Raw genomic sequence first — 57,671 nt, 5'->3', positions numbered from 1 at the left:
TGCTGCGGCCCGTCGACTGGTCCGCGACCCGGCGGCTGGTCACGGAGTTCGCCGACGGCCACGGCATCGTGCGGACCGACGACGGGTCGGCGGCCGTGGAGTTCACCGTGCGCGCCGCCACGCCGCCGTCCGGTCGGATCGACCTGGCCGACCTGCGGCAGGTGCGCACGCGGGAGCAGTTCCTGGCGGAGCTGGCCGACGGCGGGCTGGACTACAAGCCGGCGTCGTGCGCGGTCGACGGCGTGTTCTGCACGCCGGACGAGCGGACCGTGCTGCGGGTCGGCCGTCCCGCGTTCCAACAGGACCACGCGCGACGCAACGTCACCGTGGAGCCGTACGTCCTGGCCGCCCTCGCCCAGGGCGTGCAGTGGGAGGCCCGGCGCGCCGGCGCACCGGACTGGGCCCGGACCGCGCTCAACCACGTCGCGGAGATCCACGTGCGGGCCGGCGTGCCGGTCGCCCACGTGCTCTTCGAAGCCGACCGGATCGTCCTGGCCGGCGAAACGGGCGAGGTCGTCGGGGAGTTGGCCGGCGTGCGACGCGGCGTCGGAGGGACGACGCCGGCCGACCGCCCGGTACCGCAGGCCGCCCCGGCACCCGTCGAACCGGAGCCGGTGAGCATCGAGCCGGTGGCATCGCCCGTGCCGGCCGTCGTGGACGTGCTGCGGTCCATCGCCGCCGACATCCTCAAGTTCGCGCCGGAGGAACTCGACCCGCGCACCGGCCTGGACGCGTTCGGCTTCGCCTCCATCTCGCTGGTGGCCTTCGCCAAGGAGATCCACGAGCGGTTCGGCGTCACGATCAGCCCGGCGGTCTTCTTCGACGTCAACACGCTGGAGGGACTGGGCACCTACCTCGCCGACGAGCACGGCGTCACGGTCGAGGCCCGACCGCCGCAGCCGGCCCGAGTCGAGGAGCGGCCCGAGCCGGTGCGCGCCGAGGCCCGGCCGGAGCCGGCCGGCGGCGCGGCCGATCCGCGGCTGCCGATCGCCGTCATCGGCGCGGCGGGGCGCTTCCCGGGCGCCCGCGACCTGGACGAGTACTGGGCGAACCTGGTGGCCGGCAAGGACTCCGTCACCGCCTTCCCGCTGCACCGGTACGACGAGAACCAGCGCCGGACGATTGCCGCCCAGGACTTCCCCCAGCGGGTCGGAGCCCTCGACGACATCGACGCCTTCGACGCCGGCTTCTTCCGCATCCTGCCGCGCGAGGCCGATCTGATGGACCCGCAGCACCGCCTCGCGCTGGAGACGGTGTGGCAGGCGCTGGAGGACAGCGCGTACCGGCCGGCGGACCTGCCGACCACCACCGGGGTGTTCCTCGGCGTCACGGGCAACGACTACGCGACCCTGCTCACCTCGCTCGGTGTGGCACCGGACGCCTTCACCGCGACCGGGACGACGCACTCGATCCTGGCCAACCGCATCTCCTATCTGCTCGATGTGCGCGGCCCGAGCGAACCGATCGACACGGCCTGCTCCAGTTCGCTGGTGGCGGTGCACCGGGCGATGGAGGCGATCCGTTCCGGCGCCTGTGACATGGCCGTCGCGGGCGGGGTGAACGTGCTGCTCAGCACCGACGCGTTCGTCAGCGCGCACCGCGCGGGCATGCTCAGCCCGGACGGCCTGTGCAAGACCTTCGACGCCGACGCCAACGGCTATGTGCGCGGCGAGGGCGTCGGGGCGGTCGTGCTCAAGCCGTTGGCCGCGGCGGAGCGCGACGGCGACGCGATCCTCGGCGTGCTCCGGGGCAGCGCGTGCAACCACGGCGGGCGGGCGAACTCGCTGACCGCGCCGAACGCCGACGCCCAGGCCGAGCTGGTGACGGCCGCCCTCGGCGACCTCGACCCGGACACCGTCGGCTACCTGGAGACGCACGGCACGGGCACGGCCCTCGGCGATCCGGTGGAGGTCCGCGCGCTGCGCACGGCGTTCCGCCGGCTGGGACGCCGTGACGACGGAGCCTGCGGCCTCGGTTCGGTCAAGACCAACATCGGCCACCTGGAGTCGGCCGCCGGCATCGCCGGACTGCTGAAGGTGCTGCTCGCGCTGAAGCACGGTGTGCTGCCCGCGACCCAGCACGTCCAGCAGGTCAACCCGTACATCGAACTGGCCGACGGCCCGTTCCACATCGTGCGGGAGAACGAGCCCTGGGCGCGTCCCCGCAACCGTGACGGCAGCCCCGCGCCGCGGCGCGCCGGGGTGAGCAGCTTCGGGTTCGGCGGCGTCAACGCCCATGTCGTCGTCGAGGAATACGTTCCCCGCGACCAGGACGGGGAGGTCGCCACCACGGTGGCGGTGCCGCTGTCGGCCCGCACCCGGGAGCAGTTGACCGCCCGCGCCCGGGACCTGCTGTCCTACCTGGAGAGGTCGGACGACGTCCCGCTGCCGTCCGTCGCGTGGAGCCTGCAGATCGGCCGCGAGGAGATGGCGGAACGCGTCGGCTGGATCGTCTCGTCGCGTGCCGAACTCCTCGATCGGCTACGGGCGTTCGTCACCACCGGCGACCGTGGGGTCGGCGAGGGCCTGATCGGGGAGTGGATCGACGGCGCCACCGTCGACTGGCGCGCGGCGTTCGGCGGCACACCGCCCCGGCGCGTGCAGCTGCCCGGATACCCCTTCGCCCGGGACCGGTTCTGGATCCCCGGCACCAGGCACCTTCCCGGCGCCGAGCAGCCCTCCGGGGCCGGGCGAGGTCACCGCACCGAGCAACGCGGCGGCGACGCGCAGGAGATCGGCACGGTCCTGCTCACGCCGCGGTGGACGCCGACGCCCGCGGCCGCGACCGGCCGGTACGACCGGCGTGTCGTGGTGCTGTGCGGGATCGACGGGTCCGTGCCCGGCGCGCTCCACCTGGACACCGTCAAGCGGCGGCCGGAGAGCCGCTTCCGCGACCTGTCGTGGCAGCTGCTGGAGACCGTCCGCGGCCTCGACGCCCGGGCCGGCACCACCTTGGTGCAGGTCGTCACCGACGACATCGCCCTGGCCGGCCTGCTGCGGACCGTCGCCAAGGAGAACCCCCGGATCGCCGGCCAGGTCATCGGCATCGACGACGCCGGCGGCACCGACCTGGCCGCCGTCGTGGCGGAGAACGCCGAGGCCACCGACGATCTCGTGGTCTACCGCAACGGTGTCCGGCACACCCGCACCTGGGCGCCGGCCGCGCGTGCGGGCACGGCGGCCGGCACGCCGTGGCGCGACGGCGGCGGGTATCTGATCACGGGCGGCGCGGGCGGTATCGGCGCCCGCCTGGCCCGCCGGATCGCCGCGGACGTGCGGCGACCGACCCTGGTGCTGGCCGGCCGGTCGCCCGGCGACAGCCAAGTAGACCGCCTGCTCGCCGAGTTGCGGCAGGCCGGCGCGGACGCGCGGTATGTGCGTGCCGATGTCTCCCGCTGGGAGGAGGTGCGGCACCTCGTCGCCGAGGCGGGCGAGCTCACCGGGATCGTGCACGCCGCCGGCGTGGTCCGGGACGCGCTGCTCGCGGAGAAGACCGTCGAGCAGTGGGACGAGGTGGTCGCGACCAAGGTGGACGGTCTCGTGCACCTCGACCGGGCCACCGAGCACTGCCCGCTGGAGTTCCTGCTGACGTTCTCCTCGGGCGCCGCGCTCACCGGCAACCCCGGCCAGTCCGACTACGCGACCGCCAACGCCTTCCTCGACGAGTTCGCCGCCGTGCGCAACACGCGGGTCGCCGAGGGTCGGCGCCGCGGGCGCACGCTGTCGCTGGCGTGGCCGCTGTGGGAGGACGGTGGCATGCGGGTGGACGACCGTGCTCGGGCATATCTGTGGGAGGACCGGGGGTTGGCCCCGATGCCCACGGAGGAGGGGCTCACGGCCCTGCTCGACGCCTGGCACACGGGGGCGGACCAGGTGTGGGTGCACCACGGCGACCCGCGGCGGGCGCAGCCGGGTGCGCCGGCCGCGACACCCCGGCCGGCCGCGGCGGCCCGACCGATCGCGACCCGTCCCGTGCCCACCGCGGACCCGGACGTCCTGGACCATCTCCTCACCGTGTTCGCCGAGGTCACCGGCCTCGCACCGGGTTCGGTCGACCCCGACCGCCCGCTCGTCGAGGTCGGCCTGGACTCGATGATGGTCCTCCAGCTCAACCGGGAGCTGATCCGGACCCATCCCGACGTCTCCTCGACGATCTTCTACGAGCAGCCGACCCTTCGGGCGGTCGCCGGCCAACTCACCGGCCACCGGCCGGAACCGGCGCAGCAGCCCACCAGCACCACCGACACGCCGACCGCACCCGCTGCGACCGCCGACACGCCGACCGGCCGCGCCGAACCGCCGGCCGCCGGCACCGACGAGCCGATCGCGATCATCGGACTGAGCGGGCGCTACCCCGGCGCCGCCGACCCGGACCAGTTCTGGGACAACCTCCGGGCCGGCCGCGACTGCGTCCGGGAGGTGGACCGCTGGCCGCTGGACGGCTTCTTCGAACCGGACCGCAACACGGCGGTCGCCACCGGCCGCAGCTACAGCAAGTGGGGCGGCTTCCTGGACGACTTCGCCGCGTTCGACCCCAGGTTCTTCGGCATCGCCCCGCGCGACGCCTACGCCATGGACCCGCAGGAGCGGCTCTTCGTCCAGGCCGCATGGGAAGTCCTGGAGGACGCGGGCTACACCAGGGCACGCCTGGCCGACCGCCACGGCCACGGGGTCGGGGTGTTCGCGGGCGTCACCAAGGTCGGCCACGCCCGGCACGACGTGGGCCGACTGCCCTCGGGCGAACTCGTGGTGCCCGGCCTGTCGTTCGCCTCGCTGAGCGCCCGCGCCTCCTACCTGCTCGACCTGCGCGGACCGAGCCTGACCATCGACACCATGTGCTCGGCGTCGCTGACCGCGATCCACGAGGCGTGCGAGCAACTCCGGCGCGGCGCCTGCGAGGTGGCGATCGCCGGCGGCGTGAACCTCTACACCCATCCGCTGGACTACGTCGAGCTGTGCCGCTCCGGCATGCTCTCGCCCGACCAGCACTGCCGCAGCTTCGGCGCCGGCGGCCACGGGTTCGTGCCCGGTGAGGGCGTCGGATGCGTGCTCCTCAAGCCGCTGTCCCGGGCGGAGGCCGACGGGGACCGGGTGCTCGCGGTGATCCGCGGCTCCAGCGTCAACCACGGCGGCCGCACCACCGGCTACACCGTGCCGAGCCCGGTCGCCCAGGCGGATCTGGTCCGACAGGCGCTGGACCGGGCCGGGGTCCACGCACGGGAGGTCAGTTACGTCGAGGCGCACGGCACCGGCACCGAACTGGGCGACCCGATCGAGATCACGGGCCTGACCACCGCGTTCGAGCAGGACACCGCCGACCGGCAGTACTGCGCGATCGGCTCGGTGAAGTCGGGCATCGGCCACCTGGAGGCCGCGGCCGGGGTGGCCGGCCTGACCAAGGTCCTGCTCCAGATGCGGCACCGGCAGCTCGTGCCGACCCTGCACGCCGAACGACTCAATCCGAACATCACCTTCGAGCGGACCCCGTTCCGCGTCCAGCGCGAGCTGAGCCCGTGGCACTGCGAGGGCCCGCGGATCGCTGCGGTGTCCTCGTTCGGAGCCGGCGGCTCGAACGCGCACCTGATCGTCGAGGAGTATCCCGTGCAGCCGACCAACGGCCCGACGCACACCGCCGAACAGGTCGTCGCCCTCTCGGCGAGGACCCCCGAGCAGCTCACCGCGTCCCTCGACCGGCTGGCCGGGTTCCTCGACCGCAACCCGGACACCGACCTCGCCGACCTGGCCTTCACGCTCCAGGTCGGACGGGAGGCGATGACCGAGCGGTACGCGGTCGCGGTGTCGTCCACCGAGGAACTGAGGACCAGCCTGCGTGCCGGCCGGGGACACCGGGGCACCGTCGAGGCATCCGGCGGTCTGCTCGCCGAGATCACCGACGACGGCGACCTCCAGGAGCTGCTGGTGCAGCGCTGGATCGCGGCCGGCAAGCTGTCCAAGCTGGCGGCGCTGTGGGCCTCGGGCGTCGCGGTGGACTGGGAGCGCCTGCACCAGGGCGCGCCGCGCCGGGTGGTGTCGCTGCCGACCTATCCGTTCGCCAAGGACCGGTTCTGGATCGGTGACCTGACCCGGACGGCGCCGGCACAGGTCGCGGCCCCGGCCGCCGAGCCCGTGGCCGAGCCCATCGTCGAACGCGCCGCCCGACCCGCCGCCCGACCCGTCGCCGAACCCGTCGTCGTGGAGCCGGCCGCCGTGGCACCCGCTGCCGCGGAGCCCGCGGCCGCGCCCCCCGTCGCCGGGCGCCGGAGCCCGGACGAGATCGTGCCCGCCGTGGTGCGCGAGAAGGTCGCCCGCGCGTTGGCGCTGGAGGTCGCCGAGATCGAGGGCGGCCTGGCGTTCGCCGACTACGGCCTGGACTCGATCCTGGCGATCCGCGTGGTGCACCAGCTCAACGAGGCGCTGTCGCTGGACCTCCCGACCAGCGTGGTCTTCGACTTCAGCACCGCCGACCGGCTGACCGCACACCTGCTCACCACGTACCGGGACACCCTCGTCTACACGGAGGGCGCCGCGGACACGGCGTCGGAGCCGGCGGACGCCCCGCAGGCGACGGGGGAGCCCGCGCCGGTGCGGACCGAGCGCCGGGCGGACGAGCGCGTCGGCGGGGAGCGCGGACCGATCGCGGTGATCGGCATGAGCGGCCGGTTCGCCGGCGCCGACTCACTGGACGAACTGTGGACGCACCTGGCCGACGGCGACGACCTGGTCACCGGGACGACCCGGTTCGACCTCGACGGCGTGAGCAGCTGCACCCGGGGCGGATTCCTCGACCGCATCGACGAGTTCGACGCGATGTTCTTCAACATCTCCGGCACCGAGGCCACGGTGATGGACCCCCAGCAGCGGCTGCTGCTCGAAGAGTCCTGGAAGGCGTTGGAGGACGCCGGATACGCCGGGCAGATGGACCGGCGGCGCTGCGGCGTGTACGTCGGAGCCTGGGCGGGGGACTACCAGGGGCTGCTCGACCCGGACGCCCCGGCGCAGACCCTGTGGGGCAACATGACGTCGGTCATCCCGAGCCGGGTGTCCTACTTCCTCGACCTCAAGGGCCCGGCGATCGCCGTCGACACCTCGTGCTCCAGCTCGCTGGTGGCGATCGACCTGGCGTGCAAGGACCTCTGGTCCGGTGAGACCTCGATGGCGCTGGCGGGCGGGGTGTTCCTCCAGTCCACGCCGCGGCTGTACGGGCTCGCGGGCCGCGCCGGCATGCTCTCGCCGACCGGGCGCTGCCACACCTTCGACCACCGCGCCGACGGCTTCGTGCCCGGTGAGGGCGTCGGGGTCGTGGTGCTCAAGCGCCTCGCGGACGCGCTGGCCGACGGCGACCACATCCACGGCGTGATCAAGGCAAGCGGGGTCAACCAGGACGGCGCCACCAACGGCATCACCGCGCCGAGTTCGCTCTCCCAGGAGAGCCTGCTGCGCGAGGTGTACGAGCGGTTCGACATCGACGTGACGCGGATCGGACTCGTCGAGGCGCACGGCACCGGCACCAAGCTCGGCGACCCCATCGAGTTCCAGGCACTCGACCGCGCCTTCCGCGCCCACACCGACAGGACGGAGTACTGCGCGGTCGGCTCCTTGAAGACCAACATCGGCCACACCCAGTTCGCGGCCGGCGTCGCGGGCGTGCTCAAGGTGCTGCTGGCCCTCAAGCACCGGCAGATCCCCGCCTCGCTGCACTTCGAGACCGCCAACGAGGCGATCCCCCTCGCCGGCAGCCCGTTCTACCTGAGCACCCGCACCCACGCCTGGGAGGCGCCGGCCGGCGCGCCGCGCTGCGGTGTGGTGAGTTCCTTCGGCGCCAGCGGGACCAACGCACACCTCGTACTCGAAGAGGCGCCGCCCGTCGCGCGCACCGCGACCCCGCACCGGGCCCACACCGTGGTCCTCTCGGCGCGCACCGAGCAGCAACTCGACGAGCAGAGGCGCCGGTTGGCGGCCCACCTGCGCGCCGACGCCACGATCGACCTCGGCGACCTCGCGTACACGTTGGCCGTCGGCCGGCAGCGCTTCGCGCACCGGTTCGCCTGTGTGGTCCGGGACCGCGAGGAGCTGATCCAGGTCCTCGACGGCACGGTCCCGGCCCGCCTGCCCGCCGACGAGCCGATACCGGCCGAGGGGCGCCGCATCCCGCTGCCCACCTACCCGTTCGCCCGCGACCGGTACTGGCCCGCGGCGGCCGGCGACGACCGGGTGACGCTGACTCGTGAACACGGCCTGCTGCGCGACCACGTGGTGCAGGGCCGCCACATCCTGCCCGCGGTCGCCTCCCTCGAACTGGCCCGCAGGGCGGTCGGCACCGTCCCGGTGCGGATGCGCAACGTGACGTGGGTGCAGCCGCTGGAGGTGGCCGACACCCCGGTGGAGGCCCGGGTGACGGTGCGCGCGACCGGCAGGGGCGGCCACCGCTTCGAGATCGCCACCGGCGACACGGTGTGCTGCGAAGGCAGCATCACGCCGTCCGACGCCCCGCGCCCGGCCCGGGCCGACCTGGCCGCGCTGCGCGCGGACTGCCGGGAGACCGTCTCCGGCGACCGGATCCACGACGCCCTGGTGTCGATGGGCATCGACCACGGCCCGACGCTCCGGGCGATCCGGCAGGCGCACGTCGGCTCCGGGATCGTCCTGGCCGAACTGGCGCTGCCCGACGGGGCGGAGCCGGGGGTGCTGACGCCCGCGATGCTGGACTCGGCGATCCAGTCGGCGGTGGCGGCCCACCTCACCGGGATGCGGGACACCGCCGTGCCGTTCGCCCTGGACCAGCTGGACGCGTTCGCCCCGTGCACGCCGACGATGTGGGCGATCGTGCGGGGCGGCGGCTCCGGACCGCTCGACAAGCTGGACATCGACCTGGTGGACGCCGACGGCGAGGTCTGCGTACGGCTCACCGGATACACCTCGCGCCGCACGGTCCAGGCCGAGCCCGCACTGTTCGCTCCGGTGTGGGACCCGATCACCGCGGCCGACGCGCCGGTGCCGTCCGGCACGGACCGGGTCCTGGTCGTCGGCGGGCCCGCACCGTTCGACACCGCCCTGACCTGGCCGTTGCCGCCCTCGGCGACCGTCGAGGAGGCGACCGCCGCGCTGCGTGCGCTGGGCCCCGTCGACCACCTGGTCTGGGCCGCGCCCGAGACCAAACTCGAACCCACCGACGCCCCCGGGCACGTCGCCGCCCAGAACGACGGCGTCGTCGCGGCGTTCCGCATGATCAAGGCACTGCTCGCTGCCGGATACGACGCCCGGCCGCTGGGGATCACGCTGGTCACGCTCCGCGCCCTCGCCACCCACGCCCACGACGCCGTCCAGCCGGCACACGCCGGACTCCACGGCCTGTTCGGGTCGTTGGGGCGGGAGTACGGGCAGTGGACCGTGCGACGCGTCGACCTCGACACCCCCGAATGGCCGGCCGATCTCACGGCGCTGCCCGCACAGTCACCCGACGACGCCTGGGCCCGGCGCGCCGGCCAGTGGCTGGCCCGACGCTGGGCGCCCTGTGCGGCACCGGCGAAACCGGTCTACCGCGAGGGCGGCGTCTACGTCGTGATCGGCGGCGCCGGCGGCCTGGGCACCGCCTGGACCCAGCACGTGGTGCAGCACTTCGGCGCGCACGTCACCTGGATCGGCCGCAGCGCGCACGACGCGTCCGTGGAGGACAAGCTGCGCGCCGTCACCGGACGCGGCACCGTCCGCTACCTCAGCGCCGACGCCGGCGACCCGGCCGCGTTGCGCCGGGCCGTCGCCGAGGTCAGGCAGCGGCACCCGCGGATCAACGGGGTGGTGCAGGCCGCACTCGTCCTGCGGGACAGCACCTTCGCCAGGATGGACGAGGCGACGCTGCGCGCCGGACTCGCGGCCAAGATCGACGTCACGACCGCGATGGCCGAGGTCTTCGACGGCGAGCCCCTGGACTTCGCGGTGCTGCTGTCGTCGATGCAGTCCTTCACGACCGCCGCCGGCCAGGGCAACTACGCGGCCGGATGCACCTTCAGCGACGCCTATGCGCACGCCCTCGGCCAGCACTGGGACACCCCGGTCAAGGTCATGAACTGGGGGTGGTGGGGCGACCGCGGGAGCGTCACCTCCGCGTTCTACCGGGAGCGGCTGAGCCGGGTCGGACTGGTGTCGATCGAGCCGCACGAGGGGCTCGCCGCCCTGGACACGCTGCTCGGCGGGGACCAGCGACAGCTGGCGTTCATCAAGACCAACCAGCACAACACCCTGGCCAACTTCGACCGCGCCACCCAGGTCACCGTGCACGAGCCGACGCCCTCCCGGGTCCGCGGCGAGCTGCTGCTCACCTCCGACGACGTGGACGGCCGCATGGACGGGGTCGTGCGGTGGCGCCGGACCGAGCGCGACCCGTGGTTGGCCAAGGTCCTGGCGGCGCAGCTGGCGTCCCTCGACCACGGCGCGATCCTGCCGTTGTACGCCGACTGGTTGGCGCACGCCGAGCGGGTCGGCGTGCCGGCCGAGCCGGTGGAGGTGGTGCTGGCGCAGTGGGACCGGCAGTGCGAGCTGTGGTCGACCGACGCCCACCGCACCGCCGAGCTGCGGCTGGTCTCCGCCACGCTCAGGGCCCTGCCGGACGTCCTGACCGGCCGGATCCGACCCACCGACATCATCTTCCCGCGCGGCTCGATGGAGCTGGTGGAGGGCTGCTACCGGGACAACCCGGCCGCCGACCTGTTCAACCGGGCCATGGCCCGCGCCGCCGTGGACATCGTCACGGAGCGGCTGCGCCACGAACCCGGTGCGCGGCTGCGGATCCTGGAGATCGGCGCCGGCACCGGCGGCACCAGCGCCGGGATGTTCGCCGCGCTCAAGCCGTACCAGGACAGCATCGAGAGCTACGTCTACACGGACCTGTCCAAGGCGTTCCTCAACCACGCACGGGCCACCTACGGGCCGGACGTGCCGTACCTGGACTGCCGGCTCCTCAACATCGAGCAGCCGTTGGCCGGGCAGGACGTCGCCGAGGGCGGTTTCGACCTGGTGATCGCCGCCAACGTGCTGCACGCGACCCGGGACACCCGCAACACCCTGCGCAACGCCAAGGCCGCCCTGCGGGCCGGCGGATGGCTGCTGCTCAACGAGCTGTCGGCGTTCGACCTCTTCAGCCACTTGACGTTCGGGCTGCTGGAGGGCTGGTGGCTGTTCGACGACCGGTCGCTGCGGATCCCCGGCTCGCCGGCGCTGTCGCCCGAGAGCTGGCGGGACGTGCTGACCGGAGAGGGGTTCGGCACCGTCGTCTTCCCGGTCTCGCAGGCGCGGCCGCTGGGGCAGCAGGTCATCGCGGCGGAGAGCGACGGCGTGGCGCGGCAAGGACTGGCCGGCGCGGCCAAAGGGCGCGCCCGGCAAGGGACGGGGAGCACTCCGAAGGCGGGGGCGCGGCCCGGTGCCGGCGGCGCGGAGCGCACGGTGCCGACACCGCGATCCGAGCCCGCGCCTGCCCCGGTGTCCGGCACCGCGGTCGTCGCCCCTGAGGCGGCCCCGGTCCCGGCGCCCCGGCCCGCCCCGGTGGTGAGCCCCGAGCCGGCGCCCGCCGCCACCCCCGCAGCGCTGTCCGACCCGTCCGCGGTCATCCTCGACAAGGCCGCCGCCGTCCTGGGCATCCCGGCCGACCGGATCGACACCTCGGCCCGGCTCACCGACTACGGCCTGGACTCGATCCTGGTCCTCCAGCTGACCAACGCCCTGCGCGAGGAGTTCGGCGACGACGTCTCCTCCACCCTGCTCTTCGAGGTGGAGTCCATCGACGGCCTGTGCGCCCACTTCGCGGGCCCGGCCGGCGAACGGTGGAACCTCTCGCGTGGGCAGCTGGCCATGTACCGGGACCAGCGGCGCTGCCCGGAGTCGACCGCCTACCACCTCCCGCTCCTCTTCGAGATCCACGGCGACCTGGACGAGGCGGCACTGGAGCGGGCGATCCACGCGCAGACGGAGCTCCACCCGCTGCTCGGCGCGGTCCTCGGCGAGCGGGACGGCGAGCCGTACCTGGACATCGACCCGACCAGGGTCCCGTCGTTCGAGCGGATCGACATCGCGGCCGCCTCGCGCGTCGCACAACTCGCCAGGCTGCGGGAGCTGGTCAACATCCCGTTCGACCTGGCGACGGGCCCGCTGGTCCGGACGCACCTGGTGACCCTCCCCGGGCGACGCCGGCTGCTGATGATCACCGCGCACCACATCCTGCTGGACGGCACGTCGACCGCGGTCCTGGTCCGCACGCTCAAGGACGCCTACCGGGGCGGGGGGAACCTGAGCCGGGCCACCTACGGCGACTTCGTCGCCTGGGAGGAGGCGCTGCTGACCGGCCCACGGGCCGCGCGGCACCGCGACTACTGGGTCGGTGAGTTGGCGGCCCCGCGCAGGACGCTCGCGCTGCCGTACGACCGGCCGTACGACCCGAGGCGGCTGCCCCGCGTGGACACGGTGACGTTCACGCTGCCGCCGGCACTGGCCACCGCACTCGCCGACACGGCACGGGAACACCGGGTCAGCGTGGCGATTGTGCTCTTCGCGACGTACGCGCGGTTCCTGCACGAGCTGACCGGACAGGACGACCTGATCCTGGGCATGACCGCCGCCGCCCGCTACGAGCAGCGGTTCCAGGACGTGGTCGGCCAGTTCGCCAACTGCCTGCCGATCCGCTGCGCGGTCACCGGCGGCCTCCCCGAACTGCTCGGCCCGCTCCAGCGCAAGGTGGTCGCCGGCATCGAGCACGGCGCCTACCCCCTGTGGGAGATCACCCGGGCACTGGGGGCGGAGGACGAGCCGCTGGTACTGACCAACTTCCTGTTCCAGAACTTCGACGGCGCCGAACTGCTCACCAACGACGCGCCGGCCGGTCAGGGCGAGTTGGACCTGCGGCGGTTCGACGACCTGCCGTACGCCGGAGAGTACGTGCTGTCCGCGGAGTTCTACCGGGAGGGCGCGGGCTACAAGGTGTTCCTCAAGTACGACACCCATGTCTTCAACGAAGCCACGGCGCGCCGGATGAGGGACGAGTGGCACGCGATCATCCGGGATGAACTGGGCCAGCACGGCGGGACGGAGGAACCGGACGCGTAGCAGCGGGTGAACGGGCCGGGCCGCGGAGACGTTCGGTGTCTCCGCGGCCCGGATGCGTGTCCGCCCCGTCGAGGCAAGGGGTCAGACCAGGGTCTGGAGCACGGCAGGGTCGTAGGCGACGGTCCGGTCCAGTTCACCGCGCAGTGCCTTCGCCGCCCAGTCCGGGTTGGCCAGCAGCGTCCGGCCCACCGCGACGAGGTCGAACTCGTCGCGCCCCAGGCGCGCCACCAGCTCCTCGATGCCCGCCAGGCCGGCCTCCTTGGTGAGGCCCTGGGCGAATTCGCCCTCCCCGTACTGCCGGTCCAGGCCCACCGAGCCGACCGTCACGGTGGCCCTGCCGGTGAGCTTGCGCACCCAACCGGCCAAGTTGAGCTCGCTGCCGTCGAATTCGGGCAGCCAGTAGCGGCGGGTGGAGGCGTGGAACGCGTCCACCCCGGCGTCGGCCAGCGGGGTCACCAGCTGCGCCAGCTCGTCCGGGCTCTCCGCGATGCGGGCCTCGTAGTCGCCGAGCTTCCACTGGGACAGCCGGAAGAAGATCGGGAATCCGGGGCGGACGGCCGCGCGGACGGCCCGTACGATCTCGGCGCCGAACCGGGCCCGGGCGGCCGGGGTGCCGCCGTAGCGGTCGGTGCGCCGATTGGTGCGGCTCCACAGGAAGTTGTCGATCAGATAGCCGTGCGCGCCGTGCAGCTCGACGCCGTCGAATCCGAGTCGCTCGGCGGTCGCCGCGGCCTCGGCGAAGGCGGCCACCGTGGCGTCGATGTCCGCTTGGGTCATGGCCTTTCCGGCCGGCGCGCCGTCCAGGCCGAGCCCGGAGGGATTGTCGGCGGGCGGCTCGGCTCCGGTGCGCACGGCCCCGGTGTGCCACAGCTGCGGGACGATCTTGCCGCCTGCCCGGTGCACCTCCTGCACCACATGGGCCCAGCCGGCGAGCGCCTGCTCGCCGTAGAAGTGCGGCACGCCGTCGTACGCGCCGGCCGCGGGGCGGTCGATGTAGGTGCCCTCGGTGATGATCAGTCCGACCTGGTGGGCCGCCCGGCGGGCGTAGTACTCCGCCACGGCCGGTCCCGGCACGCCACCGGGGGACTGCATCCTGGTCATCGGGGCCATCACGATCCGATTGGGGACCGTTAGATCTCCCACGGTGAACGGCTCGTCCAGGGTGGCCATTTTTTCCTCCCGAGATGTCGGCACTGATTAAATCGATGTTCCGGGCGCCCGATTCGCCAACTCGGCAATGCATTTCCGGGTTGCGCGGGAACCGTTCTGGTCGCCCGTCGGTAGCGCAAGATTATCTGTGCTGGTGAGCGCAGCGTCCAGTCGGCACCGGTGACGCGGATGCGCCGACGGCCCATTCCGCATGGGGCGTTGACCTCTTCCGTCGTCCTGACGTCGCACTGGATCGCATTGGAACGCACTGCATCGCACAACGCGATGCAGTGCATCGAAATTTTCGGCTTGACCCGTATCCGAGGGGTCGTAGATAGTTGCCCTAGTCATTCCACGCCGCCATACCGAGTCGGAGTTAAACGCTTATCTCGCATCGCAATCGAGGGAAAAGTTTTCGCTCGGCGATGGGCGTCGTGGACAGGGTCGTCGGGGCGAGGAAGGGGGGAATCCAGAGTGAGCGGGATGCGACTTGCTGCGGATGTTCCCAAGGAGTTGGCAGGCAAGCGGGCCGTGGTGACCGGCGGCAGCCGCGGTATCGGCGCCGCCATCGTGCAGCACTTCCTCGACGCCGGAGCCAGCGTCGTCACCTCCGCCCGCAGCGCCACCGAGGACACCCCGTCCGCTGCCACGTTCGTGAAAGCCGACCTCAGCACGCGCGACGGTGTCCGCGAATTCGCGGATGCCGCGCTGGACACGCTCGGCGGCGTGGATATCGTCGTCAACAACGCGGGCGGTTGTCGGGCCTTTCAAAGCGCGCTGGACATCGAGAACGACTGGCAGTACACGATGGACATCAACTTTCTCGCCGCTGTCCGGCTCAATTCGGCACTCGTGCCGGCGATGCGCGAGAGCGGCGGCGGGGCGATCGTGCACGTCTCGTCCATCGCCACCATTTCGTCCTACCCGATGATCCTGCACTACGCCGCCGCGAAGTCCGCCCTCGAAACGTACAGCAAGGGGCTCGCGGCCCAATTGGCGCCGGAGGGAATCCGTGTCGTCGCCGTCTCGCTGGGCAATGTGATGACGCCCGGGGCGGACGAGGCGCGCGAGAAGATCGTCGATTATCTCGGCGCTGAATCGGAAGAGTGGGCCGACGAAATTCCGCTCGGACGTCTCGGCCAACCCCAGGACATCGCCGAGGCGGTGGGCTTCCTGGCCTCGCCGCGTGCCGCGTGGATCACCGGCAGCAGCCTCGTCATCGACGGCGGGAAGATCGCGGCCCTGTGACCCGCGGCGGACCGCGCGGACCGCGCGCCGGCCGAGCATCGGCAAGTCCGCTCCGTCGACACTCCACGCACTGCGGAATCCGCGCGACGCGCACGTATCCATGGGCAACCACCTGCCGGCACGGGAAGGACTGACACGATGACCGCGACAGAGGAAGGGCCGCGGGCCTATCCGTTCGGTCCGGCCGACAAACTCAACGTGGACGCGACGCTGGCCGAGATATCCGGCGAGGAGCCGATACTGCGCGTGCGCCTGCCCTTCGGCGGCGACGCCTGGCTGGTGACACGGCACGCGGACGTCAAGACGGTGCTGGCCGATCCCCGGTTCAGCCGCGCCGCCGCCGTGGGCGACCACGTACCCCGCACGGTCGCCGTCGGGCTGCCCCGTACCTCCATGCTGAGCATGGACCCGCCGGAACACAGCCGGCTGCGGCGCAGGGTGGCCAACGCGTTCACCGTGCGCCGGGTGGAGAAGCTCCGCCCGCGCGTCGAGGAGATCGTCGACGGCCTGCTCGACACCATGATCGACGCGGGGTCGCCCGCCGACCTGACCCAGGCGCTGACCTGGTCACTGCCGATCACGGTGATCTGCGAACTGCTCGGCGTGCCGATGGCCGACCGCGACCGGTTCAACGTCTGGGTGGACGGCCTGCTGATGCTCTCCGACCCGGAACAGTCCGCACAGGCCCGCGGGCATCTCAACGACTACCTCGGCGCTCTGATCGCCCAGCGCCGCATCGAACCCACCGAGGACCTGCTCGGCGAACTGGTCGCCGCACCGGACGACGAGGACGGGCTCCGAGACGAGGAACTGGTCAGCCTCGGGGTCAGCCTGCTGTCCGCCGGCCAGGAGGCCACCGCCAACCAGATCGGCAACTTCGTCTACACGCTGCTGACCAAGCCCGAACTGTGGGAGAAGCTCGTCGCGGACCCCGGCCTCATCCCCGACGCCGTCGAGGAGCTCTCCCGGTACATCCCGATCAGCGCCTCCGCCGGCTTCACCCGGATCGCCACCGCGGACGTCGAGCTGAGCGGGCAGACCGTCCGTGCCGGCGAGGCGGTGGTCGCCGAGCTGGGGATGGCCAACCGGGACCCCGAGGTGTTCGAGCGGCCCGAGGAGATCGACTTCCACCGCGGGACCATCCCACACGTCACCTTCGGGCACGGCGTACACCACTGCCTCGGCGCGCAGTTGGCCAGGATGGAGCTGCGCGTCGTCCTGACGGCCCTGATGCGCCGTCTGCCGGGGCTGCGCCTCGCGGTGCCGGCCGACGAGTTGGCCTGGCGGACCGAGCGCCTGATCCGCGGGGTGGAGGCGCTGCCGGTCCGCTGGTGAGCCCCTCACCGGGACCCCCGATCACCTGAGGGCGTCGTCGCCGTACCCGGGCCCGGACCAGGCCCGGGTACGGGCCCGGATCCGACCGGTTGCCGCACGACGCCCCGCTCATGTACGACCCGCCGACATCACTGGGACACAACGGGAGAGCAGGCCATGGCCGAACCACTGGAGGCGATCAGCGCGACGGTGCATGATCCGGACGCCTCACTTGCCGAGGTCATGGCGGCCGTCATGGAGGGCTACGGGGACCGGCCGGCCCTCGGCGAACGCGCCAAGGAACCCACGACGCAGCGCCTGCTCCCCAGGTTCGACACCATCAGCTACCGCGAACTGTGGGCACGCATCCGGGCGCTCGCCGGCAAGTGGTACCACGATCCGACGTACCCACTGGGCGCCGGCGACCGGATCTGCCTCCTGGGCTTCACCAGCACCGACTACGCCACGCTGGACTTCGCCTGCATCCACCTGGGCATCGTGTCCGTGCCCCTGCAGTCCAGCGCGCCGCTGTCCCAACTGCAGCCGATCATCGCGGAGACCGAGCCGCACGTCCTCGCCTCGAACGTCGAGCGCCTGGACACCGCGGTCGAGGCCGCGATCGCGGTCCCCTCGATCCGTCGCCTGCTGGTGTTCGACTACCGCCCCGAGGTCGCCGAACAGCGCGACGCCTTCGAGGCCGCCCGCCGGCGCCTGGCCGAGGCCGGCAGCCCGGTGGTCCTCGACACGCTGGCCGCGCTGATCGCGGACGGCACCGAACTGCCGCCCGCGCCCCTGTTCACCGCCGAACCGGGCGACGACCCGCTGGCCCTGCTCATCTACACCTCCGGCAGCACCGGGACGCCCAAGGGGGCCATGTACACCCAGCGGCTCGTCGGCAGCGCCTGGTACGGGTTCAGCTACGGGGCGGCGGACATGCCCCCGGTCAGCATCCTCTACATGCCGCAGAGCCATCTCGCCGGCCGCTATGCGCTGATGGGCTCGCTGGTGCGCGGCGGCATCGGCTACTTCACCGCCAAGAGCGACCTGTCCACCCTGTTCGAGGACATCGGTCTGATCCGCCCCACCGAGCTGACCATGGTGCCCCGCCTGTGCGACATGCTCTTCCAGCAGTACCAGAGCGAGCTGGACCGGCGGGCCGGCGAAGGGGGCGACATCGAGACGGCGGTCAAGACGGACCTGCGGGAGAACTTCCTGGGCGGGCGCGTCGCCAAGGCGTTCTGCGGCACCGCCCCGCTGTCCCCCGAGGTGGCGGCCTTCGTCGAGTCCTGCCTCGGTCTCCACCTGTTCACCGGCTACGGCTCCACCGAAGCCGGCGGGGTGCTCCTCGACTCGGTGGTGCAGCGCTCGTTGGTGATCGACTACAAGCTGGCCGACGTCCCGGAGCTGGGCTACTTCCGCACCGACCAGCCGCACCCGCGCGGCGAACTGCTGCTCAAGACGCACGCGATGTTCCCCGGGTACTACAAGCGCCCCGAGGTCACCGCCGCGGTCTTCGACGAGGACGGCTACTACCGGACCGGCGACATCATGGCCGAGACCGGACCCGACCGGCTGGTCTGGGTGGACCGCACCAAGGACGTCCTGAAGCTGTCCCAGGGCGAGTTCGTGGCCGTCGCCCGCCTGGAGACCGCCTTCGTCGGCAGCCCCCACATCCGGCAGATCTTCGTGTACGGCAACAGCGAGCGCGCCTATCTGCTGGCGGTGGTGGTGCCCGCCCCGGACGCGCTGGCCCGGGTCGGCGACGACGTCGAGGCGCTCAGGCCGCTGATCACCGAGGCCCTCCAGCAGATGGCCAAGGAGGCGGAGCTCAACTCGTACGAGATCCCACGGGACTTCCTGATCGAGACCGAACCCTTCAGCGCCGAGAACGGCCTGCTCGCCGACAGTCACAAACTGCTGCGCCCCAGGCTCCGGGAGCGGTACGGCGAAGCCCTGGAGCGACGGTACGCCCAACTCGCCGACGGGCAGGCCCGGCAGCTGCGCGAGCTGCGACAGGCCGGACCGGACCAGCCGGTGTGGGAGACGGTCGGCCGGGCCGCCCGGGCACTGCTGGGCTGTGCGACCACCGACGTGCGCGCCGACGCGCACTTCACCGACCTGGGCGGGGACTCCCTGTCCGCGCTGTCCTTCTCCCATCTCATGCAGGAGATCTTCCACATCGAGGTGCCGGTCGGGGTGGTCATCAGCCCGGCCAACGACCTGGCAGGGGTGGCCCGGTACATCGAGGCGGAACGCCGGTCCGGGGCGAAGCGGCCCACCGCCGCCTCGGTGCACGGCGCGCACGCCACCGAGATCCACGCCGGCGACCTCACCCTGGACGCCTTCCTCGACGCGCCGACCCTCGCCGCCGCCCCGACGCTGCCCCGCCCCGACGGCGCGGTGCGCACCGTCCTGCTGACCGGGGCCACCGGCTACCTCGGCCGGTTCCTGTGTCTGGAATGGCTGGAGCGGCTGGCGCCCGCGGGCGGCAGGCTGATCTGCGTCGTCCGCGGCAGCGACGCGGCAGCGGCGGCGCAGCGGCTCACGGACGCCTTCGACACCGGTGACCCCGAACTGCTCGCGCACTACCGGCAGTTGGCCGACGGGACGCTGGAAGTGCTCGCCGGCGACATCGGCGAACCGCACCTGGGCCTGGACGAGGACGCCTGGCACCGGCTGGCCGACACCGTGGACCTGATCGTCCACCCGGCCGCCCTCGTCAACCACGTCCTGCCCTATTCCCAGTTGTTCGGCCCCAACGTCGTCGGCACCGCCGAACTGATCCGGTTGGCGCTCACCACCCGGATCAAAGCCTTCACCTATGTGTCCACCGTCGCCGTACAGATGGGCGCCGCCGCCGGCGCCCTCGACGAGGACGCCGACATCCGCACCACCAGCCCGGTGCGGCGCATCGACGACGGCTACGCCAACGGGTACGCCAACAGCAAGTGGGCCGGCGAGGTCCTGCTCAGGGAGGCGCACGACCTGTGCGGCCTGCCGGTCGCCACCTTCCGGTCGAACATGATCCTCGCGCACAGCAGACACCCGGGGCAGCTGAACGTCCCCGACGTGTTCACCCGCCTGCTGCTCAGCCTCGTCGCCACCGGCATCGCGCCGGGCTCCTTCTACCGCAACGGCACCCGCGCGCACTACGACGGTCTGCCGGTCGACTTCACCGCCGAGGCCGTCGCCGCACTGGGCGCGGCGGCCACCGAGGGCCACCGGACGTTCAACGTGCTGAACCCGCACGACGACGGCATCTCGCTGGACACGTTCGTCGACTGGCTCACCGAGGCCGGCCACCCGATCCGGCGGATCGACGACTACGACGCCTGGCTCGACCGCCTCACCGCCGCGCTCCGCGCCCTGCCGGAGAGGCAGCGCCCGCACTCGCTGCTTCCCCTGCTGCACGCCTTCGCGCAACCCGAGGAGGCCGTCCCCGGAGCGACGATCTCCGCCGAGCGGTTCCACGCCGCGGTACGAGCCGCCAAGGTCGGCCCCGACCAGGACATCCCCCACCTGTCGGCGGCCCTCCTGCGCAAGTACGTCGCCGACCTGCGCCGACTCGACCTGCTCTAGGGCCGGTCGTCAAACTCCCGCCTGCCTCGCCCTCCGGGCGAACGACGGGAGTTTGACGACAGGCCCCACGATGTCCCCGTTGGCGCGGTAGTACAGCTCCACCAGCGGTTTGGTGGACGACCCGCCGCTGCCGAGGTGGATCTGCCCCAGGCACACGTTGGAGGTCACGGACACCCCGCGCAGCGTCGCGCTCATGCGGTGGCTGCCGCCGAGCGACCAGTCTGCGGGGCTGCCGCTGCGGTTCATCTCCCGCAACTCGGAGCGGGCGTAGTGGGAGTGGGGAGTGGTGACGCCCTTCTCGGGCGCCCAGAAGGTCATCGCGCCGTCACGGCTGTCGGTGTAGAAGTACGCGTCCTGGTAGTCGTCGGGCCCCGGCAGCCGCGACGACGGGATGGTGGTCGGCGAGCCGGGGGAGCCGACGGGTTCTTGGAGCTGTCATGTCGTCAGGTCGAAGTTGCCGCCGGGCGGCAGGTTCGGGTCGGCGACGGCGGTGGAGCTGCTCAGCAGGGCGAGGGCACCGACGCCTGCGACGGCGGCCATGGCGAGGGATTTCCTGTGGATCACGGTGGGGTCCTTCGGGGGAGGGGGCGAGCGAAGGCAGCCCGCCGGCCGCGCCGCGACGCACCCTGGCGCCTGTCCGGCGGCGGGGATACGCTGCCCTGCCGTTCCTCGGGTGGCACCATCTCGGGCCTTTCAAGGAGGAGTTACGGGTGGATCGCTCCACTGTCGGGCCGCACCGCATGAACCCTTCCGGCGGCTGTCCGCACGCCGACAACGCCCGACTGCGCGCCCGCGGATCCGTCGTCCCCGTCGTGCTGCCCGGTGAGATCGAGGGGATGGCCGTGCTCGGGCACGAAGCGCTCAAGACCTTCCTCGGGCACCCCGACGTCGCCAAGGGCGCCCGGCACTTCACGTTGCTGCGCGAGGGCGCGATCCCCGAGGGGTGGCCGCTGCGCACCTTCGCGACCGTGCACAGCATGACCACAGCCGACGGGGCGGACCACCGTCGGCTGCGGTCGTTGGTGAGCCAGGCGTTCACCTCCCGACGCGTGGCCGAACTCCGCTGGCGAGTCGAGGAGTTGACGGACGCACTGCTCGACGAGCTGGCGCGCGCCGCCGCGGCGGGCGGTGGAGTCGCCGATCTGCGCCGCCACTTCGCACTGCCGTTGCCCATGGGGGTGATCAGCGAGCTGCTCGGCGTGGACGTGGCCCACCGCGACCGGCTGCACGCCCTGTCCACACAGGTGGTGACCACCGACATCGGCTCGCAGCAGGCCGTCACCGCCAACCGCGAGTTCGCCGCCGTGCTCGGCGAGATCGTGGCGGCCAAGGCCGAGCGCCCTGGTGACGACCTCACCACCGCGCTCCTGGCCGCCCGGGACGACGACGGCGACCGGCTCTCCGCGCAGGAGCTGATCGGCACCCTGCTGTTGCTGATCGTCGCGGGACACGAGACCACACTGAACCTGATCACCAATGCGGTACGGGCCCTGTGCGCACACCCCGACCAACTGGCACGCGTCCGCCGGCAACAGGCGGGCTGGGGCGACGTGGTCGAGGAGACACTGCGGTGGGATGCGCCCGTCAGCTACTTCCCGTTCCGCTATCCCGTGCGGGATGTGACGGTGGACGGGACGGTCGTCCCGAAGGGCACTCCGGTACTGGCCGGGTACTCCGCGGCCGGGCGCGATCCGGCCGCCTACGGGCCGGACGCCGACCGCTTCGACGTGACCCGGCCCGGGCGGCCCGGTGCGGTGCGCCATCTGTCGCTCGGGCAGGGCGCCCACTACTGCCTCGGCGCACCACTGGCCCGTTTGGAGGCCGAAACCGCGCTCCGGCGGCTGTTCGAGCGGTTCCCGAAGGTGGAACTCGCCGTGCCCGAAGGGGAGTTGCCGCGCCACTCCGGCTTCGTCGGCAACAGCGTGGACACGCTTCCGGTACGCCTGTCGCCCGACACCCCGTAGCGCCGCGCGGGCATGCCTGCGCACGGGCGCCCGCCGGTGGGGACGGCGGGCGCCCGTGCTGTCGGGGGCGGCGGTCCGAGAGGTGCCGGACCCTGGTGCCGCGCGGGTCAGCGGGTGGTGCCGCGACGGGTGACGTAGGTGGCGGCGGCGCCGGTGGCCAGGAGGGCGACTGCGGTGCCGATCAGGGCGCCGTTGGGGGCGGTGCTGCCGGTGGCGGCCAGCGCCCCGGTGCCGCCGACGGTGCTGCCGCTGCTGAAGCTCGCGCCCGGTGCGCTGTCGGCACCGCCCGCGGCGCCCGCGCCGGCGGAGGCGTGCGAGCCGTCGGATCCGGTTGCACCGGACGGCAGTTGGGCGCCGGGCTCGACGGCGACCGCCGCGCCGACCGGGTCGAGGGGCTCTCCCGCCGGGTACATGCCGGAGAACGCCTTGGAGCCGGCGGCGGTCAGGGTCGCCGGGACGTTCTTGAGGGTGACCACGCCGCCCTTGGCGGTGAGCGCGCCCGACGGCAGCTTCAGCTCGGCGATCGGGGTGTCGGGGGTGGTGACGAGCCGTGCCGGGGCCCGGCCCTCCTCGGTGCGCGGCTTGCTCGCGACGTCGGCGATCAACGTGCCCTTGCCGCTCTCGGCCTTGATGCGGAGGTTGCTGAACTTCAGGTCCAGCGCGCCGCCGTGGCCGGTGAACCGCACCGCGCCGTTGAACTCCGCGACCAGGGTGGCCTTCGTGCCGTCGTAGGTGCCGTGCCCCTTGGGGAAGCGGAAGCCGGCCGCGGTGGCGGTTGCGCCGTCCGAGGGCTCGGCCTTGCCGTGCGCGATGGGGCCGTTGACATAGTCGCGGAACTTCTTCTTGACGCCCCAGTCGAGGTTTCCGCCGTGGAGCTTGCCGGAGTCGGCGGCCGGGGCGCTGCCGGTGTCGCTGCCGGGTGCTTTGCCGGAGCCGGTGGCCGGTTGGCCGCCGGTCCCGGGCGCCGGTCGGCTGCCGGACGGCGTGCCGGTTCCGGTGCCGGAGCCCGGCTGTCCCGGGCGGCTCTGCGGCTGTCCCGGCTCGCCGTCCGGCCGACCGGGCTGCTCCGGCCGGCCCGGCTGTCCGGGCGCACCGGGCTCGCCCGGCTCCGCCGGCTTCTCCGGCCGGCCGGGGCCGGTGGCCGGGCGCACGGTCAGCGTGGCCGGGTCCAGTTCCTGCCCCTCCTGGTACATGCCGTTGAACGCCTCGGCACCCTGGGCCGTCAGCTTGGCGGGGATCTTCGCGAAGGTCATCGCGCCGTCCGCGCCGCTCTCCGGTCTGACCTTGGAGAGGTCGAGCGAGGCCAGCCGCACCTCGTCCTTCGTCTTCCCGTCCGCGGTGACATCGGCGGTGATCACGCCGGTCCTGCCCTTGGCGGCGGCATCGGTGGACACCTTGACGTCGGCGAGTCGGATGTCGAATCCGTGCAGCGCGGAGACGAACCGCACGCCGCCCTGGAACGCGGTGGTCACGGCGTGGCTGCCCAGGTCGTAGCGGCCGGTGCCGCCGACGAAGGTGAACGGGCCGTTGTCGGCCGCCTGTCGGGCACCGTTCGCGGTCTCGATCTTCCCGAGCGCCAGGCCCGTGACGTACGTGCGGAAGGACTCCTTCACGCCCCAGTCGAGGGTGCCGTCCTTGAGTTCGATCGCCGGGGCGCCCCGCCCGCCGGCGGGTGCGGGCGAGGCGAGGGCGACGGCCGGGAGGCCCAGGGCCGCGCTGCCGGAGACGATGGCGAGGGCGGCGGCCAGGACGAGCGGTCGGCGTATGACGGCCATGGTCGGTGACTCTCCTTGGGGTGGTGGGTGAGGGGTGGTGGTGAGGGTGAGGAGCGGCGGGGTGGCGGATGGTGCGGTGAGGGTGGGTCAGTCCTGCGCGGCGGGCACGGGCGTGCGGCGACGGGCGCGCAGGACGAGGAAGGCGGCGGCCACCAGGGCCAGCGCGCCGACCCCGAGCGAGACGGGCAGGACCGGGAAGGCGGTGGCGTCCGCCGGCGCGGCGGTGCTGCGCGGCTTGGTCGCGGACGCCGGGCCGGTGGGCGGTGCGGGATCGCTGCCCAGGTCGGGCAGGGCCGGGAGCGCGGCCTTGGCGTCCACGGCGACGGCGAGCGAGACGGGGTCCATCTCCGTGCCCGCCCGGTACATCCCGCCGAACGCCCTGGCGCCTTCCTCGGTGAGTTCGGCGGGCGCCTCCGTCAGCGCCGCCAGGCCGTCCGCGGGCTTGAGGCCCTTGGCGTCGAAGGTGACCAGCGGCGTCCGGTCCGCGGTGCCGCCGGCGCCGGTGCCGGCGGTGGTGACCCGTGCGGAAAGGGTGCCCCGGCCGTCCGCGACCTTGACGGCGAACCGGCTCAGCGCGAGGTCCAGACGGGCGCCGGTGAAGCGCACGGTTCCGGTGAACTCCGCTTCCAGGGTGCCGTGTTCCGGGTCGTAGCTCCCCTTGCCCTTGGGGAAGCGGAAGACCGCGCCGCCGTCCTGGGCGCCGTCGGTCAGCCGCCAGGCGCCCTTGGCGATGTCGCCGGTGACGTACTCGCGGAAGGTGCGGCGCACACCCCAGTCGACGGCGGCGTCGGCGAAGCTTCCCGGCGCGCCCCCGCGCCGACGGCCCTCGTCCTGTGACGATCCGTCCGTTGCGCCCCGGCCGCCGTTGCTCCCGCCCTTCGCCGGGCCTTCCGCGGCGGGCGCCTTGACGTCGGCCGACAGGCTCACCGGGTCCAGTGCGGTGCCCGCCGGGTAGTACCCGGCGAAGGCCCGCGCGCCCTGTGCGGTGAGCGTGGCGGGAACGTTGTCGAGGGCGATGGGGCTGCCGCCGCCGCGGGTGTCCACTCCGCCCAGGTCCAGGGAGGCCAGCGGCACCCGGGCAGCCGTGGTGACCCTTCCGGTGCCCTTCTCCTTGCTGGTCATGTCGGCGTAGAGGGTGCCGCGCCCGCCGGAGACGGTGATCTGTGGGCGGCTGATGGTCAGGTCCAGTTCGAAGCCGCCGTCCGGCTTCTTGTGGCCGGTGAAGCGCACCGCGCCGGAGAAGCCGGCGGTCAGTGTGCCGGTGGCGGGGTCGTAGCCGCCGGTGGCGGAGTGGAAGCGGAAGCGGTTGGCGCCGACCGTGGCGGCGCCGCCGCTCAGGCCCCAACTCCCTTGGGCGATCGGGCCGGTGACGTAGGTCTGGAAGGAGGACTTGATGGCCCAGTCGAGCCTGCCGCCGGAGACCGTGCGCTGCTCGGCCCGCGCGGTGGCTGCGGTGGCCAGCGGCAGCAGTCCGCCCAGCAGTGACGTCAGGAGTGCCACGACGAGAGCGCGGGCGCGGCCGCGGGAACGGCCGCGGACCTGTCTGCAGGGCAGCATCGGGAACCCCTCCAGGGCTAGCTAATAAGGTAAGGCTAACCTAAGGTATCGCTGTCGCGTGAGGAAACCCCAGGACGGCCACCGCACCCGCTCCGACCACCCCACATGACCCACCCGACCCACGCGCCCTGCACGACCCACGAGCCCTGCACGGCACGCGCAACACCCACGACACACGTCAACTGACGTCCGTAGAAAGGCGGGACAGTGACCGCACCTCTCCGGGAGCCCGACGGCCGGCGCACCCGCTCCCGCGGCGCACCGGCCGCCGCGCTCGCGCTCCTGCTGGCCCTCGCTGTACTGCTCACCGGCTGCGGCGGCGGCCCGGGCGGCGTCGCCGACACGGCGAAGAGCGGCGGCAAGGACGGTTCCCCGGGCGCGGCCCGGCAGGCCGCCGACCGCGTCGAGCCACTGTCCGGGCCGGCCCCCGCCCCGGCGCTGCCCGCGACCGTACGCTCCGCCGACGGCCATGAGGTGACGGTGCGCAAGGTCGACCGGATCGTTCCGCTCACCGGCTCCCTCTCGGAACTGGTCTACTCGCTCGGCCTGGGCGACAAGGTGGTGGCCCGCGACATCACCACCACCTTCGCGCAGGCGCAGCGGCTGCCCGTCGTCACCCGCGCACACGACGTCTCGGCGGAGAACGTGCTCGCCCTCAAGCCCGACGTGGTGCTCGCGGACACCACCACGGGGCCGGCCGAGGCCATCGACCAGATCCGGGACGCGGGCATCCCGCTCGTCGTCCTCGAACCGGCCAAGCGCCTCTCCGACGTCGGCAGGCGCATCGACGCGGTGGCCGCGGCGCTCGGCGTACAGCGGGCCGGCGCCCGGCTCAAGGAACGCACCGGGCAGCGCCTGGCGGCAGTCGAGAAGAAGATCCCGCACCGCGGTGACCGGCCGCGGGTGGCCTTCCTCTATCTGCGCGGCTCGGCCTCCGTCTACCTCCTGGGCGGTGCCGGCTCGGGCGCCGACTCGCTGATCGAGGCGGCCGGCGGGGTGGACGCCGGCAAGGAGTCCGGGCTGACCAAGGACTTCACGCCGATCACCAGCGAGGCGCTGGCCAAGGCGGCGCCGGACGTCCTGCTCGTCATGTCCAAGGGCCTGGACTCCGTGGGCGGCGTGGACGGGCTGCTGAAGATCCCCGGCGTCGCCGAGACCCCGGCCGGCATGGACCGCCGGGTGGCCGCCGTGGACGACGGTGTGCTGCTCAACTTCGGCCCGCGGACCGACCAGGTGCTCGCCTCGCTCGTCGAGCAGCTCCACGCCAGGGGGAAGTGACATGACGACCCTGAGCCCCACCAGTGCGGAACCCGCCACCGAGCCGGACCCCGCGCCGCCGTCGCGCCCCGCCCGCCGCCGCGCGCCCCTCCTCCTCGTCCTCGGGCTGGCCGCGGCGCTGTTGTCGGCCGCGCTGCTCTCCGCCGGGACCGGCGCGTACGGCATCCCGGTCGGCGAGGTCGCCGGGTCGGTGCTGCACCGGCTCCACCTCGGCGGTGCGGCACTGGACCGGGTCGGCGAGAGCGTGCTGTGGAACGTCCGGCTGCCGCGGGTGGTGCTGGCGCTGCTCGTCGGGGCCTCGCTGGGCTGCGCCGGCGCGCTGATGCAGGGCGTGTTCGGCAACCCGCTCGCCGAACCGGGCGTCATCGGCATCTCGGCGGGCGCGGCGGTCGGCGCCGTCGGGGCGATCGCGCTGGGCCTGACGTTCCTGGGCAACTGGACGGTGACGGTCTGCGCGTTCGCGGCCGGGCTGTCGACCGTCGGCCTGGTCTATCTGCTCTCCCGCTCCGGCGGGCGCAGCGAGGTCGTCACCCTGATCCTGACCGGTATCGCGGTGAACGCCTTCGCCGGCGCGCTGATCGGCCTGTTCGTCTTCCTCGCCGACAACGCCCAGATCAGTCAGATCACGTTCTGGCAGCTCGGTTCGCTCTCCCAGGCCACCTGGCCGAAGGTGCTCGCGGTGCTGCCGTGCGCGCTGGCCGGACTGGCCGTGGCGCCGCTGTACGCCCGCAAGTTGGACCTGCTGGCGCTCGGCGAACGGTCCGCCCGCCATCTGGGGGTGGACGTCGAACGGCTGCGGATCGTGCTGATCCTGGTGGTGGCGCTGCTGACCGCCGCGGCGGTGGCGGTGGCCGGGATCATCACCTTCGTCGGGCTGCTCGTCCCGCACCTGCTGCGGATGGCCGCGGGTCCCGGACACCGCTTCCTGATCCCGGGCAGCGCGCTGGCCGGCGCCCTGGTGCTGGTGGTCGCCGATCTCGCGGCCCGTACGGCGGTGGCGCCCGCCGAGCTTCCGCTGGGGGTGCTCACCGCGCTCTTCGGCAGCCCGTTCTTCTTCTGGTTGCTGCGCCGGACCCGTCGCAGGCAAGGGGGTTGGGCATGACGCCCGCCGCCGCGCCCCGTACCGCCCCGCTCGCTCAAGGAGACCAGCCGTGATCGGCAAACTGCTCACCCGGACGCCCCGGCGGATCCCCGCCCGGCCCGAGCCCGGCAGCCAGTACGCCGACGCCCGCGCGCTGACCGTGCGTCTGGGCGGGCGGACCGTGCTGGACGGGGTGCACCTCGCGGCCACCGCGGGCGAGGTGTTGGCCCTGGTCGGGCCCAACGGCGCGGGGAAGTCCACCCTGTTGGCCGCGCTCGCCGCCGACCTGCCCGCGGCCGGCGGCGAGGTACGCGTCGACGGCCGCCCGGCCGACGCGTGGTCCGCCCCCGAACTGGCGCTGCGCCGCGCCGTCCTTCCGCAGTCCGCCGCCCTCTCCTTCCCCTTCACCGTCGCCGAGGTCGTACGGATGGGCCGGGCGCCCTGGGCCGGCACGCCCGCCGAGGACGAGGACGGGGCCGCGGTGGCGGCGGCGATGGCGGCCACCGAGGTGACGCCGTTCTCCGCACGCCCCTTCGCGGCCCTGTCGGGCGGGGAGCGCGCGCGAGTGGCCCTGGCCCGGACACTGGCCCAGCGCGCCCCGCTGCTGCTCCTCGACGAACCGACCGCCGCGCTGGACCTGCGCCACCAGGAGCTGGTGCTCAGGATCTGCCGGCAGCGGGCGGCGGCCGGGGACGCGGTCGTCGTGGTCCTCCACGACCTGGGGCTGGCCTCGGCGTACGCGGACCGGGTCGCCGTGCTGCACGGCGGGCGGATCGCCGCCCAGGGCCCGCCGGCCGAGGTCTTCGAGGCGGACCTGCTGTCCCGGATCTACCGACAGCCGATCGAGGTGGTCGCCCACCCCGGCACCGGCACGCCCCTGGTCGTCCCCGTACGCTCGCGCTGACGGCCGCGCTACTTCCCGGGCAGCCGCGGGACGCCGTGCTCGTGGTCGCCGAGGCGCTGCGGGCAGCCGCCCTGGACACCGACGCACTGCCGTAGCACCGTGCGACCGACCGGGCTGAAACCAGAAGCCGAAACGAGAAGCCGAAACGAGAAGCCGAAACTAGAAGTCGGTTCCGTCCCAGTGTCGTTGGCGGCGTATGTCGTCCAGGAAGTGGGAGATCCGCGCGCGGTTGGGGGCGGCGTCGGGGAGGGCCACGGACCGCTCGAAGAACTCCCGCGATCCGGCGAGATCCTCCGCCGCGACGTTGTTCCAGACCAGTCGCGTGCGGATCATCTCGGAGCGGGCCATCTCCGATGTGCCGCCGGTCCGCCCGCTCAGCACCCCGCGCGCCCGGCTACCGAACTCGGCCGCCTGTGCCACGTTGCCCAGACAGGCCGCGGCGGTGCCCAGTCTGCCGAGGACGGTCGCGTAGAGGGGTACGTCCGCCAGGCGGATGGCCAGGTCCGCAGCCCTGTGCAGCGTCCCCGCGGCGTCCAGGGGCCGGCCGCGGTCGAGTTGCAGACACCCCAGGCGGAGCAGCGTCTTGCCGAGCAGTCGGGGACTGTCGACCCGCTCCGCGAGGACGATCGCCTCCGTGTAGCACTCGTACGCCCGCTCGTGCTCGCCGAGCTGATGGTGCATGTCGCCGACGGTGGCCGTGACCACGGCCGTGAGCCATTCGTCGTCCAACTTCCCGACGATCCCGGCGACTTCGGCGAAGAACTCCATGGACTCCGCGACCCGGCCCTGCAGATTGGCGAACGTCCCGAGGTTGCCCAGGGCCCTGGCCTGTTCCAACAGGTCGCCGGCGCGACGGCTGATCTCCAGGGCCTCGGTCAACAAGGGGTGGGCCTGCTCGTAACGGCCCTGCAGGCCGTACATCATCCCCATACAGGTACGCAGTTCGGAGACCATCCGCCGGTCGGTGACCACCGTGACCAGGGGCAGTACCGTCTCCAGGGCGGTGCGGCACTCGTGGAACCGACCCTGCCGGGTGAGGTAGTCGAACAGGCCCTCGGTGATCCAGCACGCCTCGTCGAGCTTGCCCACGTCCACCGCGTGCCCGACCACGTCGACCAGCTCGCCGCCCACCGCGTCCAGCCAGTTCGTGGCCTCCTCCCAGTCGGCGAACGGGGCGGTCCCCGGAGCCGGACCGGTCGGGAAGGCCGAGGGTCCCCAGTCGCTGGAACGGCGGGCGGCCGACACATACAACCGGAACACCCCGTCCCGGACCGCCGCGACCTCCTCGGGAAACCCGGCCGCGACGCGTCGGGCGTAGACCGCGACCAGGTCGTGCAACCGATAGCGGTCGGCCGCCACCTGCTGTACGAGGCTCGCATCGACCAGGCTCCCCAGGACGCGTTCGGCGTCCGGCCGTGTCCAGTCGAGCATGGCGGCCAGCGTCAACGCGTCGAGTTCCACGGTGGGGGAGAGCCCCAGGGCGCGGAACGCGCGCTGCTCGGCGGCCGGCAACTGGTCGTAGGAGAGCTGGAAAGCCGCCTCCACGCTGCGGTCCTCGACCGAGAGCTCACCGAGCCGGCGCTCGTCGTCCGCCAGCCGGGCGGCGAGCGACTCCCACGCCCACAACGGGCGGTTCTGCAGCCGCGCACCGGCGATGCGCAGGGCCAGCGGCAGCTGATCGCACAGGCCGGCGAGCCGGCGGATCGCGCCGTGCTCGTGGGGGGAGCCCGAGCCGCCCACGATGCGGCTGAGCAGGCCCACCGCGTCGTCGAGGTCGAGCGGGGCCAGCGAGATCCTGCGGTCCACGTCCAGGCCCGTCAGCCGCTGACGACTGGTCACCAGCAGCATGCTGCCCGGCCCGGCGGGCAACAGCGGACGCACCTGCTCGGCGCCGGCGGCGTCGTCGAGGACCAGCAGCAGCCGCAGCGCGGCGGTCGCGGTCCGCCAGGACGCGGCCAGCTCGTCCAGGTCCTCGGAATCCTCCCCCTCGTCGGCGCCGACCGCCCGCAACAGCCGGCGCAGCACCCGCTGTGGACCCGGTGCCCCGCGATCCTCGCGGTACCCGTGCAGATCGACGAACAGACAGCCGTCCGGATACCGCTGGTGCACCGTCCGCGCCGCGTGCACCACCAGCGCGGTCTTGCCGACGCCGGCCATGCCGTCCACCGCGCGGACCGTCACACCGTCCGGGTCCGCGGCCGACGCGCCGAGGAGCGCGAGCTCCCGGTCCCGGCCGGTGAAGTTGCCGACACCGACCGGCAGTTCGTTGCGCACCGGGCGCTCGGGACGGTCCCGGCGCCCGGCCGGCGGCCGCGCTGGCGCCGGCCGGGGCTGCTGCCGGGCGGCCGTGCCGAACAGCAGCGCGTCATCGCGGCGCAGCACCGCCTCGTGCGTCTGCCGCAGTTCGGGTCCCGGCTCCGCCCCCTGGTCCCGCACCAGGCGACGGCGCACCTTGGCATAGACGTCCAGGGCATCGGCCTGCCGATTGCCGACGTAGAGGGCACGGATCAGCAGGGCGGCCAGCGCCTCGTGGTAGGGGTGCGCCTCGGTCAGCGCGAACAGTTCGCCGACGGCCGCCGCGTGCCGGCCCAGCCGCAGCTCGCAACCGAGCTTGTCCTGGAGCAGGGCGAGCCGGTACTCCGTCAACCGCAGCCGCTCCCCCTGCGCGAACGGCCCGGGAATCCCGGCCAACGGCTCACCCCGGAACAGCTCCAGGGCCTTGGACCAGGCATCCACCGCGGTGTCCAGGTCGCCGCAGCCCCGCGCCGAGCTCGCCTCGGCGGCGAACTCCGCCATGCGCGCCGCGTCCACCCACGCGTCCCGCGGGACGAAGCGATAGCCCCCGCGGTCGGTGACGATCACGGACTCCGCGGGGCCGTCCCCGGGAGCGTCCAGGCATCGGCGCAGCCGGTGCACATAGACCGGAATGACCTTCGCGCCGGTGCCCGGCTGCTCCGTGCCCCAGACACCGTCGAGGAGTTGCTGACGGCTGGCCGTCACCCCCGGCCGCAGCAGCAGCGCGGCGAGCAGCGCCTGTTCGCGCACCGGACCGAGCTCCAGCGGTATGCCACCACGCCAGCCCTGAAGCGGTCCGAGAAGAGCCAGTCGAAGCTGCCGCACACCCGTGGACACCCCACCCGTCGAAGACACGCAGGGGAGTATAGGTCGCAGCTGACCAGCCCTTGAGCGCGCTTCGACGAGGCTGCACAACGTGTGGGCGAGGTGAACGTTCCCGCCCGCGTCCCGCGGCGGCGCGGCTCCCGGCCACCCGTGGAGCGCCGCGCCGGGCGGGCTACGAACCGAGCAGGGCGCGGGCCGCCCGGGCGATGTGGGGATGGGAGATGCCGGCGGCGTCGAGGAGTTCGTCGGTGGTGCCGGAGCCCGGCAGGTCGGTGACGGCGAGGTGGCTGAAGGCGGGATGGCTGCCGGTGGCGGCGAGCGCCGACAGGACGGCTTCTCCGATGCCGCCTTCGGGGTGGTGGTCCTCGACGACGACGAGGGCGCCGGTCTCCTGGGCGGCCCGGGCGAGGGCACCGGCGTCGACGGGCTTGAGGGAGTACAGGTCGATGACGCGGGCCGGGACGTCCTCGGCGGCGAGGTGCTCGGCGGCGGCCAGGCACTCGTGGAGGGTGACGCCGGCGCCGATCAGGGTGACCCGGTCGTGCGGGCTGTGGCGCAGCGTCTTGGAGCCGCCCACGGGGAAGGTCTCGTCGCCGTCGTAGAGGACGGGGTAGGGGCCGCGGGTGGTGCGCAGGTAGGAGATGCCGTCGAGCTCGGCCATGGCGGCGGTCAGGGCGGCGGCGGAGGTGGCGTCGCTGGGGTAGAGCACCGTGGAACCGTGGACGGCGCGCATCATGGCGAGGTCTTCCAGACCCATCTGCGAGGGGCCGTCGGCGCCGATCTCGACGCCGCTGTGGGTTCCGCACAGCGCCATGGTGATCTGGGAGACGGCGGCCATGCGGATGAAGTCGTGGGCGCGGGTGAGGAACGCGGCGAAGGTGGTGGCGTAGGGGCGGTACCCGCGCACGGCCATGCCGACGGCGTCGGCGATCATCTGCTGCTCGGCGATGTAGGTCTGGAAGTACCGCTCGGGATGGGCCTTCTCGAAGTCCTGGGCGTGGGTGGAGTTGCCGACCTCGGCGTCCAGGGCGACGACGTCCGGGCGGGCACCGAGGGCGGCCAGGGCATGGCCGAAGGCGACGCGGGTGGCGACCTTGTCGCCGACCTCGAAGCGCGGCAGCTCGATGGGACCGGCGGCCGGGATGGGCGCGGGCGTCACGGCCGGCGGCCGGGGACCGCGCACGTGCATATTGCGGACGCCACCCAGTTCGGCGACGGCGCGGTCGGCCATGTCCTCGGGCAGGGCCTTGCCGTGCCAGCCCTCCTTGTCGGCGACCTCTGCCACGCCGCGGCCCTTGACGGTCCTGGCGACGACGACGGTGGGTGCCTGGCCGTCGGCGGCGGTGGTCAGGGCCTGGTCGATCGCCTGCAGGTCGTGCCCGTCGATGACGATCGCGCGACATCCGAACGCCTCGATGCGGCGGGCATAGGTGCCGGTGTCCCACTCCAGCTCGGTGGGGCCGCACTGGCCGAGGCGGTTGACGTCGACGACGGCGGTGAAGTTGGCCAGCCGGTAGTGGCCGGCCTTGTCGAGGGCCTCCCAGACGGACCCCTCGGCCATCTCGCTGTCCCCGCACAGCACCCACACCCGGTAGGGCTGCTTGTCCAGGTCCCGGCCCGCCAGCGCGATGCCGACGCCGTAGCCGATGCCCTGGCCCAGCGAACCGGTGGCCACGTCCACCCAGGGCAGCACGGGCGTGGGGTGGCCCTGCAGACGGTGGCCGAAGCGGCGGTAGGTCGTCATCAGCGTGTCGTCGCTGACCACACCGGCCGCCTTGAACATCGCATAGAGCAGGGGAGAGGCATGGCCCTTGGAGAAGACCAGGTGGTCGCCCGCGGGGTTGTCGGGCGCGTCCCAGTCGTAGCGCAGGTGGCGGGTCATGAGGACGGCCATCAGGTCGGCCGCGGACAGGCTGGACGTGGGGTGCCCGGAGCCGGCCGCGGTGCTGGCGCGCACCGAGTCCACGCGCAGCTGCTGCGCGAGTTCGAAGATCTGGGACAGGTCGCTGTCGGGTCCGAGCGTGGTGGTCTGCGCTGCGGTCATGGTGGGGGCCTTTCGTGGACGGCCGGTGGGCGCAGGGTGAGCGGCCGCCGGTTCGGGGTGGCCGCTCACCGTCCGGGGCAGGTTGGGGTCTGCCCGACGGGTCAGGGTCGGACAGACCCTAACCGCCGCGTCGGCCGGTGATCGGGCAGGAAGACGGTCCTGGGCGATGTGTTCGAACGCGGTGGTCGGGGGCGGTCGGCGGCGGCGTGCCGGCGGCCGGCCCGGCCGGGCCCGGGGGCTGCCATCGGCCGTCGCCGCCGTTCGGGTGTCCGGCGTGTCGACACCCGTCAGGCAGCCGAACGGGCCGGACCGGCGCGGACGGCCACCTGGTGCGGACCCCGACGGCGGCCAGGAGCAGCGTGACCCACCGCCGAGCCGGCGGCGGCCGGTGCGACGGACTTTCCCCGCCTCGATTCACGGCCCGAGCCCCGCCTTGTCTACCCTGTACGCGCAGCTGGTTCACCTCGCCCGCCAGGCGAGGTGCCGCGAGAGGGAACCCGGTGCAAGTCCGGGACTGCCTCGCAGCGGTGAGTGGGAACGACCGCCGTCATGACGCACCGGGCACGCCTGCGGCCTGGGAAGCGACGGCTAAGACAAGTCCCGTTCTTCGGGGCGTGCCCACGAGTCCGAAGACCTGCCACTGCCCGTGCGGGGTGCGATCACCGCGCACGCATCCACGGCGACCCGGCAGCGGGACCGCTGAGCGAGTGGTGCGCCTCCACCCCACCGTGCCCCGGGCACGAGGGGCCGGCCCGCCTGCCGTTCACGGCCCGGCGCCGGTCCTCACGACGACTCGCGAAGGAGAGTTTCGTGCCCGGCGAACCGAGCATTGCCGCCATCCCGTCCCCCGCAGGGCCACGCCCGAGCGGGCACTGCGTCCTGCTCAAGCACGGCGAGATCGTCCTCAAGGGCCGCAACCGGCACCGGTTCACCGAGCGGCTGCACGACAACCTCCGCCGCGCCCTGCGCGGAGTCGGCGGCTCCACCTGGATCAAGTCCGGTCAGCACGTCACCGTGCTGGGCGGCGACGTCCCCCAGGACGTCCTGGTCGACCGCGCCCGCCGGGTGATCGGGTTCAACTCGGTGGAGCCCGCCGTGCGCGTCCCCACGTCCGTGACGGACATCACCGAGGCAGCCGTGGCGGCGCTGGCCGGCGTCCGCGCCGAGCGGCCCGGCGTCACCTTCGCCGTGCGGGTCAAGCGCCGGAACAAGAACTTCGAGATGACCTCGTCGCAGTTCGAGCGCTTCCTCGGGGCCCGCGTCCGGGAAGCCCTCGGGCCGGTGCCGGTGAACCTCTCCCACCCCGACGTGCGGATCTCCATCGAGATCGACCACAAGGAAAGCTATGTCTCCTGGGTCCGCCATCAGGGGCCGGGCGGACTGCCGGTCGGCTCCAGTGGACGCGCGCTGGTGCTGCTGTCCGGCGGGTACGACTCACCGGTGGCGGCCTATCGGGCCATGCGCCGTGGACTGCGCTGCGATTTCGTCCACTTCACCGGCGCTCCCTATACGAACGCCGCCTCCATGTACAAGGCGTACGCCCTGGCCAGGGAACTCAACCGCTACCAGCCCGCCGGACGGCTGCACGTCATCGCCCTCGGCCAGGCGCAGAAGCAGTTGGCGATCGCGGGGGCCGGCAGGCTCCAAGTCGTCGCACAACGACGGCTCATGGTCCGCGCGGCCTCCGCGTTGGCGGGCCGCATCGCGGCGGAGGCCCTGGTGACCGGTGACAGCCTGGGACAGGTGGCCAGTCAGACCCTGGCGAATCTGGCCGCCGTCGACGAGGCCGCCACCCTGCCGGTTCTGCGCCCGCTGATCGGCTGGGAGAAGCAGGAGATCATCGACGAAGCCCGGTCCATCGGCACCGAACAGATCTCCGTACTGCCCGACGAGGACTGCTGCAAGCTCCTCGCACCACCCCGGGTCACCCTCCGGGCCGGCCTGGCCGACCTGCGGTCGGTGGAGAAGCGCCTCGACCTGGACGACCTGATGGACGGGCTGCTGCGCGACGTCCAGATCATGCACCCGGGGGAGACCGACGAGGAGACGGCCACCGACGCGGGCGGCCCGGACGAGGACCCCGCCCCGGACCGCCCCGGACCGGCCGTGTGCGGTGCGCCGGCAGGGGCTGCGCAGGCGCCGTAGACATCGCGCCCGGTCGTACGGACGTGAACGCCCCCTCGTCGGAGGGGGCGTTGCTTCCTTACTTGGCCGCGCGCTTCTTGCGCGCCGGCTTCGACGTGGGAGCCTCGGAGGCGCGGGCGACGGCCACGAAGGGCTTGACCGCTTCCTGGAGCTTGGCCACGTTCTCGGCGCCGAGGTCGGCCTCGTACCACTTGAGATCGAGAACCTGACGGATCGCGATCTTCTTGGTGCCGTCCTCGTTCAACTCCTCGGTCTCGTATTCCTCGTCGACCATCGCGGGGACGGCGAACCGGATCGGCGTGACGCCGTCCGTCACCTCGGGATTGAGGTCGTCCTGGAGAATCGACTGCCAGTAAGTCGCCTTCTTGACGATCTGGTTGCCGACCGGAACAGGAGTGATTACCTCCTGAACACCCGGCTCATCCTTCTGCGACTCATCAACCTGGATGGTTTCCTTGACGGCCATTTTGGCGCCCCTTTCCTGTGTGGTGCACCCCAAACTTTAGTGGAAATAGGTGAGTTGAAGCCAATCGGCATCGGGGGATAGATTATGCCGGTCTCCGCTCGCGAACGGATGCGCAAGTCGGCTGGTCATCGCTGACATCCCAGGCATTCCCCGGAAACTTCCACTCCCCGCGAGTCGCCGCCCGCACCCGTCGGCGAACTGCTCTGCAAAACCACCCAGCTCCTCTGTGACCAGCCCCTTTCCGTACCGAATTGGCGCGCTGTGGGGCATGCCTTTCACCTCTGCTGCCGCGTCCTGCGAATTCTTGGATTCCTGGCTCGCGTCCACGGCGGCGCCGTCCCCGTCGATATCGAAGTACTTCGGGACCGGAGGGCGTCGGGAGGGGAAAGGGGGGCCGGCGGGGGCAGGCGTGCGGCGACGAGTGCGGACCGGCGCCCCGGAGCCGTGTCTCCCCCCGACGCGGCCAAACCCCGTGCCACCTGTGTCTCATCTCATAGTCCGGCATCTGAACATGGGTGACCGTCAGGGGGACGGCGCTCTACGCTGGCCGGGCAACAGGTTCGCCCCGTCCGCCAGGCGGGAGCGTCGCAAGAGGGAACCCGGTGGGAATCCGGGACTGCCCCGCAGCGGTGAGTGGGAACGACCGCCGTCATACGCACTGGATCCGGGCCGCGGATCCGGGAAGCGACGGCCAGTAGGTGCCCGCCGGAAGACTCCGGCAGGCGCGCCCGCGAGTCCGAAGACCTGCCCGTTGCCCGTGCACGCCAATGCGTGGACGGACATCCCGGTGACCTCGAGGGCGGGTCGGCGTACACATCAGGCGGACCCGTGCGTCGCGAGCGCACCGTGGATCCGCCGGGTTCGTCATCCCTTCGCGCTCCTCGTTCCCCCGCCGGGACGTTGCAGGAGACCATTTCGCGAAGGAGAGTTCCGTGACAGCGAAGCCCGCAGCCGCGGCAGCACGGGCCACCGTGTACGGCTACCCCCGCCAGGGCCGGCACCGGGAACTGAAGAAGGCCGTCGAGGGCTATTGGAAGGGCAAGGTCACCGCCGACGCCCTGACGGAGACCGCCCGCACCCTGCGTCGCGCCCACTGGCAGCAACTGGCCGACGCCGGCATCCACGAGGTGCCCACCGGTGACTTCTCGTACTACGACCATGTGCTGGACACCAGCGTCATGGTCGGTGCCGTCCCGGACCGCCACCGCGCCGCCGTCGCGGCCGACGCCCTCGACGGCTACTTTGCGATGGCGCGCGGCACGCAGGACGTGGCGCCGCTGGAGATGACCAAGTGGTTCGACACCAACTACCACTACCTCGTACCGGAGTTGGGCCCGGACACCGTCTTCACCGCCGACTCCGCAAAGCAGGTGGCCGAGCTCAAGGAGGCCCTCGCGCTCGGGCTGACGGCCCGGCCGGTGCTGGTCGGCCCGGTCACCTACCTCCTGCTGTCGAAGCCCGCCCCCGGCGTGGCCGCCGACTTCGAGCCGCTGACCCTCCTCGACCGGCTGCTGCCGGTCTACGCGCAAGTCCTCGCCGACCTGCGGGCGGCGGGCGCGGAGTGGGTGCAGCTCGACGAGCCCGCCCTGGTGCAGGACCGCACCCCGGCCGACCTGAACTCCGCCGCACGCGCCTACCGCGAACTGGGCACCCGCACCGACCGCCCGAAGCTGCTGGTCGCGTCGTACTTCGACCGGCTCGGCGACGCCCTGCCCGTACTGGCCAAGGCTCCGGTGGACGGACTGGCGCTCGACTTCACCGACGCGGCCGCGGCCAACCTCGACGCGCTGGCGGCCGTCGGGGGACTGCCGGGCAAGCGCCTGGTGGCGGGCGTGGTCAACGGCCGCAACATCTGGATCAACGACCTGGAGAAGTCGCTGGCCACCCTCGGCACCCTGCTCGGCCTCGCCGACCGGGTCGATGTGGCGGCGTCCTGCTCGCTGCTGCACGTGCCGCTGGACGCCGCCCTGGAACGGGACGTCGACCCGCAGATCGCCCGGTGGCTGGCCTTCGCCAGGCAGAAGACCACGGAACTGGTGACCCTGGCCCGCGGCCTGTCGCAGGGCACCGACACCATCGCCGCCGAACTCGCCGCGAACCGCGCCGACCTGGCCTCCCGGGCCAACTCGGTCCTCACCCACGACCCGGCCGTGCGGGCCCGCGCAGCGGCCGTCACCGAGGCCGACGTCCGACGCTCCCAGGCATACGGCCAGCGGACCGTCGCCCAGCGCACCCACCTCGGCCTGCCGCTGCTGCCGACCACCACCATCGGGTCCTTCCCCCAGACCGACGAACTGCGCGCCGCCCGCGCGGACCTGCGGGCCGGCCGGATCGACACCGCCGGTTACGAGGAGCGGATCAAGGCCGAGATCCAGGAGGTCGTCTCCTTCCAGGAGCAGGCCGGGCTGGACGTCCTGGTGCACGGCGAGCCCGAACGCAATGACATGGTCCAGTACTTCGCCGAGCAGCTCACCGGCTATCTCGCCACCCGACACGGCTGGGTGCAGTCCTACGGCACCCGCTACGTCCGCCCGCCGGTGCTGGCCGGTGACATCTCCCGTCCCGAGCCCATGACGGTCCGTTGGACGACCTACGCCCAGTCACTGACCGAACGCCCCGTCAAGGGCATGCTCACCGGCCCCGTCACCATGCTCGCCTGGTCCTTCGTCCGCGACGACCAACCACTGGCGCAGACCGCGCGCCAGGTCGCCCTGGCGCTACGCGACGAGGTCGCCGACCTGGAGGCGGCCGGCACGTCGGTGATCCAGGTGGACGAGCCCGCGCTCCGCGAGACGCTGCCGCTGCGCGCCGCCGACCACCCCGCGTACCTGGCGTGGGCCACCGATGCCTTCCGCCTGTCCACCAGCGGGGTGCGCCCGGACACCCAGATCCACACCCACATGTGCTACGCCGAGTTCGGCGACATCGTGCAGGCCATCGACGACCTCGACGCGGACGTGATCAGCCTGGAGGCCACCCGGTCCCACATGCAGGTCGCCCGGGAGCTGGCCGCCCACGGCTACCCGCGCGAGGCCGGACCCGGCGTGTACGACATCCACTCCCCGCGCGTGCCGAGCCCGGCGGAGGCGGCGGACCTGCTGCGCACCGGCCTGCGGGCCATCCCCGCCGAACGCCTGTGGGTCAACCCCGACTGCGGGCTCAAGACCCGTGACTGGCCCGAGGTGCGGGCCTCCCTGGAGAGCCTGGTGGCCGCGGCCCGCACGGTCCGTGCGGAGCTGCCGAGCTCCTGACACCGGGACCGGTTGGTCGGGGAGGGGCGTCGTGCGCCCCTCCCCGACCCCCTCCCCGCCCTCGGCACCTGGTCACCACCCGGGCCAGCGCAGGGTCATGTCGGGCAGGTTCTCCATGTTCCGGTCGCCGTCGCTGGTGTCGAGCACATCGAAGCCATGGCGTGCGTAGAACGCGCGGGCCTCGGAGTTCTGCTGGAAGACGTGCAGCGACAGCCCGTCCGGACTGTGCCGTCTGACCTCGTCGAGCAGCAGGGTGCCGATGCCCTGGCGGCGCAGGTCGGGCCGCAGGTAGAGGTGTTCGAGCAGGTCGCCTTCGAGAGCGGCGTAGCCGAGGATCTCCGTCCCCCGCACCGCCACCCACACCCGGCACGTCGTGAGGACGACCTCCTCGAACCACCGGGTCACCTGCTCGTGACCCCGCTTCTGCGGCGGCAGGTACGGCATCGCCGCCGCGCGGGAGGCCCGGTGGATGTGGGCGATCGCCGCCGCGTCCGCCGTCGCCGCGAGGCGGATCTTCGTTTCCCTGTCATCACTCACGGCGGGAACCTACCGGGTCCTCCACGGCGCGATCGAGCGAAATACCGCCCGGGCCCTGCCAGTCACCTCCTGGGGAGTGGGGACGACCGCACACTCCACCGTCGTGCGACGGTTTGACTCTCACATCCGTGTGAGGCTTTAGCGTCCCGATCACCAGCGCGCGCAGCAGCGCCCGCAATGTGAGAGGGAGCCATCCGCCATGACGCACCACCACCGCCACCACCGCCCGCTCGACGGCAAGATCGCCCTGGTCACCGGAGGCAGCCGGGGCATCGGGCGCGCCATCGCCGAACGCCTCGGCCGCGACGGGGCCGTGGTCGCCGTGGCCTACGCCCGCGACGCGGCTGCGGCGGACGACGTGGTCGCGCGCATCCGCAAGGACGGTGGCCGGGCGGTCGCGCTGCACGCCCCGTTGGGCCACCACGGCGACGCCGCCGACCTCTGGTCGGCCTTCGACGAACGGATCACGGAACACGCTCCCGGTACGGAGGCGCGGCCGGCGGTCGACATCATCGTCAACAACGCGGGGATCGCGATGCTGGCGGACCTCCCCGCACTGACCGAGGAGGACTTCGACAAGGTCTTCGCGGTCAACGTCCGCGCCCCGTTCTTCGTCGTACGGGAAGGGCTGAAGCGACTGCGCGACGGCGGCCGGATCATCAACGTCTCCAGCGGTGCCGGCCGGCTGGCCATGCCCGAGGCCATCGCCTACGGCGCCACCAAGGGCGCCCTGGACAACTTCACCCTCAACCTGGCCAAGGAACTGGGTCCCCGGGGCATCACCGCCAACGCGGTCGCGCCCGGGATCGTCGACACCGACGTCAACGCCGAGTGGCTGCGCGGCAATCCGGCCGCGGAGGCGGACGCCGCATCGCGGGCCGCGTTGGGCCGGGTCGGCCAGCCGGACGACGTGGCCGACATCGTCGCGTTCCTCGCCTCGCACGATGCGCGCTGGGTCACCGGGAAGGTGATCGACGCCACCGGCGGCGCCAGGCTGTGACAACGGACGAGGCCGGGCCCGCGCCGGACGCCGCGGACCCGGCCCACCGGGCGGACGACAGACCCTATGGCCGCAACACCCCCCACCACACGGCCCACGGCACGAAGCCGATGGTGGCGAGGGCGGCCGGCGCGATTCGGAGCCAGGCCGCCCGGCTCCAGGTGCGGTGCCTGCGCAGGACGGTGGCGACCGTGACACCCGCCGTCACGAGCACGGCGACGGCGAGCGTCTGCACGGCCAGCCAGGCCAGCGGGCGTCCCCACAGAACGGGTGCCGCGGCCCCGTCGCCCGCCACGTACACCGCGAGCGGGCACTGCACCGCGCCCACGACGGTGAGCAGACCCAGGCCGGACAGCCAGCGAACGGGGCGGACTGCCGGGCCCCGGCGCAGGACGGCGCTCAGGGGGTAGGCGGCGAAGCCGACGCACAGCAGGGCGGGGAGGAGCCATGCCCACCAGGTGCGGCCCGGGACGGGAACGCTGGACATGGCCTGGGGCGGGGCGGGCGCGGTGCGGGACTCGGGCGGGTGGCCGGCCGCGACGGCCCGGACCCAGGACGTCATGGTCCGGGCGTAGCCGGGCGTCAGCTCTCCCAGCGGCCTGCCGTGGAACAGGGGGCCGCCGATGCGGTCGAAGCCGTCCGTCGTCCGGTGTCCGTTGTGCGCGGCGCCGGGCACGAAGCCGATGACGGCGTGCCTGTTGCCTGCCCGGTCGAGGGACTCCCGGAAGATCCGTGCGCTTTCCCGGGGCGGTATCTGGTTGTCGTAGGCGCCCCACAGCGCCAGTACCGGGATGTGGTGCAGGCGGTTCAGCACCGGACGGGGATCGTGGTCCGCCGCGGGGAACAGGCCGGTGGAGTCCATGAGTTGGGCCGCCGGGCCGGCGACCACGCCGCGGAAGGACCCGTCGACGCCCCGGTGTTGCAGATGCGTGCCGAGATTCCATGCCTGGGTGCGCAGCGGCGCGTAGCCGGACCCACCGAGCGTGATCAGGAAGGCGACGTCGGAGGAGCGGGCGGCGGCCAGCGGTGCCACCCAGCCGCCCTCGCTGAATCCCCAGAGCCCGACCAGGTGCGGATCGACGTCCTTGCGCTCGCGCAACAGGCGCACCCCGGCCAGCGCGTCGTCCGCCAGCAGGTCGTAGTCATGGTGGGTGGTGGAGTATCCGACTGTCCGCTTGTCGAAGACGAGCGTGGTGATGCCGGCGCGGGCGAAGGTCTCGGCCTCCTGCCGGTACTCGTCCCGGGGGCCCGGCCCCGAGCCGCCGATGAGCACGATGCCCGGGCTGGTGGTCGGACGGGTGCCTGGACGGGTGCCTGGCGTGTCCGGGCGGGTGAGTACGGTGCCGTGGAGGACGAGGCCGCCACCGCCCCGGAAGGAGACGTCCTGACGGACCGGGTCGCCGTCCTTCGTGTCCGCGTGGGCCCGCGGCGCGGCGAGCAGCACGGCGAGCGCGGCCCAGGCCAGGGCCAGGCAGGTGCGTATGAGCGGCTTGACGGTGAGCTGCACGGCGGTGCGGCTCCTTCCCTGAAGACGCGTTGCGGAGGGAGCGGTCAGTTGATCTCGGGAAAGCCGAGCAGGCGGACGAGCACGGCGCGCGCGTCGGGCGCGGCCTCGCCCTCGGGCGGGGAGTAGCGGTAGACGAGGGCGATGTACTCCTCGAAGAACGCGCGGAGTTGGTCGCGGTCGAGCCGCAGCGTGGCCCGGGAGAACAGCGCCGCGTCGGCCCACGGCCCGAGCGTGTCGCGCGCCTTGGCGAACTGCTGTGCCTGTTCGATGAGTTCGGCGAGGTTGAGCCGATGCATCTTGGTGAGGGCCTCGCGCATCTCGGGTGTCTGTCGGCTGTACGGCGGATACCGCCGGTCGCCCGGCACCGCGCGCCACCACCGCTCCCGCCCCTTGGCCAGCTCCGGAACCTCCTCGACGAAGCCGTGCCTGGCCATCTGCCTGAGGTGGTAGCTGACCAGGCCGGTGCTCTCGCCGAGTTGCCTGGCGAGCCCGGCCGAGTTGCCCGGCCCCTTGCGCAGACACTGCTCGATCTTCTGTCGGATCGGATGCGCCAGGACGCGCAGCGCCTCGACGTCGGTGATCTCCTGCGCGGGCGGTTGCTCTGCCATGGGAGCAGGCTAGGAGTTGCAAAGTGCCTTTGCAAGGGGATTTTGCAACTTGGGTGACAGGGCGTCATCCGGGCGCTGGTGAGGCGTGTTCAGCGCGTCCTGGCGTCGCCGGCCGCGTCGAAGCGGGCGACGCGCTTGCGCGGCCCGCCTGAGGCGCTCAGGCCACGCCGAAGTCGTCGCCCTCCTGGTCCGGTGTCATGGGCGGGCAGTCGTGGAACGCGGAGGAGACGGCCTTGTTCAGCACCGGGTCCGCGAGCGGAGGCTCGTCATGGCCCTCGGTGGTGACGAACACGAATTCGGTCCGGATCCCGTCCACCTCGCTCTCCACGGTCCACTGCCAGGGCAGGTCCTGCCCGCGTCGCCAGTCGCACCCGACAGCGTCCAGCGCGGCGGTGAACTGCGAGTACGTCACCTCCGACGGATGGCTGACCATCGCGTGCGTCCGGGCGTCGGGGACTTCGATCTCCCCGTGCCACACCGGAACGATGACCTGGACCACCAGCCGGCACTGACAGACGACCAACTGCAGATTGCCGTAGCCGAACCAGCGCGGCCAGCGGGACGTGCTGTCCACGGGGTCGCCGACGAACGGCTGGCCCAGCGCCGCCACCAACTCGGGCAGTGCGGCACCGCAACCGATCGGCCCGATCCTGGCCGTTTGAGCGAATTCCGCCAGTATGCGGGGCGAAGCAGTCATGGTGCGGATTATGGCAGGTGGCGGGCCACCTCCTGGGCGACGGACGCCGGCAGGCCCATGAGGCGCAGCGCGTCGGGCAACGACGTTCGCGGTGCCGCTCCGGACGCGCTCGCCGCCTCGGCCGCCTGCCGATAGCGGGCCCGGGCCCCGGCGCGGTCGCCGCAGGCATCGGCGACCCGGGCCAGGCCGGCCAGCGTCCGGATGCGGTTGGCCAGGCCCCTCACCCAGTGCGGGTCCTGGCGCTCCAGGGCCTGGTCGTACAGGCGCTGCGCCGCGGTGCGGTCACCGCCCAGCAGCGCCAGGTCGGCCAGGCCGCGCTGGGCGGCGGCGAGGGCCGTGGCGCTGCCGGCGCGGTGCGCGCGGTCGGCGGCCTGCGCGTAGTCGGCGCGGGCCGCCACCGGGTCGGTGGTCACCCGGTGGTCCCCCCGGTTGACGAGGAAGTCGGCATGGTCCTCCCAGGCACCCAACTGCTCGGCGAGGACCAGCGCTTCGTCGGTCAGCGCGATCGCGGCAGCCTGGTCGCCGCGCACGCCGACCAGGCCGGCGAGCGCATCGAGGGCCAGCGCGGTGCCCCAGCGTTCGCCCAGCGCGCGGAACTGCCCGACGGCCGTGCGCAAGCCCCGTTCGGCCTCGGCGAGGTCCCCGTCGCCGAGCGGGCCGAAAGCGGTCACATACTGCGCGGCCGCACTGACCCAGGGGTCGGGGCGGTGGCGCTGGGCGGACACCAGGGCGAACGCACCCGGTGCGTCGCCGTCGCCGGCGTTGTGCATCATCCACAACAGGAGGGCGGTCGGGCAGCGGCCCGCACGCCCGGCCGACCACACCGAGACGAGCGCCCGCCCGGCCGAGGCCCGGTGCCTGTGCCAGACCGCGCGGCTCCCGGGCGGGCCCGAGGCGGCCAACAGCACGCACACGGCGTACTCCTCGTCGAGCCCGGGCGGGGGAGCGTCCCCCACGGCGTCGAGCAGGGCCGCGGCCTGCGGCGCCACCGTGCCGGACAGGCCGCGGATCCACAGGTACGACGCGACCGAGGCCAGCAGTTCCAGGGCAGTTGAGGTCTCGGACGCGGCCACGGCCCCCTGCACGGCCGCCATTACCTCGGGCTGTTCCGCCGCCAGGACCGCCAACCAGGACAGCTGTTCACTGCGGTGCAGCCATGGCTCGGCGGCGCGCACCAGCTCCAGCACCGTCCGCGCGTGGGTGTGCCGCACCGCCGCCGTCTCGCCCGCGGCGTCCAGCTGTTCGGCGGCGTAGGCACGGATCGTGGCCAGCATGCGATAGCGCCCGCCGGACCGGTCCAGCAGCGACTTGTCGGCCAGCGACTCCAGCGTCTCCTCGTCGGTGTCGCACACCCGCAGCGCGGTCTCCACGCCCGCCCCCGCCGCGAACACCGAGAAGCGCCGCGCCGCCCGCTGCTCCGGCACCGAGAGCAGGTCCCAACTCCAGGCGACCGCGGAACGCAGCGTCCGGTGCCGCCCGTCGGCCGCCCGGGTGCCGCGCGCGGCGACCGCCAACCGGTCGGGCAGGCGGGCCGCGAGCTCCTCCAGGCTCAGGGTGCGCAGCCGGGCCGCCACCAGCTCGATCGCCAACGGCAGGTTGTCGAGGGCCGCACAGACACGTCGTACGGCGACCGGGTCGGGCACGAAGGCGCGCCGTACGGCGCGGGCCCGGTCGGTGAACAGCGCCTCGGCCGCGGGGTCGTCGAGCGGCCGCACGGGGTGCAGGTGTTCGCCGATGACGCCGAGCGGCTCCCGGCTCGTCGCCAGCACCCGCAGGCGCGGACAGGCCGCCAGCAGGCGTGCCGCGACCAGGGCGACCTCCTCGACCAGGTGCTCGCAGTTGTCCAGCACGAGCAGCAGGCTCCGCCCCGACAACGCCGTCCGCAGTCGGTCCAGCGGGCCCTGGTCGTCGCGGGTCAGGTGCAGGCCCCGTTCGCGCAGGCCGAGGGCGACGAGCAGGGTCTGCGGGAGCAGGGCCGCGTCGCGCAGCGCGCCCAGTTCCACGAAGCACACCTCTCCGCTCGCCGCCGCGGCGACCTCGACGGACAGCCGGGTCTTGCCGACGCCGCCCGGCCCGGTCAGCGTCACCAGCCGTGCCCCGCCCAGGAGTTCACCGACCTCGACCACCTCCCCGGCGCGGCCGACGAGGGCCGTCAGCGGGGCGGGCGGCGCGGTGGGCGTCGGCGCGGCGTCGGCGTTCAGCAGCTCCCGGTGCAGCCCGGTCAGCTCCGCCGACGGCCCGGTGCCCAGCTCCTCCGCGAGGCGGCGCCTGACCTGCTCGAACACCACCAGCGCCGCGGCCTGCCCGTCGTCGGCGAACAGCGCCCGCATCAGCAGCGCGGCGAGCCGTTCCCGCAGCGGATGACGGTCCAGCAGCGCCCGCAACTCGGGTACGGCCGCGCGGTGTTCACCGATCATCAGCTCGGCCTCGAACCGGTCCTCCAGCGCCGTCAGCCGCAACTCCTCCAGCCGCGCCGCCGGGGCCCGCCCCGGCGCACTGTCGGCGACGTCCGCGAGCGCCGGCCCCCGCCACAGGGCCAGCCCCTCGCGCAGCAGCGCCCGCGCCCGCCCCGCATCGCCCTCCCGCAACGCCGACCGGCCCTCCCGGGCCAACTCCTCGAACCGCCCGGCATCGACGTGCCGCGCGGCGACGACCAGCCGATAGCCCGCCCCACTGCGCTCGATCACCGCCGTCCCGCCCAGGGCCGAGCGCAGCCGGGACACCTGGGACTGGAGCGCATGGGCGGACGGCGCCTCCGCCGCCGCACCGCCGGCGGCGGCTCCGACACCGTCGGCCAACCGCTCGGCCGGGACGACCTCACCGGGCCGGACGAGCAGCAGGGCGAGCAGCGCCCGGCGCGCGGGACCGCCCAGCGGCACCTCCGCCCCGTCGTCCCGCCACGCCTGCGTACCGCCGAGGATTCCGAAGCGCATGCCGGTGATTATTCATCGACCGGCGCTCCGGCCGTGCGTGAGCGGTCGCGGATGGGGACCGCGGGGGGCATGGGGATCCGCACGCCCCGCCACCCGCCGCCGCCTCACACGAGGGGGCCGAGATACGTACCGCCCGACACGTCGATGGTCCGGCCGGTGATCCACCGTCCCTGCGGCCCCGCCAGGAATCCGACGACGTCGGCCACGTCCTCCGGCTCACCGAGCCGCCCCAACGCTGTTATCGCCTCAAGTCCCGCCACCGCCTCGGGGATCGCGGTGTAGCCGGCGGTCAGATCGGTCCGCACCGCCCCGGGCGCGACCGTGTTCACCGTGATGCCCCGCCGACCGAGCTCGTTGGCCAGTGACGGCGCCAACGACTCCAGCGCCGCCTTGGTGACCGTGTAGCCGATCTGCGTCGAGACCGCGAAACGACTGGCCGTCGACCCCATGTTGATGATGCGGCCACCGTCGTCCAGCAGCGGCAGGGCCCGCTGGATGACGAAGAACGGGGCCGTGACGTTGACCGCCAGCAGCCGCTCCCACTCCGGTGGCGTCACGTCCCGGATCGCATGCGACGACGAGATGCCGGCGTTGTTGACCAGGATGTCCAGCCCCCGGCCGGCGAGCCCGGCGGTCAGCCCCTCGAACAGCCGCTCCACGGCGCCGTCTTCACCGAACCGCGCCCGCACCGCGAACGCCCGGCCACCGGCCTCCTCGATGCGCGCCACGGTCGTCTCGGCCGCCTCCGCGTTGTCGCCGTAGTGGACCGCGACCAGCGCGCCCTCGCCGGCCAGCCGCAGCGCCACCGCCCGGCCGATCCCTCGCGAGCCACCCGTCACCAGTGCCGTCTTCCCCGTCAACGAAGCCATCGCCGAACTCCCCTTCTCGGTGGCCGGTCCTCGATGCCGGACCGGCGATGCCCTCACGATGGCGGGGCGGGCTCACCGCACGCTCACCGACGGCTCACCGCCGTGCGACGTCCTGCGGCTGCTGACCGGCTGCGCGACCCTGCCGCGCGAGGTGAACCGCGCCTTCGACATCGGCGGCCCGGAGGCGCTGACCTACCTCGACATGATGCGCCGCTGTGCGGCCGTGGCCGGCCTGCCCAGGAGACTGATCCTGCCGGTGCCGGTCCTCGCGACATCGTCCGCGCCGCCGAGCGCGCGCCCACCGCAGGCGGGCCCGGCGGGCCGGATCCGCAGGCCCCGCCGGCACCGAGGAACGGAGCGTCCCTACCGGTCCCCGACGACCGGCTGCGAGAGGCTGCCCCACATGACTGTTTCGGTTGTCCTGTTCACCGCCGACCTGCGCCTGACCGACCATCCGCCGCTGCGCGCGGCCCTGGACGCCGCGGACGCCGTCGTGCCGCTGTTCGTGCGGGACCGCGCCGTCGAGGCGGCCGGATTCGTCGCGCCCAACCGCCGCGCCTTCCTCGACGGTTGCCTGGCCGACCTGGACGCCGGGCTGCGCGAGCGGGGCGGCCACCTCGTCGTGCGCTCCGGCGACCTGGTGCAGGAGGTGTGCCGGGTGGTGACCGGGACGGACGCCGAGGAGGTGCACATGGCGGCCGGGCACAGCCGGTTCGCCGCGCGCCGGGAGGAACGGCTGCGCTCGGCCCTGGAGGCGGCGGGACGGCGGCTGTGCGTGCACGACGCGGTCACCGTCGCCGTACCGCCCGGCATGGTGACCCCCGCCTCCTCCGACCACTTCGCCGTCTTCACCCCGTACTACCGGCACTGGGCACGGACGCCACTGCGCCCGGTCGTCCGCGCCCCGGGGCGAGTCGTCGTCCCCGAGGGGGCCGGCGGTGAGCAGGTGCCGGCGCACGGCGACCACGTCGGGGTGTCCCCGGCCCTGCCGCCGGGCGGGGAGAGCCAGGCGCGCAAACAGGTCACCGCGTACTGGCGGCGCGGTCTCGACGGCTATGGGACCACCCACGACGACCTGGCCGCCGACGCCACCTCGCGCCTCTCCGCGCATCTGCACTTCGGCACGGTGTCCCCGGTGGAACTGGTGCACCGGGCACGCCGGCACGGTGGTGCGGGCGCCGAGGCGTTCGTCCGGCAGCTCGCCTGGCGGGACTTCCACCACCAGGTCCTCGCCGCCCGTCCGGAGACCGCGCACGCCGACTACCGCACCAAGCACGACCACTGGCGCACGGAGCGCACCGCGGGCGCCGACATCGACGCCTGGCGCGAAGGCCGCACCGGCTACCCGGTGATCGACGCGGCCATGCGGCAACTGCGCCACGAGGGCTGGATGCACAACCGGGCCCGGCTCCTCGTTGCCAGCTTCCTGACCAAGACCCTCTACGTCGACTGGCGGATCGGCGCGGCCCACTTCCTGTACTGGCTGGTCGACGGAGACGTGGCCGACAACCAGCTCAACTGGCAGTGGATGGCGGGCACCGGCACCGACACCCGGCCGAACCGGGTCCTCAACCCGGTGACCCAGAGCAAGAAGTACGACCCGGACGGTGCCTACGTCCGCCGCTGGGTCCCCGAACTCGCCGGACTGCCACCGCGGTTGGTGCACGAGCCCTGGAAACTTCCCGCTGCGGACCGAGTCGACCTCGACTACCCCGACCCGATCGTCAGCCTCTCCACCGGGCTCGACCGGTTCCGCCGCGCCCGCGGCAAGGGGGCGTAGCGGGACGGCTGCGACGACCGTCCCGCACGCCCTCTCTCACATCCCCGCTTCGAGATCGCTCAGCGCATCGCGCCAGTGCTCGGCACTGCCCGGTGCGAACGCGGTCGCGTCCACCGCGCGCAGGCGCCGTTCCAGGCGCTCGACGCGCGCCTCCCGGGCTTCGAGCCCGTACTCGGGCTCCTGCTGCAGAGCGACCAGCGCGAACTCGTAGGCGAAGGCGACGAACGTACCGAGGCCGCTGTTGAGTCGCTGTGCCTCCTCGTACTCGGTCTCCGCACCGACGATCTCCACGGCTCCGGTCGGGCTCAGCACCAGATCGTCGTCGTGCCACGTCCCCAACCAGTGGTAACCGTCGAGCCCTTCGGGGAGCTCCGTGTCGTCGGAGTCGTCCGGACCCACCGGCCCCACCCCGACCTCGTCCAGCGGCGCCGGGCCGTCCGTGACGAGGTCCTGGTCCAGGGACAGACCGGGGACGGGCGACAGCGGCAGGCCGGTGCCGCACAACACCTCACGGCCCTGCGCGTCGAGGTCGGCGCTGACCAGGTCCGCGCCGAGGACGAGGACGTGGTCGGCCCCCCAGAGCGCGACGAGATCGGAGTGCGACGGCAGCGCGGCGGCAGCGCGCGGGGTCTCGTGCGCGGCCTCGTGCGTGCCCCGTTCGGGCACCGGGAAGCCGGCCGGATCGAGGTCGACGCATTCCCCCGGCGCCTCCTCCGACGCGGATGCCAGCCGCCCGGTGTCGAGACGGAGGGCGAGGGGCCCGGCAGAGGTACCGAGCAGGAGCAGCCCGTCCGCGGTGAGATGGGCGGTACGTGCCCGAGCGCCCACCCGAAGGTCGAGCGGCACCTGATCGGTATCCGTGCGCAGCACGCGCACGCCGTCGCCGTGGGCACAGACCACCAGGGGAATCCTGGTGCCACCCGCGTCCAGCACGGTGGCACTGAGGTGCAGCGGCCGGTCGGGAAGCGGCCATGCCCGGCCGAGCGGCTCGCCCGTACGCGGATCCCACGCCCGCAGGCGGGAGTTGGCGTCCGCGGTGAGTACCGCGTCACCCCCCTCCACCCACCCGTGCGCCCAACTCATCCGCGTCACCTCGGACTCCGCGGCGGTCCAGCGCGCGACCAGCCGACCGGTTTCCGCCTCGTGGACGGACACCTGCGCTCCCTCGCTCACCGCGATGTGCGTCGTGCCCGCGAGCAGCCCCGCACAAAGGCATCCCGGGCTCGCCAGTTCCGGCAGCGGCACCACGGCCCGGCACGTCCGGGTCACCGCATCCCAGACCCTGATCCCCTCGAAGGAGTGCGCGGTCACGATCCGGGGTTCGGCCGAACCGCTCACCGCGGCCACGAGCCTGACCTCGGCGGCCCCCTCGTGCGTCAAGGAGTCGCGGACGTGGTTCAGGGGCTCGACGACGTCGTGCTTTCCCACGGCGACGAGCGAGGTGGGGCCGGCGGCCAGCGCGAACACATCCCGATCGGCGTCGCAGAGCAGGGCAGGCGCCAGTCGTTCCCCGGTGGCGGCGTCCAGGACCGTCAGCCGGTGCGGTGTGGTGAAGCCGATGCTCGCGTACGCCGTGCCGCCCCGCCACGGCACGGCCCCCGCGGCGACCACCGGGCCCGGCCAATCGACCCAGGCGTGCGGCGCGGCATCTTCGGCGGGCCGCCAACGGGCCCAGAGGGGGGTGAAGGGCGGGGTCATGCTGTCTCCAAGCCGGCGATCGAGGTCCGCGCAGACCAGGGTCTGTCCGAGGGGTCGGGGTCGGACAGAACCCTAGTGACCACGGGCATCTGCGGACGGCGCCGCCCCGCACCGTGGCGCGGGCCCGCAGGGGCCGCGGTTCCTATGCCGCGGCCGGCTGTGGCTCCGGTGCGGTGAGGCGTCCGGTACGGGCGAGTGCGGCGACGGCCGCGGCGCAGGCCGTGCCGGTCGCCGTCAGGGCCGCCCAGGTCAGCCAGGTGGCGTGCTGGCGCCCGGCGAAGTCCCAGAGCGCGCCGGTGCCGAGGTTGCCCAGGGTGATGCCCAGTCCGGAGACGGTGTTGTAGAGGCCGTAATGGGTGGCGACGAGGCGGTTGCCGGACAGGGCGACGACCGTGTCCATCTCGAAGGGGTAGACGATCGCGGATCCGGCCGCGAGGAGGACCACGGCCATGACCAGGGAGACGAGCACGGCCGTCGAGGAGCCGCGTGGGCTGAGGGCGAGCGGGACGAACGCCAGCCCCATCGCCGCCAGGCCCCGTACCAGGGCCTCGCCGGGCTGCCAACGGGCCTTGGCCCAGCCGGTGAGCCGTAGTTGGCCCACCACGGCGACCGCGGCCGAGACCACGAACAGCCCGCTGGTGACCGCCGTGCCCCGGGAGCCGAGGGCGTCGGTCACGGCGAGCGGCAGGGCGAGGTAGACCTGGAAGGTCAGGACGTACGAGCCGATCATTGCCGCGGAGAAGAGCAGGAAGGGTCGGTTGCCCACGACGCTGCGCCACTGCGCCAGCACGCTGTCGTGTCCGCTGTCCGTGCCCTGGCGGGGACGTGCGGGCAGCGCGCGCCACTGCAGCACGGTGAGGGCGGCGAAGAGCGCGGCGGAGACCGTGCACACGAGCCGGAAGTCGGCGGCCAGCAGGGCGAGTCCGACGAGCGGGCCGAGCAGCATGCCGGCCTGGTAGTAGACGTTGAAGGTGGCGAAGGCGTCCACCCGCCGCTCACCGGCCCCTGCGGCGAGGTAGGCGCGGACGGCCGGGTTGAACAGCGCGCCGGCGAAGCCCGCCGCGGCGGAGGCGACGATGAGGGCGGGCAGGTTGTCGACCCAGCCGAGCAGGCCGAAGCCCACGGTGCGCAGGAGGCACCCGGCCATGATGGGGATCTTGTGCCCCAGGCGGTCGGCGAGGGTGCCCCCGATGAGGAACATGCCCTGCTGGGAGAAGTTGCGGACGCCGAGGACGAGTCCGACGGCCCAGGCGGCGAGGCCGAGTCCGTCGGAGAGGTGGAAGGCGAGGTAGGGCATCAGCATGGAGAAGGCGAGGTTGATGGCGAACTGGTTGGCCATCAACAGCCGTGCGGCGGGCGGGAAGGAGCGGGTCTGCTGCCACAGGTGCTTCATCGGGCGGCTCCCACGAGGTCGGGGCGTGCGGGACGGGCGAGCGGGTCGGTGATGTGGGTGCAGCGGGTCCATCGGGTGACGGTGCGCTCCCGGGGGTCGTCGATCTCGTCCGGGTCGTCGGCGGGCAGCTGCCCCAGGAGGCCGTGGCGGCGACAGTAGGCGTCGTCGAAGACCGTGCCGACGTAGCGTTGCGGACCGTCGGGGAAGACGGCGACGACCCGGTCCTCCGGAGGCAGGGTGCGGGCCAGCCAGCGGGCGACCAGCGCGACGGCTCCGACGCTCCAGCCGCCGGTGGCGTAGTGGTCGCGGGCCAGGCGGCGGGCCGCCCACACGGCTTCCGGCGCGGCGACCCAGTGGACCTCGTCGAAGAGGTGGTAGGCGACGTTGCGGGGGTGGATGCTGGAGCCCAGGCCGCGCATGAGGCGGGAGGCGGCGGGCTGCCCGAAGATCGTCGAGCCGGTGGTGTCGACTCCGACGATCCGCAGGTGGGGGAAGCAGCCGCGCAGCACCGAGCCGATGCCCGCGGAGTGGCCACCGGTCCCGACGGAGACGACGAGGGTGTCGATGCGCCCTAGTTGCGCGAGGAGTTCACGGGCGAGCGGGGCGTAGGCGACGACGTTGTCCGGGTTGTTGTACTGGTCCGGGCACCATGCGTCGGGACGGGCGGCGAGGAGTTCCTCGACGCGCCGTCGGCGTGCCGCCTGCCAGCCGCCCTCCGGGTGGGGGGTGGTGACGACGTCGACCGCGGCGCCGTACGCGGCGAGCAGCCCGGTCATCAGCGGCTCCATGCCGGGGTCGGTCACCACGGTGACCGGATGGCCGTAGGCCGCGCCGGCCAGCGCCAGACCGAGGCCCAGGGTGCCGGAGGTCGACTCGATGATGCGGGCGCCGGGCCGGAGCCGACCGCGCTCCAGGGCGGCACGGACCATGTGCAGGGCGGTGCGGTCCTTGATGCCGCCGGGGTTGTGGCCTTCGAGTTTGGCCCAGAAACCGCGGCCTGCGGTGGTGAAGGGGGCGCCGATCCACAGGACCGGCGTGTCGCCGACGAGGCCGGCGGGGGTGTGCAGGGGGTGTTTGGCGTCGGTCAGGAACTGGGCCGGAGGCATGGCGGGGGTGGGGCAGGTGGGACGGTCCATGGCGTGCGTCTCCTACGGCCGGCGCCACGACAGGCAGCCGGCCGATGGTCGAGGACGAGGAAGCGGGACGGAGGTGATCGGTCGCCGTGCCGCCCGCCTGGTAGAGGGGGGCGGCACGGGCCGATCAGGTCCGCCACACGCCGAGGAGAGCCCGCGTCGGTCCGTCGGACAACGCCGTGGCCTGCGCGGGGGATCGACGAGGTGCCGGCGGTGGGACGCCCACCTGGGGGCCGGCGGGCCAGAGCGGCACGACCGCGGAGACGGGCGGTCCTGCCAGTCCTTCGTCCCGCGGTGGTTGGATGGTCGGCTGGTCCAAGTCCCCGCAGTGGGCACCGTGGTCGGGAGCGGGCGCGCTCCGTCCCGCTGCGGTCTGCCGGTGGGTGTCCGCGGGGAGCTGCCCGCAGGTGACGGGCGACGCGTACAGCAGGGCGTCGGCTCGCAGGGCGGTGGTTTCCGTCGGGCCGTGTGAGCAGCACAGGACGTGCAGGAGCGTGGTCAGCAGCACGCCGACCACCGCTCCGGCCCACGGCAGGGAGCGGCTGCTTCGCGTGGACGACACGGCCCGCATGGATACGAAGCGTAATTCGACGGGTGCGCAACGTGCTCGTCGGGGCCGTCGCGCTGCGGGCGCGCGGGACCGGGCGGGACGCCGGGATTCCGTTGCTGCCGGGCGCCGCGGGATGTGGCGCGGCCTGATTCCGCGCAGGCGGTCGTCCGTACCCACGATCACCACTTCGGGTGAAGCCCCGCCCCCGACGCGGCCAACGGTCGGTCCGGGAAAGGAAAGTCGTGCGCCGTACGTGCGGCGGGCCGGCGTTCGCGAGCGGCACGTCGCACCGACCCGACTGGCGGAGGCCGGATCTTACGGAGTCATGACGTGCCCGTCGTGGCGCGCGCCGGATCGAGGTGGCGCGCCTAGCGTGATCGGCATGCGAGTACTGGTTACCGGTGGCGCCGGATTCATCGGGGCGCAGGTCGTCGAGGCGCTCCTCACGCGCGGCCATGAGCCCGTCGTGTTCGACGCGCTGCTGCCCTCGGTCCATCCTGAGCCCCCACCGCCCCGCCCCGGAGTCCACCGGATCGTCGGCGACGTACGCGATCGGGCGGCCGTCGAGGCGAGCCTGGTCGGCGTTGACGCGGTCTGCCACCAGGCGGCGATGGTCGGCCTCGGCAAGGACTTCGCGGACGCGCCCGACTACGTGGGCTCCAACGACCTGGGCACGGCGGTGCTGCTGGCGGCCATGGCCGCGGCGGAGGTGCGCCAGTTGGTGCTCGCCGGATCGATGGTGGTCTACGGGGAGGGGCGCTACAGCTGCCCGTCGCACGGCACGGTGCGGCCGGGGCCGCGCGCGGTCGCCGCGCTGGAGGCCGGGCGGTTCGAACCGGGCTGCCCGCGCTGCGACGCCCCGTTGCAGCCCGGCCTGGTCCACGAGGACGCGCCCGTCGACCCGCGCAATGTGTACGCGGCGACGAAGCTCGCCCAGGAGCACCTCGCCGCCTCCTGGGCCCGCGCCACCGGCGGTCGGGCCACCGTGTTGCGCTACCACAACGTCTACGGGCCCGGCATGCCGCGCGACACTCCGTACGCGGGGGTGGCCTCATTCTTCCGCTCGGCGCTGGCCCGCGGCGAGTCGCCCACCGTCTACGAGGACGGCGGCCAGCGGCGGGACTTCGTCCACGTCCGGGACATCGCGGCGGCCAACACGGTGGCGCTGGAGGCCCTCGCGGACCGCGCCGCCGGCACCCTGGCGGCCTACAACACGGGCAGCGGACAACCGCACACCGTCGGCGAGATGGCCCGCACGCTGGCCGAGGCGTACGGCGGGCCGGGGCCGGTGGTGACGGGGGAGTACCGGCTGGGCGACGTCCGGCACATCACCGCCTCGTCCCGGCGGATCGCCGACGAGCTGGGGTGGCGCGCGGAGACCGGATTCGCCGAAGGCATGGCGGAGTTCGCGCGGGAAGGCATGCGGGAGGGCGCTCGGCAGGGGACGCGGGAAGGGAGCGGGACGGACGCGATCGACCCCGGCCCGGGTCCCGCGGGGGGTCCCGGGCGCGGCAGGAACCGCCCCGCCCCGGTGGACGTCGTGCTGCCGTGTCTGGACGAGGCCGCCGCGCTGCCGTGGGTGCTGGCGCGCATCCCGGACGGTTGGCGGGCCATTGTCGTGGACAACGGCTCGACCGACGGCTCGGCCGAGATCGCCCGTGGTCTCGGCGCCACCGTCGTCCACGAACCGCGTCGCGGCTTCGGTGCCGCCTGCCATGCCGGACTGCTCGCCGCCGAGGCGGACATCGTCTGCTTCTGCGACTGCGACGCCTCGCTCGACCCGGCGCTGCTCGAACCGTTCGTCCGCGCCGTGCGGGACGGGGAGAGCGATCTGGTGCTGGGCCGCCGCCGGCCGCAGGGCCGCGGAGCCTGGCCGCCGCACGCCCGGGCCGGGAACCTCGTCCTGGCGCGGATGCTGCGCCGGCGCACCGGGCTGCGGCTGCACGACCTCGGTCCGCTGCGCGCCGCCCGCCGCGCCGCGCTGCTCGGCCTGGACCTGACGGACCGCCGCAGTGGCTATCCGCTGCAGATGGTCGTCCGGGCCGCGGACGCCGGCTGGCGGGTCGCGGAGCGGGACGTGCCCTACCGGCCGCGCACCGGCCGCTCGAAGGTCACCGGCACCTGGCGCGGCACCTGGCACGCGGTCCGCGACATGCGGAGCGTCCTCAACCAGCCGCGGTTGACGGCCCCGGTACCGGAGACGGTGACGCGGTGACCCGCCCGACCGCACCGGCGGCTCCGGCCGGGCCGAGCCGGCTGACCGGCCCGACCGGGCCGACGACGATCCTGGTCATCGCGAAGGAACCGGTGCCCGGATGCGTCAAGACCCGCCTGACGCCGCCCTACACCCCCGACGAAGCCGCGCAGTTGGCGGAGGCGGCGCTGTGCGACACGCTCCGGGCCGTCGGCGCCATGCCCGCCCGACGGCGGGTGGTGGTCCTCGACGGCCGGCCGGGCAACTGGTTGTCGCCCGGCTTCGACGTCCGGCCGCAGAGCACCGGCGGCCTCGACGAGCGGCTGGCCGCGGCCTTCGCAGGCAGCGCCGGACCGACGCTGCTCATCGGCATGGACACACCCCAGGTCACGCCACAACTCCTCGCCCCCGCACTGGACATCGGTGCCTGGGACGACTGTGATGCCTGGTTCGGGGCGGCCGAGGACGGCGGATTCTGGGCGCTCGGCCTGGCCGCGCCCGAGCCCGGACTGCTGCGCGGCGTCCCCATGTCCACCGACCACACCGGCGCCGTGCAGCGCGCCAGGCTGACCGCCGCCGGGCTCCGGGTGCGGGACCTGCCGCCGCTGCGCGATGTCGATACCGCGGAGGACGCCGAACGGGTCGCGGCCGCCGCGCCCGGCGGCCGGTTCGCCGCCACCCTGGCCCGGCTGCGACCGGCGGGCGGCCGGTGACCCCCCGCCCCGTCCGCCAGGACCGCGGATGCGCCGGCCGGGACGGCGAGCCGGCCGGTCCGGCCGCCCACGGCACCGCGGCGACCACGCCTGCGC

Annotated in this window: 31 protein-coding genes, 2 pseudogenes and 2 riboswitches (2 of these 35 only partly in view); of the genes and pseudogenes, 16 read left to right on the top strand and 17 right to left on the bottom strand. The window is 73.3% G+C overall.

From position 1 onward, the window contains the following. A protein-coding gene (locus tag JNO44_RS05875; RefSeq protein WP_205362028.1) for an SDR family NAD(P)-dependent oxidoreductase crosses the window boundary here: on the top strand, positions 1-13,088 show its 3' portion. It extends 6,220 nt beyond the left edge of the window; only the last 13,088 of its 19,308 coding nucleotides appear in the window; its start codon lies off the left edge, out of view; the stop codon is at positions 13,086-13,088. 81 nt (positions 13,089-13,169) lie between these two features. On the opposite strand, the gene JNO44_RS05870 is transcribed toward JNO44_RS05875, so the two are convergent. Next, positions 13,170-14,258, bottom strand: a complete 1,089-nt coding sequence (locus JNO44_RS05870) for an NADH:flavin oxidoreductase (RefSeq protein WP_205362020.1) — start codon at positions 14,256-14,258, stop codon at positions 13,170-13,172. A gap of 462 nt (positions 14,259-14,720) precedes the next feature. Here JNO44_RS05870 and JNO44_RS05865 point away from each other — a divergent pair, with 462 nt between their 5' ends. From JNO44_RS05865 to car, 3 genes are all read left to right on the top strand, one after another. Further along, complete coding sequence (locus JNO44_RS05865; RefSeq protein WP_205362019.1) at positions 14,721-15,485, top strand: SDR family oxidoreductase; 765 nt, start codon at positions 14,721-14,723, stop codon at positions 15,483-15,485. Positions 15,486-15,623: 138 nt separating this feature from the next. Then, positions 15,624-16,820 carry a cytochrome P450 gene (locus JNO44_RS05860; protein ID WP_205362018.1) on the top strand — a complete coding sequence of 399 codons (1,197 nt, stop codon included), beginning with the start codon at positions 15,624-15,626 and terminating at the stop codon, positions 16,818-16,820. A 156-nt stretch (positions 16,821-16,976) separates the two neighbouring features. Then, positions 16,977-20,378 carry a carboxylic acid reductase gene (gene car / locus JNO44_RS05855; protein WP_205362017.1) on the top strand — a complete coding sequence of 1,134 codons (3,402 nt, stop codon included), beginning with the start codon at positions 16,977-16,979 and terminating at the stop codon, positions 20,376-20,378. A gap of 66 nt (positions 20,379-20,444) precedes the next feature. Here the strand turns inward: car and JNO44_RS05850 are convergent. Next, a pseudogene (locus tag JNO44_RS05850) lies at positions 20,445-20,918 on the bottom strand (polysaccharide lyase family 7 protein); the annotation flags it as partial. A gap of 200 nt (positions 20,919-21,118) precedes the next feature. On the opposite strand from JNO44_RS05850, the gene JNO44_RS05845 reads away from it, so the two are divergent. Further along, the gene (locus JNO44_RS05845) at positions 21,119-22,342 is read left to right on the top strand and encodes a cytochrome P450 family protein (protein ID WP_205369415.1); all 1,224 of its coding nucleotides are present in this window, start codon (positions 21,119-21,121) and stop codon (positions 22,340-22,342) included. 107 nt (positions 22,343-22,449) lie between these two features. Here JNO44_RS05845 and JNO44_RS05840 read toward each other — a convergent pair whose 3' ends face one another. Together JNO44_RS05840 and JNO44_RS05835 are read right to left on the bottom strand one after the other, a co-directional pair. Continuing rightward, positions 22,450-24,117 carry an HtaA domain-containing protein gene (locus JNO44_RS05840; protein WP_205362016.1) on the bottom strand — a complete coding sequence of 556 codons (1,668 nt, stop codon included), beginning with the start codon at positions 24,115-24,117 and terminating at the stop codon, positions 22,450-22,452. A gap of 87 nt (positions 24,118-24,204) precedes the next feature. Beyond that, entirely contained in the window at positions 24,205-25,674 is a 1,470-nt protein-coding gene (locus JNO44_RS05835; RefSeq protein WP_205362015.1) for an HtaA domain-containing protein, read from the bottom strand. A gap of 207 nt (positions 25,675-25,881) precedes the next feature. On the opposite strand from JNO44_RS05835, the gene JNO44_RS05830 reads away from it, so the two are divergent. The 3 genes from JNO44_RS05830 to JNO44_RS05820 all read left to right on the top strand — a co-directional run bounded on the left by JNO44_RS05830 (position 25,882) and on the right by JNO44_RS05820 (position 28,937). Continuing rightward, on the top strand, positions 25,882-26,952 hold the full coding sequence (locus JNO44_RS05830; RefSeq protein ID WP_205362014.1) for a heme/hemin ABC transporter substrate-binding protein: 1,071 nt from the start codon (positions 25,882-25,884) through the stop codon (positions 26,950-26,952). A gap of 1 nt (position 26,953) precedes the next feature. Beyond that, positions 26,954-28,054 (top strand): FecCD family ABC transporter permease, encoded by a 1,101-nt coding sequence (locus tag JNO44_RS05825; protein WP_205362012.1) that lies wholly within the window; start codon positions 26,954-26,956, stop codon positions 28,052-28,054. Positions 28,055-28,139: 85 nt separating this feature from the next. Then, a complete protein-coding gene (locus JNO44_RS05820) occupies positions 28,140-28,937 on the top strand; it encodes a heme ABC transporter ATP-binding protein (RefSeq protein WP_240167945.1) in 798 nt (265 codons plus the stop codon). 159 nt (positions 28,938-29,096) lie between these two features. Here JNO44_RS05820 and JNO44_RS05815 read toward each other — a convergent pair whose 3' ends face one another. Both JNO44_RS05815 and JNO44_RS05810 read right to left on the bottom strand, forming a co-directional pair. Beyond that, positions 29,097-32,087: an AfsR/SARP family transcriptional regulator gene (locus JNO44_RS05815; RefSeq protein WP_205362009.1), complete on the bottom strand. Its 2,991-nt coding sequence runs from the start codon at positions 32,085-32,087 to the stop codon at positions 29,097-29,099. 142 nt (positions 32,088-32,229) lie between these two features. Further along, entirely contained in the window at positions 32,230-34,101 is a 1,872-nt protein-coding gene (locus JNO44_RS05810) for a transketolase (protein WP_205361999.1), read from the bottom strand. Positions 34,102-34,538: 437 nt separating this feature from the next. Beyond that, a riboswitch (cobalamin riboswitch) is annotated at positions 34,539-34,757 on the top strand. A 154-nt stretch (positions 34,758-34,911) separates the two neighbouring features. Between JNO44_RS05810 and thiI the strand changes: the two genes are divergently transcribed. Beyond that, positions 34,912-36,246, top strand: a complete 1,335-nt coding sequence (gene thiI, locus JNO44_RS05805) for a tRNA uracil 4-sulfurtransferase ThiI (RefSeq protein ID WP_205361997.1) — start codon at positions 34,912-34,914, stop codon at positions 36,244-36,246. Between the two features lie 58 nt (positions 36,247-36,304). On the opposite strand, the gene JNO44_RS05800 is transcribed toward thiI, so the two are convergent. After that, complete coding sequence (locus tag JNO44_RS05800; RefSeq protein ID WP_205361994.1) at positions 36,305-36,712, bottom strand: Lsr2 family protein; 408 nt, start codon at positions 36,710-36,712, stop codon at positions 36,305-36,307. Between the two features lie 539 nt (positions 36,713-37,251). Next, a riboswitch (cobalamin riboswitch) is annotated at positions 37,252-37,478 on the top strand. 166 nt (positions 37,479-37,644) lie between these two features. Here JNO44_RS05800 and metE point away from each other — a divergent pair. Continuing rightward, positions 37,645-39,963 carry a 5-methyltetrahydropteroyltriglutamate--homocysteine S-methyltransferase gene (gene metE, locus JNO44_RS05795; protein ID WP_205361984.1) on the top strand — a complete coding sequence of 773 codons (2,319 nt, stop codon included), beginning with the start codon at positions 37,645-37,647 and terminating at the stop codon, positions 39,961-39,963. 72 nt (positions 39,964-40,035) lie between these two features. Here metE and JNO44_RS05790 read toward each other — a convergent pair whose 3' ends face one another. Next, the gene (locus JNO44_RS05790) at positions 40,036-40,500 is read right to left on the bottom strand and encodes a GNAT family N-acetyltransferase (protein WP_205361983.1); all 465 of its coding nucleotides are present in this window, start codon (positions 40,498-40,500) and stop codon (positions 40,036-40,038) included. A 199-nt stretch (positions 40,501-40,699) separates the two neighbouring features. Here JNO44_RS05790 and JNO44_RS05785 point away from each other — a divergent pair, with 199 nt between their 5' ends. After that, positions 40,700-41,500 (top strand): SDR family oxidoreductase, encoded by an 801-nt coding sequence (locus tag JNO44_RS05785; RefSeq protein ID WP_205361981.1) that lies wholly within the window; start codon positions 40,700-40,702, stop codon positions 41,498-41,500. 64 nt (positions 41,501-41,564) lie between these two features. Here the strand turns inward: JNO44_RS05785 and JNO44_RS05780 are convergent, their stop codons facing one another. The 5 genes from JNO44_RS05780 to JNO44_RS05760 form a co-directional block, all read right to left on the bottom strand. Beyond that, a complete protein-coding gene (locus JNO44_RS05780) occupies positions 41,565-43,007 on the bottom strand; it encodes an alpha/beta hydrolase family protein (RefSeq protein WP_205361979.1) in 1,443 nt (480 codons plus the stop codon). A 44-nt stretch (positions 43,008-43,051) separates the two neighbouring features. Next, positions 43,052-43,615: a winged helix-turn-helix domain-containing protein gene (locus JNO44_RS05775; RefSeq protein ID WP_205361977.1), complete on the bottom strand. Its 564-nt coding sequence runs from the start codon at positions 43,613-43,615 to the stop codon at positions 43,052-43,054. A 157-nt stretch (positions 43,616-43,772) separates the two neighbouring features. Next, positions 43,773-44,312, bottom strand: a complete 540-nt coding sequence (locus JNO44_RS05770) for a hypothetical protein (RefSeq protein WP_205361974.1) — start codon at positions 44,310-44,312, stop codon at positions 43,773-43,775. An 8-nt stretch (positions 44,313-44,320) separates the two neighbouring features. After that, complete coding sequence (locus JNO44_RS05765; RefSeq protein ID WP_205361972.1) at positions 44,321-47,245, bottom strand: ATP-binding protein; 2,925 nt, start codon at positions 47,243-47,245, stop codon at positions 44,321-44,323. Positions 47,246-47,349: 104 nt separating this feature from the next. Next, entirely contained in the window at positions 47,350-48,114 is a 765-nt protein-coding gene (locus JNO44_RS05760) for an SDR family NAD(P)-dependent oxidoreductase (protein ID WP_205361970.1), read from the bottom strand. A gap of 403 nt (positions 48,115-48,517) precedes the next feature. Here JNO44_RS05760 and JNO44_RS05755 point away from each other — a divergent pair, with 403 nt between their 5' ends. Continuing rightward, positions 48,518-49,894 (top strand): cryptochrome/photolyase family protein, encoded by a 1,377-nt coding sequence (locus tag JNO44_RS05755; RefSeq protein ID WP_205369414.1) that lies wholly within the window; start codon positions 48,518-48,520, stop codon positions 49,892-49,894. A 36-nt stretch (positions 49,895-49,930) separates the two neighbouring features. Here the strand turns inward: JNO44_RS05755 and JNO44_RS05750 are convergent, their stop codons facing one another. The 4 genes from JNO44_RS05750 to JNO44_RS05735 all read right to left on the bottom strand — a co-directional run bounded on the left by JNO44_RS05750 (position 49,931) and on the right by JNO44_RS05735 (position 54,680). Then, the gene (locus JNO44_RS05750) at positions 49,931-51,592 is read right to left on the bottom strand and encodes an SUKH-4 family immunity protein (RefSeq protein ID WP_205361968.1); all 1,662 of its coding nucleotides are present in this window, start codon (positions 51,590-51,592) and stop codon (positions 49,931-49,933) included. Positions 51,593-51,734: 142 nt separating this feature from the next. Next, the gene (locus JNO44_RS05745) at positions 51,735-52,985 is read right to left on the bottom strand and encodes an MFS transporter (RefSeq protein ID WP_205361966.1); all 1,251 of its coding nucleotides are present in this window, start codon (positions 52,983-52,985) and stop codon (positions 51,735-51,737) included. After that, entirely contained in the window at positions 52,982-54,121 is a 1,140-nt protein-coding gene (locus tag JNO44_RS05740) for a PLP-dependent cysteine synthase family protein (protein WP_205361964.1), read from the bottom strand. Before JNO44_RS05740 ends, JNO44_RS05745 begins: the two co-directional genes overlap by 4 nt. A 124-nt stretch (positions 54,122-54,245) precedes the next feature. Continuing rightward, positions 54,246-54,680 (bottom strand): hypothetical protein, encoded by a 435-nt coding sequence (locus JNO44_RS05735; protein WP_205361962.1) that lies wholly within the window; start codon positions 54,678-54,680, stop codon positions 54,246-54,248. A gap of 370 nt (positions 54,681-55,050) precedes the next feature. On the opposite strand from JNO44_RS05735, the pseudogene JNO44_RS43155 reads away from it, so the two are divergent. From JNO44_RS43155 to JNO44_RS05720, 4 genes and pseudogenes are all read left to right on the top strand, one after another. Continuing rightward, a pseudogene (locus tag JNO44_RS43155) lies at positions 55,051-56,109 on the top strand (NAD-dependent epimerase/dehydratase family protein); the annotation flags it as partial. Then, complete coding sequence (locus JNO44_RS43150; protein WP_240167943.1) at positions 56,089-56,883, top strand: glycosyltransferase family 2 protein; 795 nt, start codon at positions 56,089-56,091, stop codon at positions 56,881-56,883. The pseudogene JNO44_RS43155 and the gene JNO44_RS43150, both read left to right, overlap by 21 nt. Next, positions 56,880-57,575, top strand: a complete 696-nt coding sequence (locus JNO44_RS05725) for a TIGR04282 family arsenosugar biosynthesis glycosyltransferase (protein WP_240167442.1) — start codon at positions 56,880-56,882, stop codon at positions 57,573-57,575. Before JNO44_RS43150 ends, JNO44_RS05725 begins: the two co-directional genes overlap by 4 nt. Further along, on the top strand, positions 57,572-57,671 hold the 5' portion of the coding sequence (locus JNO44_RS05720; RefSeq protein WP_420882618.1) for a hypothetical protein. 1,358 nt of this gene lie beyond the right edge of the window; 100 of the gene's 1,458 nt are visible here — the first part of the coding sequence; it begins with the start codon at positions 57,572-57,574; its stop codon lies beyond the right edge, outside the window. Before JNO44_RS05725 ends, JNO44_RS05720 begins: the two co-directional genes overlap by 4 nt.

This window comes from Streptomyces noursei (assembly GCF_016917755.1).
GTDB classification, from domain to species: Bacteria; Actinomycetota; Actinomycetes; order Streptomycetales; family Streptomycetaceae; genus Streptomyces; species Streptomyces yunnanensis.
Note: the sequence above shows the minus strand (reverse complement) of the source record. Positions and strands in the feature narration are given on the sequence as shown.

Bases quoted from the DNA above. Each gene is read 5' to 3' on its own strand.
- JNO44_RS05870 (WP_205362020.1), bottom strand. From the start codon at position 14,258: ATGGCCACCCTGGACGAGCCGTTCACCGTGGGAGATCTAACGGTCCCC.
- JNO44_RS05865 (WP_205362019.1), top strand. From the start codon at position 14,721: ATGCGACTTGCTGCGGATGTTCCCAAGGAGTTGGCAGGCAAGCGGGCC.
- JNO44_RS05860 (WP_205362018.1), top strand. From the start codon at position 15,624: ATGACCGCGACAGAGGAAGGGCCGCGGGCCTATCCGTTCGGTCCGGCC.
- car (WP_205362017.1), top strand. From the start codon at position 16,977: ATGGCCGAACCACTGGAGGCGATCAGCGCGACGGTGCATGATCCGGAC.
- JNO44_RS05845 (WP_205369415.1), top strand. From the start codon at position 21,119: ATGAACCCTTCCGGCGGCTGTCCGCACGCCGACAACGCCCGACTGCGC.
- JNO44_RS05840 (WP_205362016.1), bottom strand. From the start codon at position 24,117: ATGGCCGTCATACGCCGACCGCTCGTCCTGGCCGCCGCCCTCGCCATC.
- JNO44_RS05835 (WP_205362015.1), bottom strand. From the start codon at position 25,674: ATGCTGCCCTGCAGACAGGTCCGCGGCCGTTCCCGCGGCCGCGCCCGC.
- JNO44_RS05825 (WP_205362012.1), top strand. From the start codon at position 26,954: ATGACGACCCTGAGCCCCACCAGTGCGGAACCCGCCACCGAGCCGGAC.
- JNO44_RS05810 (WP_205361999.1), bottom strand. From the start codon at position 34,101: ATGACCGCAGCGCAGACCACCACGCTCGGACCCGACAGCGACCTGTCC.
- JNO44_RS05800 (WP_205361994.1), bottom strand. From the start codon at position 36,712: ATGGCCGTCAAGGAAACCATCCAGGTTGATGAGTCGCAGAAGGATGAG.
- JNO44_RS05785 (WP_205361981.1), top strand. From the start codon at position 40,700: ATGACGCACCACCACCGCCACCACCGCCCGCTCGACGGCAAGATCGCC.
- JNO44_RS05775 (WP_205361977.1), bottom strand. From the start codon at position 43,615: ATGGCAGAGCAACCGCCCGCGCAGGAGATCACCGACGTCGAGGCGCTG.
- JNO44_RS05770 (WP_205361974.1), bottom strand. From the start codon at position 44,312: ATGACTGCTTCGCCCCGCATACTGGCGGAATTCGCTCAAACGGCCAGG.
- JNO44_RS05765 (WP_205361972.1), bottom strand. From the start codon at position 47,245: ATGCGCTTCGGAATCCTCGGCGGTACGCAGGCGTGGCGGGACGACGGG.
- JNO44_RS05760 (WP_205361970.1), bottom strand. From the start codon at position 48,114: ATGGCTTCGTTGACGGGGAAGACGGCACTGGTGACGGGTGGCTCGCGA.
- JNO44_RS05755 (WP_205369414.1), top strand. From the start codon at position 48,518: ATGACTGTTTCGGTTGTCCTGTTCACCGCCGACCTGCGCCTGACCGAC.
- JNO44_RS05750 (WP_205361968.1), bottom strand. From the start codon at position 51,592: ATGACCCCGCCCTTCACCCCCCTCTGGGCCCGTTGGCGGCCCGCCGAA.
- JNO44_RS05745 (WP_205361966.1), bottom strand. From the start codon at position 52,985: ATGAAGCACCTGTGGCAGCAGACCCGCTCCTTCCCGCCCGCCGCACGG.
- JNO44_RS05740 (WP_205361964.1), bottom strand. From the start codon at position 54,121: ATGGACCGTCCCACCTGCCCCACCCCCGCCATGCCTCCGGCCCAGTTC.
- JNO44_RS43150 (WP_240167943.1), top strand. From the start codon at position 56,089: ATGCGGGAGGGCGCTCGGCAGGGGACGCGGGAAGGGAGCGGGACGGAC.